Annotated in this window: 53 protein-coding genes and 4 pseudogenes (1 of these 57 running past the window's edge); 28 read left to right on the forward strand and 29 right to left on the reverse strand. The window is 61.1% G+C overall.

Annotated features, from left to right (window positions below):
- Positions 1 to 68: 68 nt before the first annotated feature.
- From ACERZ8_RS20815 to bchF, 11 genes and pseudogenes are all read right to left on the reverse strand, one after another.
- Positions 69 to 365: a hypothetical protein gene (locus ACERZ8_RS20815; RefSeq protein ID WP_407594343.1), complete on the reverse strand. Its 297-nt coding sequence runs from the start codon at positions 363 to 365 to the stop codon at positions 69 to 71.
- Between the two features lie 19 nt (positions 366 to 384).
- Entirely contained in the window at positions 385 to 861 is a 477-nt protein-coding gene (puhC, locus tag ACERZ8_RS20820) for a photosynthetic complex assembly protein PuhC (protein ID WP_407594345.1), read from the reverse strand.
- A 5-nt stretch (positions 862 to 866) separates the two neighbouring features.
- Positions 867 to 1,499 carry a photosynthetic complex putative assembly protein PuhB gene (puhB, locus tag ACERZ8_RS20825; RefSeq protein ID WP_407594346.1) on the reverse strand — a complete coding sequence of 211 codons (633 nt, stop codon included), beginning with the start codon at positions 1,497 to 1,499 and terminating at the stop codon, positions 867 to 869.
- A gap of 67 nt (positions 1,500 to 1,566) precedes the next feature.
- A complete protein-coding gene (gene puhA / locus ACERZ8_RS20830; protein ID WP_407594347.1) occupies positions 1,567 to 2,337 on the reverse strand; it encodes a photosynthetic reaction center subunit H in 771 nt (256 codons plus the stop codon).
- A gap of 25 nt (positions 2,338 to 2,362) precedes the next feature.
- On the reverse strand, positions 2,363 to 3,787 hold the full coding sequence (locus ACERZ8_RS20835; RefSeq protein WP_407594348.1) for a PucC family protein: 1,425 nt from the start codon (positions 3,785 to 3,787) through the stop codon (positions 2,363 to 2,365).
- Entirely contained in the window at positions 3,784 to 4,515 is a 732-nt protein-coding gene (gene bchM, locus ACERZ8_RS20840) for a magnesium protoporphyrin IX methyltransferase (RefSeq protein ID WP_407594349.1), read from the reverse strand. Before bchM ends, ACERZ8_RS20835 begins: the two co-directional genes overlap by 4 nt.
- A gap of 5 nt (positions 4,516 to 4,520) precedes the next feature.
- Complete coding sequence (bchL, locus tag ACERZ8_RS20845) at positions 4,521 to 5,420, reverse strand: ferredoxin:protochlorophyllide reductase (ATP-dependent) iron-sulfur ATP-binding protein (RefSeq protein ID WP_407594351.1); 900 nt, start codon at positions 5,418 to 5,420, stop codon at positions 4,521 to 4,523.
- A gap of 94 nt (positions 5,421 to 5,514) precedes the next feature.
- Positions 5,515 to 9,075, reverse strand: a complete 3,561-nt coding sequence (locus ACERZ8_RS20850) for a magnesium chelatase subunit H (RefSeq protein ID WP_407594352.1) — start codon at positions 9,073 to 9,075, stop codon at positions 5,515 to 5,517.
- A pseudogene (bchB, locus tag ACERZ8_RS20855) lies at positions 9,065 to 10,622 on the reverse strand (ferredoxin:protochlorophyllide reductase (ATP-dependent) subunit B). The gene ACERZ8_RS20850 and the pseudogene bchB overlap by 11 nt, the downstream one beginning before the upstream one ends.
- The gene (locus ACERZ8_RS20860) at positions 10,619 to 11,905 is read right to left on the reverse strand and encodes a ferredoxin:protochlorophyllide reductase (ATP-dependent) subunit N (RefSeq protein WP_407594354.1); all 1,287 of its coding nucleotides are present in this window, start codon (positions 11,903 to 11,905) and stop codon (positions 10,619 to 10,621) included. The pseudogene bchB and the gene ACERZ8_RS20860 overlap by 4 nt, the downstream one beginning before the upstream one ends.
- Positions 11,902 to 12,402 (reverse strand): 2-vinyl bacteriochlorophyllide hydratase, encoded by a 501-nt coding sequence (bchF, locus tag ACERZ8_RS20865; RefSeq protein ID WP_407594355.1) that lies wholly within the window; start codon positions 12,400 to 12,402, stop codon positions 11,902 to 11,904. Before bchF ends, ACERZ8_RS20860 begins: the two co-directional genes overlap by 4 nt.
- Positions 12,403 to 12,712: 310 nt before the next feature.
- On the opposite strand from bchF, the gene ACERZ8_RS20870 reads away from it, so the two are divergent.
- The 8 genes from ACERZ8_RS20870 (at position 12,713) to glpK (ending at position 21,027) form a co-directional block, all read left to right on the forward strand.
- Positions 12,713 to 13,495 carry a cobalamin B12-binding domain-containing protein gene (locus ACERZ8_RS20870; RefSeq protein WP_407594356.1) on the forward strand — a complete coding sequence of 261 codons (783 nt, stop codon included), beginning with the start codon at positions 12,713 to 12,715 and terminating at the stop codon, positions 13,493 to 13,495.
- Positions 13,492 to 14,910 carry a transcriptional regulator PpsR gene (ppsR, locus tag ACERZ8_RS20875; RefSeq protein WP_407594358.1) on the forward strand — a complete coding sequence of 473 codons (1,419 nt, stop codon included), beginning with the start codon at positions 13,492 to 13,494 and terminating at the stop codon, positions 14,908 to 14,910. The genes ACERZ8_RS20870 and ppsR overlap by 4 nt, the downstream gene beginning before the upstream one ends.
- A 62-nt stretch (positions 14,911 to 14,972) precedes the next feature.
- Complete coding sequence (chlG, locus tag ACERZ8_RS20880) at positions 14,973 to 15,872, forward strand: chlorophyll synthase ChlG (RefSeq protein WP_407594359.1); 900 nt, start codon at positions 14,973 to 14,975, stop codon at positions 15,870 to 15,872.
- A complete protein-coding gene (locus ACERZ8_RS20885) occupies positions 15,869 to 17,128 on the forward strand; it encodes an MFS transporter (RefSeq protein WP_407594361.1) in 1,260 nt (419 codons plus the stop codon). Before chlG ends, ACERZ8_RS20885 begins: the two co-directional genes overlap by 4 nt.
- Before the next feature lie 4 nt (positions 17,129 to 17,132).
- Positions 17,133 to 18,311 (forward strand): geranylgeranyl diphosphate reductase, encoded by a 1,179-nt coding sequence (locus tag ACERZ8_RS20890; protein WP_407594362.1) that lies wholly within the window; start codon positions 17,133 to 17,135, stop codon positions 18,309 to 18,311.
- A complete protein-coding gene (idi, locus tag ACERZ8_RS20895; protein WP_407594363.1) occupies positions 18,308 to 18,850 on the forward strand; it encodes an isopentenyl-diphosphate delta-isomerase in 543 nt (180 codons plus the stop codon). Before ACERZ8_RS20890 ends, idi begins: the two co-directional genes overlap by 4 nt.
- On the forward strand, positions 18,847 to 19,470 hold the full coding sequence (locus ACERZ8_RS20900; protein WP_407594365.1) for a LysE family translocator: 624 nt from the start codon (positions 18,847 to 18,849) through the stop codon (positions 19,468 to 19,470). The genes idi and ACERZ8_RS20900 overlap by 4 nt, the downstream gene beginning before the upstream one ends.
- 84 nt (positions 19,471 to 19,554) lie before the next feature.
- Positions 19,555 to 21,027, forward strand: coding sequence for a glycerol kinase GlpK (glpK, locus tag ACERZ8_RS20905; protein WP_407594366.1), 1,473 nt, complete (start codon positions 19,555 to 19,557; stop codon positions 21,025 to 21,027).
- Between the two features lie 7 nt (positions 21,028 to 21,034).
- Here the strand turns inward: glpK and ACERZ8_RS20910 are convergent.
- A pseudogene (locus ACERZ8_RS20910) lies at positions 21,035 to 21,729 on the reverse strand (fumarylacetoacetate hydrolase family protein).
- Between the two features lie 304 nt (positions 21,730 to 22,033).
- Between ACERZ8_RS20910 and pcaC the strand changes: the two are divergent.
- From pcaC to ACERZ8_RS20935, 5 genes are all read left to right on the forward strand, one after another.
- Positions 22,034 to 22,420, forward strand: coding sequence for a 4-carboxymuconolactone decarboxylase (gene pcaC, locus ACERZ8_RS20915; RefSeq protein WP_407594367.1), 387 nt, complete (start codon positions 22,034 to 22,036; stop codon positions 22,418 to 22,420).
- Positions 22,417 to 23,139: a protocatechuate 3,4-dioxygenase subunit beta gene (gene pcaH / locus ACERZ8_RS20920; protein WP_407594368.1), complete on the forward strand. Its 723-nt coding sequence runs from the start codon at positions 22,417 to 22,419 to the stop codon at positions 23,137 to 23,139. Before pcaC ends, pcaH begins: the two co-directional genes overlap by 4 nt.
- Before the next feature lie 2 nt (positions 23,140 to 23,141).
- On the forward strand, positions 23,142 to 23,738 hold the full coding sequence (gene pcaG / locus ACERZ8_RS20925; protein WP_407594369.1) for a protocatechuate 3,4-dioxygenase subunit alpha: 597 nt from the start codon (positions 23,142 to 23,144) through the stop codon (positions 23,736 to 23,738).
- A 148-nt stretch (positions 23,739 to 23,886) separates the two neighbouring features.
- Entirely contained in the window at positions 23,887 to 24,762 is an 876-nt protein-coding gene (locus ACERZ8_RS20930; RefSeq protein ID WP_407594371.1) for an MBL fold metallo-hydrolase, read from the forward strand.
- Between the two features lie 18 nt (positions 24,763 to 24,780).
- Positions 24,781 to 26,052, forward strand: coding sequence for an acetylornithine deacetylase/succinyl-diaminopimelate desuccinylase family protein (locus ACERZ8_RS20935; RefSeq protein ID WP_407594372.1), 1,272 nt, complete (start codon positions 24,781 to 24,783; stop codon positions 26,050 to 26,052).
- Here the strand turns inward: ACERZ8_RS20935 and ACERZ8_RS20940 are convergent.
- On the reverse strand, positions 26,049 to 27,293 hold the full coding sequence (locus ACERZ8_RS20940) for an Hsp70 family protein (protein ID WP_407594373.1): 1,245 nt from the start codon (positions 27,291 to 27,293) through the stop codon (positions 26,049 to 26,051). The genes ACERZ8_RS20935 and ACERZ8_RS20940 overlap by 4 nt on opposite strands.
- A 129-nt stretch (positions 27,294 to 27,422) precedes the next feature.
- On the opposite strand from ACERZ8_RS20940, the gene ACERZ8_RS20945 reads away from it, so the two are divergent.
- Complete coding sequence (locus ACERZ8_RS20945; protein WP_407594375.1) at positions 27,423 to 28,901, forward strand: ABC transporter substrate-binding protein; 1,479 nt, start codon at positions 27,423 to 27,425, stop codon at positions 28,899 to 28,901.
- A 59-nt stretch (positions 28,902 to 28,960) separates the two neighbouring features.
- Entirely contained in the window at positions 28,961 to 29,365 is a 405-nt protein-coding gene (locus ACERZ8_RS20950; protein WP_407594377.1) for a (R)-mandelonitrile lyase, read from the forward strand.
- Positions 29,366 to 29,425: 60 nt separating this feature from the next.
- On the opposite strand, the pseudogene ACERZ8_RS20955 reads toward ACERZ8_RS20950, so the two are convergent.
- Together ACERZ8_RS20955 and ACERZ8_RS20960 are read right to left on the reverse strand one after the other, a co-directional pair.
- Positions 29,426 to 30,516 (reverse strand): annotated as a pseudogene (locus ACERZ8_RS20955) (acetoin utilization protein AcuC).
- A gap of 39 nt (positions 30,517 to 30,555) precedes the next feature.
- Complete coding sequence (locus ACERZ8_RS20960) at positions 30,556 to 31,134, reverse strand: NAD(P)H-dependent oxidoreductase (protein WP_407594379.1); 579 nt, start codon at positions 31,132 to 31,134, stop codon at positions 30,556 to 30,558.
- A gap of 75 nt (positions 31,135 to 31,209) precedes the next feature.
- Between ACERZ8_RS20960 and ACERZ8_RS20965 the strand changes: the two genes are divergently transcribed.
- The 11 genes from ACERZ8_RS20965 to ACERZ8_RS21015 all read left to right on the forward strand — a co-directional run bounded on the left by ACERZ8_RS20965 (position 31,210) and on the right by ACERZ8_RS21015 (position 40,933).
- On the forward strand, positions 31,210 to 31,842 hold the full coding sequence (locus ACERZ8_RS20965; RefSeq protein ID WP_407594381.1) for a TetR/AcrR family transcriptional regulator: 633 nt from the start codon (positions 31,210 to 31,212) through the stop codon (positions 31,840 to 31,842).
- A 12-nt stretch (positions 31,843 to 31,854) separates the two neighbouring features.
- A complete protein-coding gene (locus ACERZ8_RS20970) occupies positions 31,855 to 32,802 on the forward strand; it encodes an ABC transporter permease (RefSeq protein WP_407594382.1) in 948 nt (315 codons plus the stop codon).
- Positions 32,799 to 33,614: an ABC transporter permease gene (locus ACERZ8_RS20975; RefSeq protein ID WP_407594384.1), complete on the forward strand. Its 816-nt coding sequence runs from the start codon at positions 32,799 to 32,801 to the stop codon at positions 33,612 to 33,614. The genes ACERZ8_RS20970 and ACERZ8_RS20975 overlap by 4 nt, the downstream gene beginning before the upstream one ends.
- Positions 33,611 to 35,185, forward strand: coding sequence for an ABC transporter ATP-binding protein (locus tag ACERZ8_RS20980; RefSeq protein ID WP_407594386.1), 1,575 nt, complete (start codon positions 33,611 to 33,613; stop codon positions 35,183 to 35,185). The genes ACERZ8_RS20975 and ACERZ8_RS20980 overlap by 4 nt, the downstream gene beginning before the upstream one ends.
- Positions 35,182 to 35,646 (forward strand): GNAT family N-acetyltransferase, encoded by a 465-nt coding sequence (locus ACERZ8_RS20985; RefSeq protein ID WP_407594387.1) that lies wholly within the window; start codon positions 35,182 to 35,184, stop codon positions 35,644 to 35,646. Before ACERZ8_RS20980 ends, ACERZ8_RS20985 begins: the two co-directional genes overlap by 4 nt.
- Complete coding sequence (locus ACERZ8_RS20990) at positions 35,643 to 37,085, forward strand: aldehyde dehydrogenase family protein (protein WP_407594389.1); 1,443 nt, start codon at positions 35,643 to 35,645, stop codon at positions 37,083 to 37,085. The genes ACERZ8_RS20985 and ACERZ8_RS20990 overlap by 4 nt, the downstream gene beginning before the upstream one ends.
- 128 nt (positions 37,086 to 37,213) lie before the next feature.
- Entirely contained in the window at positions 37,214 to 37,939 is a 726-nt protein-coding gene (locus ACERZ8_RS20995; protein WP_407594390.1) for an SDR family NAD(P)-dependent oxidoreductase, read from the forward strand.
- A gap of 73 nt (positions 37,940 to 38,012) precedes the next feature.
- A complete protein-coding gene (locus tag ACERZ8_RS21000; protein WP_407594391.1) occupies positions 38,013 to 38,753 on the forward strand; it encodes an SDR family oxidoreductase in 741 nt (246 codons plus the stop codon).
- Positions 38,750 to 39,100, forward strand: coding sequence for a cupin domain-containing protein (locus ACERZ8_RS21005; protein ID WP_407594392.1), 351 nt, complete (start codon positions 38,750 to 38,752; stop codon positions 39,098 to 39,100). The genes ACERZ8_RS21000 and ACERZ8_RS21005 overlap by 4 nt, the downstream gene beginning before the upstream one ends.
- Before the next feature lie 50 nt (positions 39,101 to 39,150).
- Complete coding sequence (locus ACERZ8_RS21010) at positions 39,151 to 40,155, forward strand: P1 family peptidase (RefSeq protein WP_407594394.1); 1,005 nt, start codon at positions 39,151 to 39,153, stop codon at positions 40,153 to 40,155.
- Positions 40,142 to 40,933 carry an alpha/beta fold hydrolase gene (locus tag ACERZ8_RS21015; RefSeq protein ID WP_407594396.1) on the forward strand — a complete coding sequence of 264 codons (792 nt, stop codon included), beginning with the start codon at positions 40,142 to 40,144 and terminating at the stop codon, positions 40,931 to 40,933. Before ACERZ8_RS21010 ends, ACERZ8_RS21015 begins: the two co-directional genes overlap by 14 nt.
- A gap of 9 nt (positions 40,934 to 40,942) precedes the next feature.
- Here ACERZ8_RS21015 and dxs read toward each other — a convergent pair whose 3' ends face one another.
- The 14 genes and pseudogenes from dxs to ACERZ8_RS21085 form a co-directional block, all read right to left on the reverse strand.
- Complete coding sequence (dxs, locus tag ACERZ8_RS21020) at positions 40,943 to 42,859, reverse strand: 1-deoxy-D-xylulose-5-phosphate synthase (protein WP_407594397.1); 1,917 nt, start codon at positions 42,857 to 42,859, stop codon at positions 40,943 to 40,945.
- A gap of 234 nt (positions 42,860 to 43,093) precedes the next feature.
- On the reverse strand, positions 43,094 to 44,215 hold the full coding sequence (gene pufC / locus ACERZ8_RS21025) for a photosynthetic reaction center cytochrome PufC (protein WP_407594399.1): 1,122 nt from the start codon (positions 44,213 to 44,215) through the stop codon (positions 43,094 to 43,096).
- Between the two features lies 1 nt (position 44,216).
- Complete coding sequence (pufM, locus tag ACERZ8_RS21030; protein ID WP_407594400.1) at positions 44,217 to 45,206, reverse strand: photosynthetic reaction center subunit M; 990 nt, start codon at positions 45,204 to 45,206, stop codon at positions 44,217 to 44,219.
- A 4-nt stretch (positions 45,207 to 45,210) separates the two neighbouring features.
- The gene (gene pufL, locus ACERZ8_RS21035) at positions 45,211 to 46,074 is read right to left on the reverse strand and encodes a photosynthetic reaction center subunit L (RefSeq protein ID WP_407594401.1); all 864 of its coding nucleotides are present in this window, start codon (positions 46,072 to 46,074) and stop codon (positions 45,211 to 45,213) included.
- A 136-nt stretch (positions 46,075 to 46,210) separates the two neighbouring features.
- Entirely contained in the window at positions 46,211 to 46,369 is a 159-nt protein-coding gene (pufA, locus tag ACERZ8_RS21040) for a light-harvesting antenna LH1, alpha subunit (RefSeq protein ID WP_299733698.1), read from the reverse strand.
- Positions 46,370 to 46,383: 14 nt separating this feature from the next.
- Positions 46,384 to 46,527 (reverse strand): light-harvesting antenna LH1, beta subunit, encoded by a 144-nt coding sequence (gene pufB / locus ACERZ8_RS21045; protein WP_299733696.1) that lies wholly within the window; start codon positions 46,525 to 46,527, stop codon positions 46,384 to 46,386.
- A 186-nt stretch (positions 46,528 to 46,713) separates the two neighbouring features.
- Positions 46,714 to 46,941 carry a cytochrome PufQ gene (pufQ, locus tag ACERZ8_RS21050; RefSeq protein ID WP_407594402.1) on the reverse strand — a complete coding sequence of 76 codons (228 nt, stop codon included), beginning with the start codon at positions 46,939 to 46,941 and terminating at the stop codon, positions 46,714 to 46,716.
- Complete coding sequence (gene bchZ, locus ACERZ8_RS21055) at positions 46,938 to 48,428, reverse strand: chlorophyllide a reductase subunit Z (RefSeq protein WP_407594403.1); 1,491 nt, start codon at positions 48,426 to 48,428, stop codon at positions 46,938 to 46,940. Before bchZ ends, pufQ begins: the two co-directional genes overlap by 4 nt.
- A complete protein-coding gene (gene bchY, locus ACERZ8_RS21060) occupies positions 48,428 to 49,996 on the reverse strand; it encodes a chlorophyllide a reductase subunit Y (protein ID WP_407594404.1) in 1,569 nt (522 codons plus the stop codon). Before bchY ends, bchZ begins: the two co-directional genes overlap by 1 nt.
- Positions 49,993 to 50,184, reverse strand: a complete 192-nt coding sequence (locus ACERZ8_RS21065; RefSeq protein ID WP_407594405.1) for a hypothetical protein — start codon at positions 50,182 to 50,184, stop codon at positions 49,993 to 49,995. The genes bchY and ACERZ8_RS21065 overlap by 4 nt, the downstream gene beginning before the upstream one ends.
- A complete protein-coding gene (locus ACERZ8_RS21070; RefSeq protein WP_407594406.1) occupies positions 50,171 to 51,172 on the reverse strand; it encodes a chlorophyllide a reductase iron protein subunit X in 1,002 nt (333 codons plus the stop codon). The genes ACERZ8_RS21065 and ACERZ8_RS21070 overlap by 14 nt, the downstream gene beginning before the upstream one ends.
- A gap of 3 nt (positions 51,173 to 51,175) precedes the next feature.
- The gene (bchC, locus tag ACERZ8_RS21075) at positions 51,176 to 52,111 is read right to left on the reverse strand and encodes a chlorophyll synthesis pathway protein BchC (protein WP_407594407.1); all 936 of its coding nucleotides are present in this window, start codon (positions 52,109 to 52,111) and stop codon (positions 51,176 to 51,178) included.
- Positions 52,112 to 52,244: 133 nt separating this feature from the next.
- On the reverse strand, positions 52,245 to 53,360 hold the full coding sequence (locus tag ACERZ8_RS21080; RefSeq protein WP_407594408.1) for a methyltransferase: 1,116 nt from the start codon (positions 53,358 to 53,360) through the stop codon (positions 52,245 to 52,247).
- Positions 53,357 to 54,237 (reverse strand): annotated as a pseudogene (locus tag ACERZ8_RS21085) (polyprenyl synthetase family protein). Before ACERZ8_RS21085 ends, ACERZ8_RS21080 begins: the two are co-directional and overlap by 4 nt.
- Before the next feature lie 129 nt (positions 54,238 to 54,366).
- Between ACERZ8_RS21085 and crtD the strand changes: the two are divergent.
- On the forward strand, positions 54,367 to 55,902 hold the full coding sequence (gene crtD, locus ACERZ8_RS21090) for a 1-hydroxycarotenoid 3,4-desaturase CrtD (protein WP_407594423.1): 1,536 nt from the start codon (positions 54,367 to 54,369) through the stop codon (positions 55,900 to 55,902).
- Positions 55,899 to 56,027 carry the 5' portion of a carotenoid 1,2-hydratase gene (crtC, locus tag ACERZ8_RS21095; protein WP_407594425.1) on the forward strand. Its footprint extends 744 nt past the window's final position, so 129 of the gene's 873 nt are visible here — the first part of the coding sequence; the start codon lies at positions 55,899 to 55,901; its stop codon lies beyond the right edge, outside the window. The genes crtD and crtC overlap by 4 nt, the downstream gene beginning before the upstream one ends.

A 56,027-nucleotide genomic window follows, 5' to 3' on the forward strand; every position in this document is an offset into this window, starting at 1 on the left:
CTGGGCGATCGCCAACCCTTCTTCGACGGATGTGGCGTCGGCGGTATGTTTTTCAGCGTTCTGAACATTCATAGCGTCACCTCTTCGGAAAAGGAGAATTCGCAGAGTTCCATGACCTCAAGATCGCCGGTCAGGCGGGTCCAAAGGCGTTCAAGCGCAGAGGCGCGGAAAATCACGGCCTCGCGGTCTTCGGTGACGACTTCACCGAACGGGGCCATGATTTCGGGCCCCTTCACCTGCACTTCGTCGCCGGGATAGATCACGGCGCCGTTGTTGAAGCGCACATGCGCGTGCAGGCTTTCGAATTTGTGACTGATTTCGACAGTGCAGGGGGCACGTTCGATGTCCTTTGTTAGTAGTCCCATGGTGGCTTCCTCCAGTGGGTTAGGGTTGGCTCAGCAACCTGGCGAAGGTGCGGAGATTGTCGGCGCCAAAGCCCATCAGCTCGGCAGACCAATTGGTTTCGGGGTCGTAAATGGACAGGCGGTTGCCTGCGCGCAGGCGCAGCAGGACGGGGGCGGCGGCATCTGCGCCGCTTTTTGCACGTTCACGGGCGATGACCCGTTCGATCCCCGCAACAAAACCGCCTTTGTCGGCAGGGAAATCGGCCAGAACCGATCCGTTGGCATCCAGCACCAGTGCAGCGCCCGAGGCGTCGCCGGACAGGAAAATGGCCCGCTCCGTCAGGATCTCGCCCTGTGGCGGTGTGCTTTCCAAGGGGCGGTCGGTCAGGACCGAGATGGTGACCAGCGACATGATCGCCAGCAACAGGGCCAGAACGGCGCGTACAAGAACGCGTGGCACCAGTTCATCGTTGCTGGACCGGATGCGGGGGCTGGGATGAGTTTGCGTGTCAGACATGGCCCTTACTCCGCCGCCATCGCGTCAAGCGGCGTGGCACGCACAACTTGCGGGACGTTGATGCGCGCCTCGGCCGCTTCGGCGAGGATGTCTGCCACCCGTTCGGCATCCGGGATGCAGCGCAGGGCAGGCTGGGTAGACCCGAAATGCCACGGGCGGGCATGTGGCCAGATCACCAGATAGCTCAGCTTGGTGTTGCCGTTGGTATCCAGCGCGATTGTGCCCGTGCCGTCCTTGCGCAGATCAAGGGCCGCCGTACCCAATTCGCGATACGGCAGGTTCAGCGTCAAGGTCAGGGCGGCGCCAATACGCATCGCAACACGCGACGTGGTGATCGTATAAACGGTCGAGCGGGCCTGAATGAGCGCAACCAGATACAGCAGCCCGCATACAACCGCGCCCAGCACGATCAAAGGCAGCGTGGCGGCCAGGGCCTGACCGATGGGCATCAGGTCAACAACCGTCACAAACCGCCACACGGCCAAAAGGCCAAAATAGCCGATCACCCAATAGAGGTTCAGCGACTCGCGGGCCAATGCAAAGGTCGAAGGTCTGCCTTGCCACAGGATCTCCTCGCCCTCGGGGGGACGTTCCGGGAGCCCTTTGACCGGCTCGATCTCAAAATCATCATGGGGCATGGCGCACATCCTTCTGATGGGGTGGTGGGGTAGGGCGGGCATATCTGCCCACCCCGGTGAGTGGGGCCTAAAGCAGCGTTTCCTGACGCTTTGCGTCTGCATAGAGGGTGCCGCCGCCGTAGTAGCCACAGATCTTGTCCTCTTCGAGAACGGTGACCTGCGTGGCGCTGGCATGTTGCGGCACAGTGCCGAAATGCTTGCCGTAAAGGCTGCGTACCGTGACTTTGTCTTTGCCGATCCGGGCCATGGTCAGGGGGACAAGGCGGTTGCCCGTGCCCCATTTGGGATCAAGCGTGTATTCCAGATACCGCACCAGCTGCTCCGGTTCGTCGATCCACATATCGGTAACCCGGCCCACGACTTCGCCATCGCCCGACATCACCGGCAGACCACGCGGATCACGACCCGCCTTGACCGAAAACGCGTCCTTGGCGGCCATTGGAATGATCTTGGGATGGCCATGACCATCCAGTTCCGGCCAATCCTTGCGCGGCGCCCAAGAGGCCGGGCCGACACCGTCCAGCATCGGATCGCCCGTGGGTTCCAGCGGATAGCCGTTTCCGGGGCCGCTGCGTTTCATTGCGATTCCATCGCGTTCGGGGGCCTGACCCGATGGAACGCTGACTTCGCCACGCCCGTGGGGCAGTTTGAACGTCTTGTCGCTGGGGATCGGCCACATCGCTGGGTTTGAAGACTTTTTGCCCTCGTCATCCTCAAGCGGGTACCCTTCGCGCATGTTTTCGCGCTGGATGTAGATGATCAGCCCGGCAAAGAAGATCCAGAAAAGCCAGATCGACAGGCTCGCCAGATCGAATTCGCCAAAAAATGTCTCGGTCATGGTCGTGTTCCTTTCCTACGAGAGGTCATGTTGGGAAATCTGCAAGGCCCATGGGCCGTGCAGTGTCCGTGTGCGTGAGAGGAGCCGAAGTGCGCACAAGCGGTCCCAGGATGACGAGAGTGACGAAAAGAAGGCCAATCTCAGCGTGGTAAACAAATGAATATCCGGTGGCGGGGGTGTTCAGTGCCTCACCCCATGCCCCGGATGTGGCGATCGCCCCCACCCAGTCGCGCAACGTACCGCCCAGAGCGATTGCGATCCCGGCAGCCGTGGCCTGCGCCGCGCCCCATGCGCCAAGGGCAAGCCCCCGACCTGCAGTGCCCCGCGCGGGCATGGTCATGGCCGCCGTCAATGTGGAAACGGCGAAAAGCCCGCTGCCAAAGCCGATCATGACTGCCCCTGCATAAAACAGGATGTTGGCCTGCATCGGGGCGGCAAAAATGACGAGGCTGAAGGCCCATATCCCGGCCAGTATGCCCGCACCTGCGAGGCGATAGGGGTTCGACCCCGCCGCCAGCCGCTTGCCAGCCAGTGCAAAGCCCGCGAGTGCGCCAGTGGCCCACAGGGCAGTCAACAGCGTCGTGGCCGACACGGACAAGCCCAAGATTTCGCCGCCATAGGGTTCAAGCAGCACGTCCTGCATGTTGAACGCGATCGTTCCCATGAACACGCAGGCCAGCAAGCGCCCGGCCTGACCACCAGCGGCATAGTCGGACCACGCCTCCCGGAACAAAGGCCGGGGTTTTTCGCGTTGCGCCTTGGTCATCGGGCGGACGCTTTCCTGTTTCCACAGGGCGACAAGGTTCAGTGCAACGCCGACAACTGCCGCGCCCTGCACCACGCGGATAAGGCGTAAATCACTGTAATTGCTTAGCAAACCACCAATGATCAGCGCGGATATCCCCATGCCCACAAGGAACATGACGTAAAGCAGTGCGACAACACGGGGCCGCGTTTCGTCCGTTGCACGATCAGAGGCCAGCGCCAGACCGGCGGTTTGCGTCATGTGCAAGCCAAGCCCGGTCATGAGGAACGCAAGCGCTGCCAGCACCTCGCCCGCGAATGGAATCTCGTGATAGACATCGCCGCCAAGGACAAGCAGCGCAAAAGGCATGACCGCCAGACCGCCGAACTGCCAAAGCGAGCCGAACCAGATATAGGGCACCCGTTTCCAGCCGATGGCGGACTTGTGCGTGTCCGAGCGGAAGCCAAGCAGCGCCCGGAACGGCGCAATCAACACCGGCAGCGCGATCATGATCGCCACGATCATCGCAGGCACCGACAATTCGACAATCATCACCCGGTTCAGCGTGCCCAGCAGCATGACGGACGCCATGCCCACCGACACCTGAAACAGCGACAGGCGCAGCAGTTGCCCCATTGGCAACCCATCCGATGCCGCATCGGCAAAGGGCAGGTATCGTGCCGAAAGGGACTTGAGCGTGCTCATGGGCGCAGCTCCATCGCTTCGGAGATGTAAAAACCGGATGTGATCCGATCCACCGGGCGCAGCAGACGGCGCACACCCTGATCCCGGGCCGCACGCGCAAGGGCCGGATGGGCATGGGGGATCATCACGGGCGAGCGGTCGGACCGGGGAAAGGCCTTGCCCGCATACCACATGGCCATGAGGGCCGGGGTGCGCGGGGCGACCGTGAAGACAATCGGGCCGCTGACGCGCTTTTCAAGGTTTGCCAGCGACCTGCCGATATCATCGGCGGTGTAGTAAATCAGGCTGTCCATCGCGATGACGGCATCGAACTGACCCAAACTGTGATCCAGCATGTCACCTGCACGGTACGTGACCTGCCGTTTCAATTCGGGTGGCAGGCGCAATTCGGCGATGTCGATCAGTTGTGGAGAGATGTCGGCGGCCACGACTGTTGCACCGCGTTTTGCCAGTTCGATCGTCGCCATGCCGGGGCCGCATCCTGCATCCAGGATCCGCGCGCCGCGCAGATCGGTGGGCAAACGCGACAGCATCAGCGCCCGCATGCGGTCACGCCCCTTGCGGACTGTTTCGCGAATGCGGCTGACTGGCGCGTCGGACGTCAGACGCTCCCACGTCTTGGTGGCGGAACGGTCAAAGTAATCCTCGACCCGTGCACGGGTCTGGTCATAGCCCTTGGCCTCGCCCCGCGCAGCGCGGGACGACAAGCCTTGGGTATGCCGGGCCATTCCCATCAATCGAACCCCAGCAACTCAAAGATATCGCGATCTTCCATCGGGGCAGGGGCCATGCCTTCGGTGCCATCGTAAAGCAGCGCGGCAAGGCGCATGTATTCGGCGCGGCAGCGGACGATATCCTCATCGTCGTCCATTTCGAAAAGGGTTTTTTTCTTCAGGCGCGAGCGGCGAATGGCGTCCACATCGGGCATGTGTGCGATGCGGTTGAACCCAACCGTGTCGCAATAGCGATCCACCTCGTTGGTCTCTTTGGAACGGTTGGCGATGCACCCGGCAAGCCGCACTTTGTAGTTCTTGGACTTGGCCTGTACCGCGGCGATGATGCGGTTCATCGCATAGATGCTGTCAAAGTCGTTGGCTGTGACGATCAGTGCACGATCCGCGTGTTGCAGGGGTGCTGCAAAGCCACCACAGACCACATCGCCGAGCACGTCAAAGATAACAACATCGGTTTCTTCCAGAAGATGGTGTTGTTTCAATAGCTTGACAGTCTGACCGACCACATAGCCACCACAACCCGTACCCGCTGGGGGGCCACCAGCCTCGACGCATTTCACGCCGTTGAAGCCTTCGGAGACGAAATCTTCGGGGCGCAGCTCCTCCGGGTGAAAATCAACCTCTTTAAGGATGTCGATCACCGTGGGCTGCAACATACCCGTCAGGGTAAAGGTGCTGTCGTGTTTCGGGTCGCACCCGATCTGCAACACGCGCTTGCCCAGCATGGAAAAGGCCGCTGACAGGTTCGACGACGTGGTCGATTTGCCAATCCCGCCCTTGCCATAGACGGAAAAGACCTTGGCCCCTTCGATCTTGGCATCGGCATCCTGGTGCACCTGCACCGATCCTTCGCCATCCTGACCCCGAAGGTTGGGTGGTGTTCTGTCGAGTGGGCTCATGCGCCCCTCCTTTCAATAGGGGAGAGATCCCCTGCTTCATCTTGCAAGGAAAACTCCCGCCGGAGGCTCCCGTGATATGTTTCAACGCAACGGGTCATTCGGCAGCGATCCCTTCCAGCTTGTCTTCCAGCGCGTCCGCCGCATCCTGCAACGCCGCCAACGTGTCGGCATCCGGCGCCCAATAGTTCCGGTCCGAGGCTTCGAGCAGGCGGTTTGCCATCCGGCTTGAGGCCGTGGGGTTCAGATCGGCGAGCCGCTTGCGCATGTCTTCATCCAGCACAAAAGTCTCGGAAATGCGCTGATACACCCAGTCATCCACCTGACCGGTCGTGGCCGACCACCCCATCGTGTTGGTCACGTGACTTTCGATCGCGCGCACCCCTTCGGACCCGTGTTTCAGCAACCCTTCGAAGAATTTCGGGTTAAGCGCGCGGCTTCGGGTTTCCAGTGCGACCTGATCCTTCAGCGTGCGCACCTTGGCGGACCCGCACGTCTGATCCCCGATATAGACAGCCGCATCCGACCCACGGGCGCGTTTCACAGCGCGGGCGATCCCGCCCAGCGTGTCGAAATAGTGATCAACCGACGTCACACCCAATTCAACCGATTCAAGGTTCTGATAGGCCAGTTCCACATCCGCGAGTGCTTGTTGCAGCAACTTGGGATTGGCCGCGGATTTGCCATCGACGCCGTAGGCAAAGCTTTTGCGCGCCTCATAGGCGTCGGCCAGCTCGTCCTCATCGCCAAAGGCCGAACTGTCGACCAGCTGATTGACGTTGGACCCATAGGCCCCTTCGGCATTCGAAAAGACCCGCAAGGCGGCAGTGGCAAGATCGACATCCTGCGCCTCTGCGTAGGCAAGCGCGTGGGCGCGAATGAAGTTCTGATCCAGTGGCTCATCCGCTTCGGCGCATTTCAGCGCGGCCTCGGCCAGCATCCTGCTTTGCAAGGGCAGCAGATCGCGGAAAATGCCCGACAGGGTCATGACCACGTCGATGCGCGGGCGGCCCAATTCTTCAATTGGGATCAGATCAGCGCCGGCCAGACGACCAAAACTGTCAAAACGAGGCGTGCAGCCCATCAGTGCCAACGCCTGCGCGATTGGTCCGCCATCGGATTTGATATTGTCCGACCCCCACAGCACCAGTGCGATGGAACGCGGCAGGGTGGGGTGAGTTTCGAGCAGCAATTCCGCCTGTTTCGCGCCGTCACGGCAGGCGTAGGCCGTTGGCATTCGGAACGGATCGAATGCGTGGATGTTTCGGCCCGTTGGCAACATTTCGGGCGAACGGATCAGATCACCACCTGCCACGGGCCGGGTAAAGCGGGCATCAAGGGCATGCATGATCCCGGCCAGTTCAGTTTCTTCGCGCAACAGCGCCTCGACCCGCGCGCGTGCGTCGTCATCCGCATGCGGCATCAGATCGAGATATTCGGCACGCGCCGCATCGCTCAGCGGTTGACCAACAACGTGCAGACCGTCTGGGATCAGCGCGTCCTCGGTTTCCAGCAGCTTGAGCCACAGCGCATCCGGCGCAATCCCGCCCATGTCCACTGCCTCTGCCTGCTCGGCGATCAGCGTTTCGATGTCTGCGCGTGCACTGTCAGTACCGGGCATCGCGCGCCAGCGGGTCAGGCTGTCTTTCAGCTCTGCCATGCCTTTGTACAGGCCTGCCGTCGCCAGCGGGGGCGTCAGGTGCGTGATCGTAACCGCGTTCGACCGCCGTTTGGCCAACGACGCCTCGGACGGGTTGTTGGCGGCATAAAGATAGATGTTGGGCATCTCGCCGATCAGGCGATCTGGCCAGTCACGCGCGCCCATGCCCACCTGTTTGCCCGGCATGAATTCCAGCGCGCCATGCATCCCGAAATGCAGCACCGCATCCGCAAGATATGTGTCACGCAGCCATTGGTAGAACGTGGCAAAGGCATGCGTGGGGGCAAATCCGTGCTCGAACAGCAGACGCATCGGGTCGCCCTCGTAACCAAAGGCGGGTTGCACCCCGACAAAGATATTGCCCATCTCGGCCCCAAGCACATAGACACCGCGCCCATCAGATTGCACACGACCCGGCGCCGGGCCCCAAATCGCCTCGATCTCGGCCAGATGTAGCGAGGTGCGCACGATGGTATCGGCGTCAACATGGGCGGCGACATTGGCCTCTTGCCCGTATTGCGCGGCATTGCCTTGCAACACTTGCGCGCGCAGGGCATCGACCGTTTCGGGCACGTCGACGGTGTATCCGCGCGCCTTCATTTCATTCAACGTATTGAAAAGGCTTTCAAATACGGATAGATACGCCGCCGTTCCAACCGCGCCGGCATTGGGCGGAAAGCCAAAGAGGACGATGGCGACCTTCTTGTCGGCATTGTTCTTGCGGCGCAGATCACCCAGTCGGCGGGTTTTTTCCGCGAGGGCCTCAATGCGTTCCGGGCAGGGCACCATGGCCTTGGCCTCAACCCGGGGTCGGCAGGCGTGGTTGCAGCCCATGCACCCCTCGGGCCCCAGACGACCCCCGAACACGGTTGGGCAGGCAGCGCCATCAAGTTCGGGCAAGGCCACCAGCATCGTCGTTTCGATCGGGCCGAGGCCACCCTTGCTGTCGGCCCACTGCCCAAGAGTCTGGAATTCCAGCGCATGTGCCGCGAGGTAGGGCACATCGAGTGCGGTGAGCATTTCGACCGCCGCGTCATTGTCGTTATAGGCCGGACCACCCACAAGGCTGAAGCCGGTCAGGGACACAAGCGCGTCGATCTTGCCGTGGAAATAGGCATCAACCGCAGGGCGCGCATCAAGACCACCGGCAAAGGCAGGCAGGACACGCATGCCCTTGGCCTCAAACGCCCGAATGACCCCATCGTAATGTGCAGTGTCCGCGGACAGAACGTATGACCGCAGCATCACAAGGCCAATTGTAAGTGTGGCATCCTTCGGTCCGGGGATATCAGCCGGATCGGTTGTGATCCGCTGCGCCAGATCGGGGTGATACAGGCCGGTGTCGGGATACTCGATTGGCGCGGCCGCCTCGGGTGCTTTGGCCCAGCCGGTGTCCGTGGCGTACCGGTTCAGCAGAAACTGCACCATTGCGCGGACGTTGTCGTCAGACCCACCCAGCCAGTATTGCATGACGAGGAACCAGGCGCGCAAATCCTGCGCCTTGCCCGGCAGGAATTTGAGGATCTTGGGCAGACGGCGCAGCATCGCCATCTTCTTGGCGCCACTTTCGGTCGATGGCTTGGACGAACCGCGCAGACGCTTCATCAACTTGCCCATCGTAGAAGGGGGTGCTGTCATGTCCAGCGTGCCCATGCGTGTCAGTCGGACAACTTCGGCGTCCGCAATCACGCCGATCATGGCATCGCATTGATCACGGCGGGCTTGCAGGGCGGGCAGAATGCGCGCCACGTGTTCTTCCAGGAACAACAGATTGGCAATGATGATGTCGCCGTGGCGCACGGCCTCTTCTGCGGCGGCAAAGGCATCGGGGCTTTCGCCCCATTCAGCGGCGGCGTGCACTTGCAAATCAAGACCGGGATAGTCCGTGGTCAACTGCTCCATCGCGCGCATCGCGGGGCCAGCCGCATGGCTGTCCAGCGTGATGATCACCACGCGGTAACCGGGCAGACGCCCTGTTATGCCGGTTTCATCGCGCATAATGGGCCTTTGCCTCGTAAAGCGTATCGACAGAGATCTGAGCGACCCCGCGCTCGCTTGCAAATGTCTCGGTGTTGCGACGCGCCTTGCCACGCACAAAGAACGGAATCTTTTTCAATTCCCGTTCGGCATCTTCCAGCCAGATGACATCCACGCCCTGCACGTTCTCTTGACCGGAAAAACCGCGTGGTGAGTCCGCAGGACGGGGGCTGGCCCCCTAACCCGCTCGCCGCTGGCGCATGGCCACCATGATGTGATGCACCGGCGGCATCATGAAACTCGAAATCATCGCGGAACATGTGCAGCAGATGCTCTTCCAGCCCCATAACCAGCGGATGCACCCAGGTATCGAACAGCACATTGGCCCCTTCGATCCCCATCTGCGGGGAATAGCGGGCGGGGAAATCCTGCACGTGGACCGGGGCCGAAATCACGGCACATGGAATGCCGAGGCGCTTGCCGATATGACGTTCCATTTGGGTGCCAAGGATCATCTCGGGCTGCAACGCCTCGATGGTGCGCTCAACCTCAAGATAGTCGTCGGTGATCGTCGCATCGATCCCCATCTCGCGCGCCTTTGCGCGGACGGGCCGGGCCATTTCGCGGTTGTAGCAGCCCATGCCGACAACCTCGAAACCCATTTCGTCCTGTGCGACACGCGCCGCGGCGAGCACGTGGGTGCCGTCGCCGAACAGAAAGACGCGCTTGCCCGTCAGGTACGTGCTGTCGACGGATTTCGAATACCACGGCAGACGCAAACGGCTGTCATCCAGATAAGCGTCCTTGCCGGTCAGGGCTGCAACCTCGGCCACGAAATCGCGGGTGGCCCCGACGCCGATGGGCACAACCTTGGTAAAGGGCTGGTCCAATTCCTTTTCCATCCAGCGCGCAGCGCTTTCGCCGGTTTCGGGGTACATCAGCACATTGAAATGTGCCGCACCCATGCGCGCGATGTCACTAGGCGACGACGTCATGGGGGCCACGACATTCACACTGATGCCCATGTCAGACAGCAGCGCGGTCACCTCCTGAATGTCGTCGCGATGCCGAAAGCCAAGCGCCGTTGGACCGATCAGGTTGGCAGTAATCTGCTTGGTCCGCTCCATCGGTTTGGCCAAAGCTTTGACGATCTGATAGAACGTTTCATCCGCTCCAAAATTTTCCTTGCGCTGATAGCTGGGCAGTTCAAGCGCAATGACCGGTACAGGCAAGCCCATGGTTTCCGCCATGCCGCCGGGATCGTCCTGGATCAGCTCGGCCGTGCACGATGCGCCGACAATTATGGCTTCGGGTTTGAACCGGTCATAGGCATCTTGTGCGGCGGTCTTGAACAGGTTTGCCGTGTCGGCCCCCAGATCGCGCGCCTGAAAGGTCGTGTAGGTGACAGGCGGGCGGTGATCGCGGCGTTCGATCATGGTGAACAGCAGATCGGCATAGGTGTCGCCCTGTGGGGCATGCAGCACATAGTGCAGCCCTTTCATGCCAGTCGCGACGCGCATCGCGCCAACATGGGGCGGGCCCTCATATGTCCACACCGTCAGCTTCATGTCGCCGCCTCAAGCTTGAGCAGATCGTGGCGGCGGATCGGGCGCGAGAAGAGGCCGGCAAGATCGCCTGCCTGTTCGTAGAAATGCACAGGCGTAAAGACCAGTTCGATGGCCCATTTGGTTGCCAGACCTTCGGCCTCAAGCGGGTTGGCAAGCCCAAGACCGCAGACAGTCAGATCGGGGCGCGCCGTGCGGGCACGGTCCAGTTGCAGATCGACATCCTGACCTTCGGAAATGACCGGCCCTTCGGCCAGCATGTCGAGGTCGGGGCCAACGATGCCCTTATGGATGAAGGGCGCGCTGACCTCGATTGCGTCCATGCCGCATTCGCGGGTCAGAAAGCGGGCGAGGGGGATTTCCAACTGGCTGTCCGGGAAAAAGAACACTGACTTGCCGCGCAGACCTTCGGCGGCCTGGGCAATTGCCTTGCGGGCCCGGGCGCGCGGGGCTGCCGTCACATTTTCGAACAACTCGGGCGCGACACCGAACTCCGTCGCGATGGCGGCCAGCCACTGTGTCGTGCCTTCGTCGCCAAATGGGAAGGGCGCAGGCAAGTGGCGCGCGCCACGGCGCGTCAGGGCATCATGGGTGTCGCCCAGAAACGGCTGGGTCAGCGCGTAAACGGTGCCACTGCCGACACCAAGGTCGTCCGTGGCGCGTGGCGCTGGCAGCACCTTGATCGGCCCGATGCCCATCGCCTCAAGCAAACCGATCGCCTGTTCCTCGACAACGTCCGGCAGGGCACCAACCAGCAGCAGTTGGCGCTGATCGTCGCGCGGCAAGACGGGCACCATCGACGCAAGGCAGGCATCTTCGCCCTGGGTAAAGGTCGTTTCGATCCCCGACCCGGAAAAGTTCAACACCCGCACCCGGGGCGCATGGGCTTGTGTCATCCGCTCTGCCGCCTTGGCGAGATCGAGCTTGATGACCTCGGACGGGCAGGAGCCGACTAGGAACAGTTGCTTGATATCGGGACGGCGGGCCAGCAGTTCGCTGACGACCTTGTCCAACTCATCCTGTGCATCGGCAAGACCGGCTAGGTCGGTCTCTTCGAGAATCGCCGTGCCAAAGCGCGGCTCTGCAAAAATCATCACACCGGCGGCTGACTGCAACAAATGCGCACAAGTGCGTGACCCGACCACGAGGAAAAACGCGTCCTGCATCTTGCGATGCAGCCAAATGATTCCCGTCAAACCACAGAACACTTCGCGCTGTCCGCGCTGTTTTAGAATCGGCGTGTCACGGCATCCGCCTTGTGCGGGAAGTCGGGGAAGTTCGGTCATGCGGTCGCCTCCTGAACGGTGGCGGCTTGCAGGCGCGCGGCGCGTAATTTCAGCACAAACTGGACGGCGTTGATAACGTAGGCAGCGTAGGCCGCGAGCGCCAGAAGCATCAGGGATTGGGGGGCCAAAGCGCCCGAAAAAAGCGCCCAGAGATAGGCAGTGTGCAGGCCAATCACAAGGAAGGAAAACACGTCTTCCCAGAAAAACGCAGGGGCCAGAAGGTACTGACCAAAAACGACTTTTTCCCAGATCGCGCCGGTGACCATGATGACGTAAAGCACCCCGGTTTTGACCACGATGGACCATGTTGCGATGACGTATCCATCGCCCGTCGCGAGATAGCGCAGAACCAACCCGAGCGAGACCAGAAACACCGCGAATTGCAGGGGCGCCAGCACACCCTGAACAGGTGTCCAGATCGTTGCGTCACGGCGGGCGCGTTCTTCGGTTGTGTAGAGACCGATGGGCGCGCGCTGTGGTTGGGTATGCATCGACATGCTGCCGTGCCTTTGGCTTGAATCCATGCAGTGAAACTATCGGCTAGAGAGGAAAAGTGTCAATTAAAAGTTACAGTCTGGTTGTGAGGCAAATTGCACGGTCCGAGGATGCTCAGGCCCCTAAAAAACATAGGATAGCACTATTTTTATGGGCAAATTCATGATACGGGCTGCTGACACGAACTCTTCGGCGCTCTGAACTGTCAAACTTGGTTGACAACAGGGCTGTCGAGGCAGAGTGTTTTTCTGCGTATCCGCGACTCTGACGCGCCAGAGTTGTTCATTGCGTTTGAACGGATCGAGGTTATCCATGGCGCAAGACGACACATTTGGCACGAGCGCCTCTTTTACAGAGGGCGGCAATGGTATCGAGCCGTTGGCCGGCCAGGTGATTTCGATGTTGTGTGAGCGGCAGACCGTCACCGCCGCAGGTGCCCGTCAGATCGCGCTGGATTATCTGGGTCGTGCCATCCTGAACAACACCGGGTTCGATGCCGCACGCATTCTGGATGAATTGCGCGGCTTCCGATTGACCCCTGATGCCATTGTTGACCTCTATATCCCGCAGGCTGCCATCCAGCTGGGCGATCAGTGGATGTGTTCGGACATCACCTTTGCCGACGTCACAATTGGCGCGTTGCGGTTGCAGGCGCTGCTTGGCGAGGCATCGAACGGGCTGATCTGGGTCGGACAGTCCCCCAATGACGCCCTGCACGCGCTGATCGTTGTACCCGAAGGTGAACAGCATTTTCTTGGTGCCAGTGTGCTTGCCGCACAGTTGCGCCGCGCAGGTTGTGACGTTAGCCTTGCGATATCGGAAACGAATGAACAGATCACTGCGCGCGCGTTGGTGGATAAACCCGACATGGTGTTAATGTCCTGCGCCCGCATAGATGCATTGGCATCGGTCACAAAAACTGTAAAAAAGATCAAAGCGGCGACAGATCAGGCACCCGTGTTCGCCATCGGCGGGCCGTTGCATGGTGATGTTGACGGAATAAAGAAGAAGACAGGCGTTGATATTGTGACGAGCGTGGCGACTGAAGTAGTTGGTTTTTGTGCCAAGCGCCAAAAAGCATTAGGTCAGCGATGACGACCGGCGGCAGCAACTTCTGGTCCAGTGGCGCCGTGCCATTGATCGAACCCCAATTCCTCAGCAGCATCATTGCAGCCGCGTCAGATATCGCGCTCGTGGTCTCTGCCGAAGGGACCATTCTGTCAGTGCTCATCAACAATCAGGACGACAGCTTTGGCAATCTCAAGCATTGGGAAGGCCGCGCAGTTGTCGATTTTCTGACTGAAGAGAGCATTGAAAAGTTTCAGGCCGCGCATTCGGCCTATCTGGCCGGGTCACCGCCCAAGAAGTCGCTCGAACTCAACCACCTCGACAATGCGACGTGGCAATACCCCGTCCGTTATACGTTCCACAGGTTTGGTCAGGAAAATGCTGTCCTTCTGCTGGGTCGTGATCTGCGACCCATCGCGGAGACGCAGCAACAACTCGTGCAGGCGCAAATCGCACTTGAACAAGGCTATGAAGCGCGCCGCGAATTCGACACCCGGTATCGGGTGGTCATGGGCAACGTCGATGATGCGGTTGTCTTTGTGTCAGTCCAGACTGGTCGCATCGAGGATGCAAACGATCAGGCCGCTGCTTTATTGGGCCTCAAGACTGAATCCCTGATGGGTGCGACCTTTGCCAGTCTGTTCTCTGAACGCTCGGGCGCCGAGTTGACCGAAAGTCTGATGAACGCGACCTTGTCCGAAGATTCTGAGCCGATCTCAGTACGCGCGACGCGGACACGCCAAACCCTGAGTGTCCAGCCCACGGTGTTCCGTGCGGCCGGTCAGCGCGTATTAATGTGCCGGTTGCGGGGCGAGGATTTCGTATCTGTGCAGCCCGATACATCAGCGCGCCATGCTGTGGCCCTGTTCCGCTCGACCACAGACTCAATCGTTTTCCTCGATATGCGCGGCACGGTGCTGTCGGTGAACGATGCCTTCCTTGACCTGGTTGGGGCCGCCCATCTGAGCGATGTTGTAGGCGCGTCGCTTGCGGATTTCATGGTGCGCGGTCAGATCGACATGGGCGTGTTGCTTGAAAACGCGACCAAGACCGGACAGATGCGGGTGTATTCCACGCGGTTGGTCAATGACCTTGGCGCACGCGTTCCGGTCGAAGTGTCTGCCGCACGCCTCGAAGATCCCGAAAACCCCGCCGTTGCGCTGATCTTGCGCGATGTCAGCCGTCTTGAGGCTGTGCGCAAATCCGAGAACACATCGGGCAGTCTGCCGGACCCGGGCCGCAATGTGATGGACCTTGTAGGGTCTGCGTCGCTTAAGGAAATCGTGGCCGAAACCACGGATGTCGTTGAAAAGATGTGCATCGAAACGGCTGTGAACCTGACCCGGAACAACCGCGTGGCCGCTGCCGAGATGTTGGGTCTGTCGCGCCAGTCGCTATACGTCAAGCTGCGCAAGTTTGGCCTGCTGAACAAAGACGGCTGATCGCAGGCGTCAAGCCTGCCTGACACTTGCGCCGACTCAATGTGTCAGTCATAGTTGACACTATGGATGTTAGCCAATCCCTGTCCGTGCGCCGTTATCCCGAGCCTGCCGCCGCCCTGCGTCTGATCAAACCGATCACGTGGTTTCCACCGATGTGGGCCTATGTCTGCGGTGTGATCGCGTCGGGTGCATCGCCAATCGGTCAATGGCATCTGGTTCTGCTGGGTGTCCTGCTGGCCGGCCCGATTGTGTGCGGGATGAGTCAGGCCGCGAATGACTGGTGTGATCGCCATGTCGACGCCATCAACGAACCGGACCGCCCGATCCCGTCGGGTCGCATCCCCGGTCGGTGGGGATTGTGGATCGCGCTGGCCATGTCGGCCCTGTCCTTATTTGTCGGCTGGCAATTGGGCCCGTGGGGGTTTGCCGCCACCGTCGTTGGTGTCGCAGCCGCCTGGGCCTATTCCGCCGAACCCGTGCGATTAAAAAGGTCGGGCTGGTGGGGGCCGGGCCTTGTCGGGCTCAGCTATGAAACCCTGCCATGGATCACAGGTGCGGCTGTGCTGAGCGCGGGCGCGCCCCGGGCCGAAGTGCTGATCATAGCACTGCTTTATGGCATCGGTGCCCATGGCATCATGACACTCAATGACTTCAAGGCGCTGGAAGGCGACCGACAGACGGGCGTGAATTCACTGCCTGTCACACTTGGCCCGCGCCGCGCCGCGCAAGTCGCATGCTGGGTGATGTCCGTCCCACAAGTGGCCGTGATCGCATTGCTGTTCCTTTGGGATCGCCCGCTGCACGCCGCTGGTGTCGGTGCCGTGCTGGCTGTGCAGTTCTGGGCCATGACCGTGATGTTCAAGGACCCGCGTGGAAAGGCACCTTGGTATAATGGCACGGGCGTGCTGCTTTATGTGTCCGGCATGATGATTGCCGCTTTTGCGTTGCGGGGCCTGACATGAGCATCGCGTGGCACACTCTGGTCCGGTTGTGTCTGGTGAACGCAGCGATTGGCGGGTTGTCGGCCCTGCCGCTCAACCTCTTCAACCGCTTGATGACCGTCGAACTGGCACTGCCTGCATTGCTGCCCGGTCTGCTGGTGGCGATGCACTATGGCGTGCAGCTGACCCGGCCTGTTTGGGGCCACCGGTCGGACGTCAAGGGCGGGCGGACACCATTCATTCTGGGTGGCATGGCCGTTGTCGGCGCGGGTGTTCTGGGCGCTGCCTGGGGGATCAAGGTTGCCGAGACTTCGACCACCATGGCGCTGATCATCTGGTTTTTGTCCTATGTGGCGATTGGTCTGGGCATCGGCGCTGCGGGCACATCTTTCCTTGCGCTGCTGGCAAGCGCGTCGGGGCCGCGCAAGGGTGGTGTGGCGACACTTGCATGGCTGTTCCTGATCGCCGGGGCGATTGCCGCCTCGGTCGGCACCGGTGTCGCGCTTGAACCCTACAGCCCTGACCGGCTGCTGACGGTGATCGGCGTGGTTGTGGGTATCGCGTTCATGATTTGCGTGCTGGCCACATTGGGTGTCGAGCGCCATGCGCCACAGGCCGTCGCGCGCGAGGATGTTCCAATGCGTGCGGCTTTGCGCTCGACCTGGGCGGACCCCGTCGCGCGCCGGTTCACTGGTTTTGTCTTTCTTTCCATTCTGGCGTTCTTTTTGTCTGAACTGATCCTCGAACCATTCGCGGGCCACATCCACGGGCTTGGCCCTGAGGACAGCACAAAACTGTCGGGTGGCAAGGATGGTGCTGCGCTGATGGGCATGATCGGTGCCGGTGTCCTGTCGCATTTCGAACGCGGGACCTTGCGGTTCTGGGCCATTGCCGGCTGTGTTCTGTCGGCCCTTGGCCTGCTGGCCCTCGCCTCCGGCTTGCCGCTGGTTCCCGCCACCGTTCTGCTCGGGTTCGGCAACGGACTGTTTGTGGTCGGTGCCGTTGGGTCCATGATGCAACTGGCGGCTGCTCATGCGCGCGAAACAGGGATGCGTATGGGCGTCTTTGGAGCCGCGCAAGCCATTGCCGCCGGCCTTGCCGGGCTGATCGCGACGGGTCTGTTGGATCTGACTCGCCTGATCATGTCGGATGCTGCGGCCTATGGCACCGTCTTTACACTCGAAGCCGCCTTGTTCCTTGCTGCTGCCGTCATGGCCGCACGGGTGATGCGCGCGGCCGACACTTATGATGCAACAACCTTGGTTCCGGGGGAATGATGATATGTATGATGTAGTCGTCGTAGGCGGGGGACCGTCCGGTGCCACCGCAGCCGAAGATCTGGTGCGCTCGGGCCATTCCGTCGCCCTGCTGGATCGCGAGGGGCGGATCAAGCCCTGCGGCGGGGCGATCCCGCCACGTCTGATGCAGGATTTCCACATCACCGAAGATCAGTTGCTGACCAAGGTCACAACCGCCCGCATGATCTCGCCCACAGGGCGTCACGTCGATATCCCTATCGAGAACGGCTATGTCGGCATGGTGGATCGCAAGGACTTTGACCCGTTCCTGCGCACCCGCGCGGCAGAGGCGGGGGCAGAGTATTTTACAGGCACATTCGTGCGCATTGATCGCCCCGATGGCACGCCTGTCGTGATCTATCGCGACAAGGCCACGCAAGAGACACGCGAACTGCCCTGCAAGCTGGTCATTGGGGCCGATGGCGCGAAGTCCCGCGTCGGTCTGGCCGAGGTCAAGGATGCCGACAAGGTGCCGCTGGTCTTTGCCTATCACGAGATCATCAAGGCGCCGCCCAAGACCGAGACATATGACCCGGTGCGTTGCGACGTGATCTATGACGGCGCGATTTCCCCGGATTTCTACGGCTGGGTGTTTCCGCATGGGGATAGCGCCAGTGTCGGCATGGGGTCTGAGCAGTCTTCGGTCGATCTGAAAAAGGCGACGGCGGCCCTGCGCACGGCGTCTGGCCTCGATCACTGCGAGACATTGCGCAAAGAGGGCGCGCCGATCCCTTTGAAACCGTTGGATTGCTGGGACAACGGCAAGGATGTCGTTCTGGCCGGGGATGCGGCAGGTGTCGTTGCACCCTCGTCGGGTGAGGGCATTTACTATGCTATGGTCGGGGGCCGCGTGGCGGCGACGGCCTGTGCTGCGACGCTCGCCTCCGGGCGGGTGAAGGATTTGAAACTTGCGCGTAAGCTGTTCATGCGCGAGCACAAGATGGTGTTTCGCGTGCTCGCCTCGATGCAGAACGCCTATTACCGCAATGACAATCGCCGCGAACGCTTTGTGTCGCTGTGTCACGACGTCGATGTGCAGCGCTTGACGTTCGAGGCCTATATGAACAAGAAACTGGTCCGCGCGCGCCCCATGGCGCACTTGAAAATCGGGATCAAGAACATGGCCCACCTGACCGGTCTGGTGAAGGCAAACCACGTATGAGCATCATGATCCCCGCATGGATCGACGGCACGCTGACCCCGGTTGAAAAGCTGGAGGCGCATCAACGCGGCCTCAAGCACAAGGCGGTGTCTGTGTTTGTGATCCGCGGGACAGAAGTGCTGATGCAGCAACGCGCGATGGGCAAGTACCACACGCCCGGACTCTGGGCGAACACATGCTGCACGCATCCTGACTGGGATGAACCCGCATCGGTCTGTGCCCTGCGCCGCCTTGAGGAAGAGGTGGGGATCACCGGCCTGCCGCTCGAACACCGCCACCACCTTGAATATCGCGCGGACGTGGGCAACGGGTTGATCGAACATGAGGTTGTCGATGTCTACCTTGGCCGCGCCCCGCACGGTCTGAAAGTGGTGCCCAACCCGGACGAAGTGATGGCCGTCGAGTGGATGGATTATCACGACCTGATGGCGCTGGTCGATCGCCACCCCGAACGGTTCACGCCGTGGCTGCGCATCTACCTGACTGATCACGCTGACACGATCTTTGGTGCTGATCTGGCGCAGGCCGCGCGGGTGTGAGCGTCGAAACCTATCTGCTTTACCTCGCAGCGGTCGCGGTGTTTTTCGCAACGCCCCCCGATACCAGCCAGTTATTGATTGTCTCGAATGCGATGAAGCACGGGTTGCGCCGCAGCCTATGGGTGATTTGCGGCGATCTGAGCGCGAATGTGTTGCAGATGACGGCTGCCGCATTTGGACTGGCGGCGATCATTGCGACATCGGCGCAGGCCTTTGGGTGGATCAAATGGCTGGGCGTGGCTTACCTTGTCTGGATCGGGTTGCGCCTGATGCTGTCACGCGGCGGGCAGGGGCCTTCTGCACCTGCGGCCCGCGCGACCGGGTTGTTCCGGATGGGGTTTTTGACGTCAATGACCAACCCGTTTGCGGTTGTTTTCTTTGCGGCGCTGTTTCCTCAGTTCATTGATCCGCACATGGCGATATTGCCGCAACTGGTGATTCTTGGTGTGACGTATCTTGCGGTGGACGGCGTGACGCTGCTGCTGTGGGGATGGGCAGGGGAACGTGTGGCGCAGCGCCTGGCAAAGCTGTCGATGACAGGCATCAACCGGATCAGTGGTGGTTTGATGATCGGGGCGGCCGCGCTGTTGGGCTTTAAGGATATCGCGCCGGAACGATAGGCGCGGGCGATTGATGCGTCCCGCACCTTGCCTTAAACCAATGCAAACTGGCGCAGGCCCCAACAGCATCAAGGACTCTTTCCAATGACACATATTCTGGCGATTGACCAAGGCACCACATCATCGCGTGCCATCGTTTTCGGCCCGGATATGAAGCCGATGCAAAGCGCGCAGCAAGAGTTCGAACAGCATTTCCCGGCCAGCGGTTGGGTGGAACATGACCCGGCGGACCTTTGGGCCACCGTGCAATCCACCTGCAAGGAGGTGATGGCCAAAGCAGGGCTGGAGGCGGCAGACATTGCGGCCATCGGCATCACAAACCAGCGCGAAACAACCGTGATCTGGGACGCTGAAACCGGCGCGCCATTGCACAACGCCATCGTATGGCAAGACCGCCGCACCGCCCGGATGTGTGAAGAATTGCGCGCCGAAGGTCATGGTGATCAGGTTACGGCGATCACGGGTCTGCTGCTTGATCCGTATTTTTCGGCAACCAAGGTCAAATGGATTCTTGATCAGAACGAAGGGTCCCGCGCACGGGCGGCAGATGGTAAGCTGCTGTTTGGAACGGTCGACAGTTTTTTGATTTGGCACATGACGGGCGGCAAGGCCCATGTGACAGACGCAACCAATGCCGCCCGCACGATGCTCTATGACATCCACAAGGGTGAATGGAGTGCTGAGATGTGCGCCATGCTCGATATCCCCATGCAGATGCTGCCCGAAGTGCGCGACTGCGCTTCTGATTTCGGGGTTACTGATCTGTTGGGCGGCGAAACACCGATCTATGGCGTGGCGGGTGATCAGCAGGCTGCAACCATCGGGCAGGCCTGTTTCAAGCCCGGTATGCTGAAATCGACCTACGGGACAGGGTGTTTTGCGTTGCTCAACACCGGGGACACGCCTGTCACCTCCAACAACCGGTTGCTGACCACCGTCGCCTATCAGTTGGACGGGAAGCCGACCTACGCGCTGGAAGGGTCGATCTTTATTGCCGGTGCGGTTGTGCAGTGGCTGCGCGATGGGCTTGGCATCATTTCCTCTGCCTCTGAAACGCAGGGTCTGGCCGAGGACGGGCGGGGCACGGTCACCCTTGTTCCTGCTTTCACCGGATTGGGTGCGCCTTACTGGAACCCTGATTGCCGGGGCGCTGTCTATGGTTTGACCCGTGATACAAGCCCCGCTGACATGGCCCGCGCCGCGCTCGAAAGCATCGGGTTTCAAACCCGTGATTTGTGGGAAGCGATGCGCGCGGATTGGCCGGACGGAGACGAAGCTGTCCTGCGGGTTGACGGCGGTCTGAGCGCAAATGACTGGGCGATGCAGTTTCTGTCCGACATGTTGGGTGCGCCGGTGGACCGTCCTGCGGGGCTTGACACCACCGCGCTGGGGGCCGCGTGGCTGGCGGGGATGCGGGCAGGAATTTATCCCGATCTGGATGGGTTCGCGGCCACCTGGGCGCGTGAGGCGCGGTTCGATCCGGTGATGTCTGATGAAGAACGGGCAGAGGGTTATGCCCGCTGGCAACGCGCCGTTGCCGCGACGCAGTCCGTCTGAGCCGAGGTCATTGCCGCGCGGTGATCGTCACCTCGATCTCGCTCAGTCCTGCGACACCGCCGGTCATCACATCGCCCGGACCCACTGCGGCAACACCGGCGGGTGTGCCCGTCATCACAAGGTCACCGGGTGCGAGCGCAATCGACTGTGACAATGTCGCGATGTGTTCCGGCACATCCCAGATCAGGTCGGCAATGTCCGCGTCCTGACGGACCGTGCCATTCACCGCCAGCCAGATGCGTCCGTGTGACAGGCTGGGAACGTGGGCCATCGGGGTGAGGGGGACATCGGGGCCGAGTTGTCAAAGGCTTTGCCCCAGTCCCATGGGCGGCCCATCTTTTTCGCCTCTGCCTGCAGGTCGCGACGGGTCAAATCAATGCCGACACCCGCGCCCCAGATATGATCCATCACAGCGTCCTGCGCGATATTGGACCCTCCCTTGCCAATCGCGATCACCAGTTCGATCTCGTGATGCAGATCATTTGTGAGCGGGGGATAAGGGATGGCACAGGGGCAATCGACAACCGCATCGGCGGGCTTGGTAAAGAAGAACGGCGGCTCGCGATCCGGGTCCTTGCCCATCTCGCGGGCATGGGCCGCATAATTCCGCCCGACGCAAAAGATGCGGCGCACTGGAAACCGCTGATCGCTGTCCATGATCGCAACAGAGGCCTGTGGGGGTGGATCAAAGGCAAAGGTCATGGGGCTGGTCCTGTTTGCATTGTGTCGCGCGCACAAGACTGCAATTCCCCGGGCACGTCCAGCGATGGGTTTAATGCGATGGCGCAAGCGCTCATAACCAGAATTATGGTAAAAGATAACTTACAATCAAAAAGCATTCTCGCTGGTGCTCACCGTAGAAGAGCGGATGCCACGCTTCGACTCCGCGCACGTGCAGACTCCCTAAACCTGTTGAAACGTGACCCGCCGCGCCGCATTAATGGCACGATCCCTTTGAATGCTCTGCTTTTCATTGGGCAATCACATCTGGTGCGAGGCAATTGTAATGGCGACCCCAAAGTTCGAAACCGGCATGAAAACGCGGCGGGCCGTGCTGGGCGATGCGCATGTCGACCGCGCCGAAGCGGCAAAGACGGACTTTGACACGCCCTTTCAGACTTTGATCACGGAAAGCGCATGGGGCACTGTCTGGGCATCGGACGCGATTTCGCGGCGCGAACGCTCGATGATCACGCTGGCCCTTTTGGCGGCGACAAAGAATTTTGACGAAATCCCGATGCATATCCGCGCCACAGCGCAAACCGGCGCGTCCAAGCAGGACGTTATTGAGGCATTCCAGCATGTCGCAATCTATGCCGGGGTGCCGGCGGCAAATCACGCCATCAAGCTGGCCAAGCAGACCTATCTTGAGATGGAAGAGGATCAGTCATGAGCAACGGCGACCTTTTTCAGCGCGACCGTGAATGGCATCCAAAGGCCTACGCGCACGACTATAAATCCAGCGTCACACGTTCGCCAAAAAACGCCCTGCTTTCGCTCGACAACACTGCGAGTGAGCTGACCGGGCCGACCTTTGGGCACGGCGATATCGACCCGCTCGACAATGATCTGCTGCAAAACTACGCCAAGACTGGCGACCCCATCGGCGAACGGATCATCCTGCATGGGCGCGTTCTGGATGAGCGTGGGCGGCCGGTGCCCAACATGCTGGTCGAAATCTGGCAGGCCAATGCCGGGGGACGGTATCGGCACAAGAACGACACGTACCTCGCCCCGATTGATCCGAATTTTGGTGGCTGCGGACGCACCCTGACGGACGATCAGGGGCGTTACGTCTTCCGCACTGTCAAACCCGGCGCCTACCCTTGGCGCAACTGGGTGAACAGTTGGCGCCCGGCGCATGTGCACTTTTCGGTCTTTGGCACGGCCTTTGCTCAGCGCCTGATCACACAGATGTATTTCGAAGGCGACCCGCTGATCGCGAAATGTCCGATCATCAATACGATCCCGGACCCGCGGGCCATTGATCAGCTGATCGCGGCTATCGATATGAACGAAACGGTCCCTCTCGATAGCATTGCCTACAAGTTTGACATCGTATTGCGCGGGCACCGGTCGACCTTCTTCGAAAACCGGCCCGAGGGGAATTGAGCATGGTGCAGTCGCTGAACTATCTCAAGGAATATCCGTCTCAGACCGCGGGTCCTTATGTGCATATCGGTCTTGCCCCCGGTGCGGCCGGGTTCGACATTTACCGTCAGGAACTTGGGCACGACATTGCGGGACCAAACGCCCGTGGGGAACGGATCAAGGTCACCGGTTCCGTCACCGACGGTACAGGCGCGCCGGTCAGGGACATCCTGATCGAGATCTGGCAGGCGAATGCAGCAGGTGTCTATCCCGGTCAGGGTGACGTCGAAGACGGATTCCGCGGCTGGGGTCGCGTCATTCCGGACTTTGAGACTGGCGTATTTTCGTTCGAAACGGTGAAACCGGGCAATGTCCCGGGGTGCAATGGACAACCCATGGCGCCGCATCTGAACCTTTGGCTGGTGGCGCGCGGCATCAACGTCGGCCTTAACACGCGCATGTATTTCGCGGACGAAAAGGCGGCAAATGAGGTCGACCCTGTACTGACGTTGGTCGAACCGGGACGGCGCGACACACTGATGGCACGTGGCGATGCCGGCACGTACCGCTTCGACATCTCCCTTCAGGGGAAAGACGAAACAGTCTTTTTCGACGTCTGATCCCGGGCTGTCCACCTGCGGCAGAATGAAGTGGGCGTTTATCGTCCTTGTTCCGTGCGCGCTGCCCTGCAACACTGTGCCAACGGTTTCGAATTCACCCCGTCTGCGTGCGAAAATCACGTAAGGGATCAAGAACAGGGAGGCCCTCATGACCCCGGATATGACCAAGACACCTGCCGTCACACCCTTTTTCGACCAACGATCCAACACCATTTCCTACGTCGTGCAGGAACCGGATGGACCGGGATGTGCGGTGATCGATGCGGTGATGGACATCGATTATGCGGCTGGCAAGCTGAACTTTGACGGTGCCGATGCGATAATCGCCCATATCAAGGGTCACGATCTGCGGCTTGACTGGATCATCGAAACCCATGTGCACGCGGACCACCTGTCGGGCGCCCCTTACATTCAGCAGGCACTTGGCGGCAAGATCGGGATCGGGGCCAAGATCACCGAAGTGCAGGACACATTTGGCAAAGTCTTTAACGAAGGCACTGAATTTCAACGTGACGGGTCGCAATTCGACGCACTGTTCGAAGATGGCGATACCTACAGCGTAGGCAACATGGAGTGCTTTGCGATGCACACGCCGGGGCACACACCTGCGTGCATGGTGCACGTGATGGGTGATGCCGCCTTTGTCGGTGACACGCTGTTCATGCCCGATGGCGGATCCGCGCGCGCGGATTTCCCCGGCGGCGATGCGGGCCAGCTTTACGACAGCATCATGCGGGTTCTGGCCCTGCCCGACGACATGCGTCTGTTCATCTGCCATGACTATGGCCCCGGCGGGCGTGCGATTGCATGGGAAACAACGGTCGCGGAAGAGCGTGAAAAGAACATCCACGTGGGTGGCGGCAAGACCCGCGAGGATTTCATCAAATTCCGCACCGAGCGCGATGCGCAACTGGCCATGCCGTCCCTGATTATCCCGGCCCTGCAGGTCAACATGCGGGCGGGCGAGATTCCGCGCGATGACGAAGGGGATATGGCGTTGAAAGTGCCGCTTGGCAAACTCTAGAGACGAGACATCAAGCCCATGACCCTGTCCGCCCGCATCGACGCAAAACGCGACGACCTGATCGCGCTGACTCAGGCCCTGATCCGCATTCCTACGCTCAATCCGCCGGGGCGGCATTACCACGATGTCTGTGCACTGGTTGAGACGCGGCTGAAAGCGCACGGCTTTGAAACGCAGATGATCCGCGCAGTTGGCACGCCGGGCGACAGTGACACCTATCCGCGCTGGAATCTCGTGGCACGGCGTGAGGGACAGGTCAGCGGCGAATGCGTGCATTTCAACAGCCATCACGACGTGGTCGAAGTCGGGCACGGTTGGACCCGCGATCCTTTCGGAGCGGCCGTTGAGGGCGACAAGATCTATGGGCGCGGGGCGTGTGACATGAAGGGTGGGCTTGCCGCCTCGATCATCGCGGCCGAGGCGTTCATCGAGGAACATCCCGGTTTCGCAGGTGCCGTAGAAATCAGTGCGACGGCGGACGAAGAATCCGGTGGTTATGGCGGAGTGGCCTACCTCGCTGAACAGGGCTTTTACGCGCCTGCGCGGGTGCAGCACGTGATCATCCCCGAACCGCTCAACAAGGATCGTATCTGCCTTGGCCATCGCGGGGGCTGGTGGGCCGAAATTGAAACAAAGGGCGAGATCGCGCATGGATCCATGCCGTTCCTTGGTGACTGTGCAGTGCGGCACATGGGTGCGGTCCTCGACAAGTTCGAGACGGACCTGTTTCCGGCAATGGCCGCACGGCACACTGAAATGCCGGTGGTGCCGGACGGTGCGCGCCAATCCACGATGAACATCAATTCGATCCATGGCGGTCAGGCCGAGCAAGGTGACGACTACAATGGATTGCCTGCGCATTGCGTTCCGGACAGTTGCCGTATCGTGATCGACCGCCGTTTTCTTGTGGAGGAAAATGTCGAAGATGTGCGCGCCGAAGTTGTAGCGCTACTTGAAGGGCTGAAATCATCGCGCGACAGGTTCGACTATGACATGCGCGAATTGAACGTCGTTTTGCCATCCATGACGGACAAATCCGCGCCGGTCGTCGAAACTGTGCATGCCGCGATCCATGATGTGCTGGGGATCGAGCCGACCTATGTCGCCTCGCCCGGTTCTTACGATCAAAAACACATCGACCGCATCGGCCAGTTGCGCAACTGCATCGCCTATGGGCCGGGTGAATTGGAGATGGCGCACAAACCGGATGAATGGATCGGGATCACCGATATGCTCGACAGTGCCAAGGTGATGGGTGCGGCGCTGCAAAAACTGCTGTTGGCGCCCTAGAGGGTCTGCGACGCCAGCGCCAACCCCTCGACGATGGCGGTCAGCGCGGCACCCCGATGCACCTGCGCGCGCGGCAGCCGTTTGGTCAGCGCGGTTTCGACCACCTGCATCGGACTCGATCCGCCTACAAATATCAGTGGATCCACGTCGCCCGCCTGCACTCCGGCCTGCGTCAGTGTTTCGCCCGCCGCATCCGCAATTCTTTCGGCCATGTCGTTCAGGGTCGCCGTCATCGCAATCGGGTAAAGCGGTAGGCGCAAATCGGGGGCAACCATGCGCAGGTCAATCTCTGGCATTGCCGCTGTCCCGGCATTCGCAGCAATCTTGGCAGCCTCGACGGCAAAGGCCATGTCATGCCCGACTTCTTCCTCCAGCACCCGCACAAGTCGTCCCAGACGCTCAGGCTCGACCGCGTATTGCGCCAATTCACGTGCCGCGCGTCGTGTATCTGGCGCGTAAAGAAACGGAATTTTCTGCCATGTGGCCAGATCGTGAAAGATCGCATTCGGAGCGATGTGGGTCTGATCCCCAAATGCGTGGCGGATGGCAGTTCCCATACCCAGTTTGGGCATCACGAAGGCAAGGCTGAGCGCGCGATCAAAATCGGTGCCTCCAAGCCGCAGACCATGGCTGGCCAAGATGTCGATGGACGTGCCGCTCCCTTGCCGAAACAGGGTGAAGTCCGAGGTTCCGCCGCCGATATCAACCACAAGCCCCAGATCGCCGGGTCGCAGGGTCGCACGGTTGGCAAGCGCTGCGGCTTCCGGCTCGGGCATGAAAGACACGTCCTGAAACCCCGCCGCGTGGTAACAGTCCGTCAAATCGACAAGCGCCTGAGCATTGCGCTTGGGATCGCCGGAGTGAAACAGGACGGGCCGCCCGGACAACGCCCGCTCAAAGCGCTGGCCTGTGGCAGCTTCGGCACGCGATTTTAACTCAGCCAGAAACCGGCCCACGATGGTGATGAAATCCGTGGACTCGTTCAGCAATGTTCGCCGCTCGCGCATCAGGGACGTGCCAAGCAGGGATTTGAGGGCGCGCATATAGCGCCCCTCGTCCCCTGCGATCAGTGCGGCATTTGCCGCATGTCCGTAGACGGCCCGACGCGCATCAAAATCAAAGAAGACGGCAGTGGGCAACGTCGTCTCGCCAGCCTCAAGCGGGATCAACTGGGCGACGCCGTCCACGCAAATGCCGACAGCGGAATTTGAAGTCCCGAAATCCACCCCCAGAACTGCCATCGCACCTGCCCCTTTCACCGAAAGCCGCCGGGGTAGCGCACCCAACCGCGCATGCCAAGTGCTGTGCGCTGGTCAAGCCGCACAGATTTGGCTAGCCTTTTGCCAAACTGCCATCTGAGGGAGAAACCCATGGTCAACATCCGCCCCCTGTTCCTTGGCGTCGCTGGCGCTGCACTGCTGGCTGGCATGGCCGCCGCCAAGACAGACATCACCGTCGCGCTGCAACTTGAACCGCCGCACCTCGATCCGACGTCCGCCGCAGCGGGGGCCATCGATTCGGTGCTGTATTCCAATGTGTTCGAGGGTTTGACGCGGTTTATGGGGGATGGATCTGTCGTGCCCGGCCTGGCGGAAAGCTGGGAGATTTCGGATGACGGTCTGACCTACACCTTCACTCTGCGCGAGGGTGTGACCTTTCATGATGGCACGACCATGGACGCTGAGGACGTGAAATTCACACTTGACCGCATTCTGGCCGAAGACAGTGCGAACGCGCAAAAAGCGCTTTATGCCGCGATCAGCGCGGTCGAAGTTGTGGACGCGGCCACCGTGCGCATCACCCTGTCGGAACCCAACGGCAACATGCTGTTCAACCTCGCCTGGGGCGATGCGGTCATTGTGGCCCCTGAGTCCATCGAAAACATCAAACAGCAACCGATCGGTACAGGCCCGTTCAAGTTTGACTCTTGGACACAAGGCGACAGCATCCAGATCAGTCAATATGCAGAGTATTGGGGCGAGCAGCCCGCGCTGACTGAGGCGACGTTCAAGTTCATATCTGACCCGACCGCTGCGTTCGCCGCGATGATGGCCGAAGACGTGGATGTGTTCTCGGGGTTTCCGGCCCCTGAAAACCTGCCGCAGTTCGAGGCCGATCCCCGTTTTCAGGTTCTGATCGGGTCGACCGAGGGCGAAACAATCCTGTCCACCAACAACAAACAGGCCCCTTTTGATGACGTGCGTGTGCGGCAAGCCGTGGCGCATGCCATTGATCGTCAGGCGATCATCGACGGGGCCATGTTCGGCTATGGCACGCCCATCGGCACGCATTTCGCGCCTCACAACCCCGCCTATGTCGATCTGAAGGGTGGCTCGGCCTTTGATCCTGACAAGGCGCGCGCATTGCTGGCAGAGGCGGGCATGCCCGATGGTTTTGAAACAACGCTGCACCTGCCGCCCCCGTCCTACGCGCGCCGGGGCGGTGAAATCATTGCAGCCCAGCTTGCCGAGGTCGGCATCAAGGCAGAGATCATCAATGTCGAATGGGCCCAGTGGCTCGAAACGGTGTTCCGGGGCAAGAGCTTTGGTCTGACCATCGTCAGCCACACCGAACCGATGGACATCGGCATCTATGCCAATCCGGACTACTATTTCCAATACGACAACCCGGACTTTCAGGAGTTGATGAGCACCCTCAACGCCACGACCGACCCCGACACGCGCACCAACCTGATGGCTAAGGCGCAAGAGATCATCGCGGGCGATGCTGTGAACGGGTATCTGTTCCAACTGGCGCAGCTGTCGGTGGCCAAGGCGGGTGTGCAAGGCCTTTGGGCAAATGCGCCGACGCAGGCCACGGACCTGACTGGTGTAAGCTGGGCTGAGTGATGCCCCGGTGCCCGTCACGGGGCGCCGGACCCTTTTGTGACGTGTGAACGGAGCAACTGATGCAGATTTTCGGTGCCGGTACGCGCCCTTCTGTACGGGCCAACCCTGACTACTTTACCGGTGTTGTCTGGCAGGACCCGATCATTTCGGCTGAGGCCCCTGCCCGGCTGCATGCTCTGTCCGTCCATTTTGAACCCGGTGCACGCACTGCGTGGCACACGCATCCTCTGGGCCAGACTCTGCACGTCACGCAAGGGGCAGGGCTTGTGTGCCTGCGCGGCGAGTCTCCGCAATCGATTCGCGCCGGTGATACAGTGTGGATTCCGGCAGGTGTTGAACACTGGCACGGGGCGGGCCCGGAAACGGCAATGACGCATATCGCGATGCAAGAGGCTGTAGACGGGTCGGCGGCGACATGGCTTGAGCTTGTCAGTGACGCCGATTACCTGGCTGGACCGTCCTAGGGGGCCAGCCCCCGTCGCTGCGCGACTCCCCGGAGTTTATTTGGCAAGGTGAAGCCGGGATCAGAGCATTTTGATCCTTTGCCGCACAGTGTCGCTTATGGGGCCGTGACGCGGTTTGTCCGCTAAGGTCGTGAACCAGTGTGCAGGAGGGTTCTTGCCCCTGCGGTTTCCATCAAAACGCAGTGCCCTTAGCGCCTTTTCGGCTGCCGGTGTGACGCGTTCGGGTATGTCAAAGCCGTTCAGCGTGGCCCACACCCCTGTCCACAAGCGCCCGACGGACCATGGATTGTAACCGCCGCCACCCAGAACCAAAAGGCGGGGGGTAAGACCCATCAGACTGCGTACGATGGCCCAGTGCGCCTGATTGGACAGTGAAAGGTGGGCTTGTGGGTCTTCCTCGACCCCGTCGGCTCCGCATTGCAGGACGATGGCATCGGGGCGAAAATTGGTGACGCGCGGCAGGATAACCTGATCCCGGATCAGCGCCATTTCGTCGTCGTTGAGGCCACGTGGCACCGGCAGGTTGACCAGCGTATCCGTTGCGCCCAACGCGCCCGTGCGTGGCCACAGCCCTTCCTCGTGAACCGAGATCATCAGCACATCCGGGTTGCGGCCAAAGGCATGATCGACACCGTCGGGATGATGTGCGTCGATGTCAATGTAAGCGACCCGCTCCGCCCCGTTTCGCCGCAGCGACAGGATCGCGAGGACAGGGTCATTGAGATAGCAAAACCCCCTGCCCGATCCGGCATTCCGTGATGGGTGCCACCTGCCGGGTGGTAGACGATCCCGCCCGTGGCCAGCAATTCGCCCGCCAGCAATGACCCGCCCGCAGCCGTTGCGGGGCGGCGATACATTTCGGGAAATACGGGGTTGTTGGGCGTGCCAAGGGCGTGGCGGGCGCGCACGGCCTCGTTTACGGATTGCGCGGCTTCGGCGGCCTTCAGGGCGGCGACATAGTTCGGCGTGTGCCATATGGTTAAAGCGGCAGGCTTCACCCGAGGGCTTGGCACGTAGACCTCGGACGGCAGCCAGCCCATCGCACGTGACAGGTCCATCACCGTCGAGACGCGGGGCACCCGCAAAGGGTGCCAGCGGCCATAGCTTGATCCGCGATAAATCTCGGAGCCGATGAAAAGGGGGCGTGTCATGGCCCCCTACATAGATGTTTAACGCGCAAGGGCGACACTTTAGGCGGCCGCTGCTCCCATAGTCTCGGCCCGCGCAAGCCATGTGTCGATCTTGGCGGGTTTGGCCAGTTTCACAGACCCCATCTGCACCACATTGCGTGGCTTGATCCCGGTGAACTTCATGACCTGATTGCGCATCACGCGCCGCCCCGGGCTGCGATAGATCAGCGTGTCGATCCACACGGGCGTATCGGACGTGATGATCGCATCGCCCGTGCGCCCCTCAAGCAGCTTGTCCCAGCCCATGCCCGGCCCGTGATACTTGTAGGCAAAGCCCGACAAAAGGGCCGCATCCAGCACCGCCTTGGCCTTGCTGGGCATTGCGCCCCACCAATAGGGGTGCACGATCATCACGTGATCCGCCCAGCGGATATTGTCCTGCCAGGTGGCCAGATCAGGAGTGAGATCGCGCGGGCTGTCATAACCGTCAAAGCCGGAATCGACCTGCATATCAGCCAGCGCCATAACGCGGACGTCGGCCCCATTTGCCTTTGCCCCCTTGGCATAGCGCGCGGCCAGCGCGGCATTCAGCGAATTCGGTTTCGGGTGCGCCACCCAGATGAAAATACGTTTGGTCATGGTGTTCTTCCTTTCTTCAGACTTGCTTGACACTGTGTCAATTGACAGCCTGTCAACTAAGCGCTACTTTACTGCATGTCAAGCACTTCTATCGATACCCCGACCAAAATTCTGCAAGCGACATTGTCCTTGCTGGAAAAACCGAATGCCAAGCTGCCGACGATGTCCGACATCGCCAAAGCCTCCGGCGTCAGCCGGCAGGCAGTCTATCTGCACTTTCCCAGCCGAACGGATGTTCTGGTGGCGGCCACGCGCTATCAGGATCAGACCAATGACGTGAACGCCGCCCTTGCCCCCAGTCGCACAGCGCGATCCGGGACCGAGCGGCTGGATGCGTTTGTCACCGCGTGGGGCAACTACATTCCCCAGATCTACGGCGTGGCGCGCGCAATTTTGGCGGTCGTGGATACGGATGTCGAAGCGGCGCAGGCGTGGAACACCCGCATGGCTGACATGCGCGAAGGCTGCGCCGCCGCTGTGAAGGCCCTGGCCGATGAAGGCACCCTGCCCCCGAAAACCGATCCCGAACAGGCCACCGACCTGCTTTGGACGCTCCTGTCCGTGCGCACTTGGGAAAATCTGACCCAGACCTGTGGCTGGGATCAGGAGTGCTACCTCGCCACCATTCGCGGACTGGCCCTTGCAGCATTGGCGCAAGACGCGGGCGCCCTTTCGGACGTGCTTGCGCATACAAAGGACCCCGCCTAACGTCGCGGGCAAATGCTGCGCTATGCCCTCAAACGCCTTGTATCCCTGTTGATCAGCCTCGCCATCGCGTCGCTGGTGATTTTCACCGTGATCGAGGTGGCGCCGGGCGATCCGGCCTCGTTCATGCTGGGGATCAACGCGCAGGAAGACACGCTGGCAGCCCTGCGCGCGGAACTCGGCCTCGACCAGTCCAAGGTGCAGCGGTATCTGGCTTGGGTTGGGGGCATGGTGCAGGGCGATTTTGGCATGTCTTATCAATACCGCACACCCGTGGCGCAGATGATCGGTGATCGTCTGTGGGTGTCGCTGCCGCTGGCGCTTTATGCGCTGGCCCTTTCCACGTTGATCGCCTTTCCCGCAGGCATCTATGCAGCCTCGCGACGCGGCAAGGCGGGCGATGTTGGCGTGATGGGCGCCACCCAGATCGGCGTTGCCATCCCCAATTTCTGGTTCGCGATGATGCTGGTGCTGGTCTTTGCGATCAACTTGCGCTGGTTCAGCGCTGGTGGTTTTGCAGGCTGGGACAAAGGGTTCTTTGCAGCGATGAAGTCACTGACCCTGCCCGCGATTGCACTGGCCTTGCCCCAAGCTGCGATCCTTGCGCGCGTCATGCGATCCGCTCTTCTGGACGTGCTCGGAGAGGACTTCATGCGCACTGCGCGCGCCAAGGGCCTCACCCGCGGGCAGGCACTGCGGCGTCATGGCTTGCGCAATGCGATGATCCCGGTGCTGACGATCTTGGGCTTGCAGTTTTCCTTCCTGCTGGCGGGCGGGATCATCATTGAACAGGTGTTCTACCTGCCCGGGCTGGGGCGGCTCATCTTTCAATCTATCTCGGCCCGCGACCTGATCGTGGTTGAATCCGTGACCATGCTTCTGGTGTTTGCCGTGATCGTGGTGAATTTTGCCGTCGATCTTGCTTACGCTGCTGTTGATCCGCGGCTGAGGGCGCGGACATGAGCCGTACGCTCATCCTTGGCGGCGTATTGTCGGCACTCATGGTTCTGGCGGCACTGGTGTCCTTCATCTGGACGCCATTCGATCATACTGCGATGGACATCCCGGCCAAATTGCAGACGCCCAATGGCACCCATTGGTTCGGGACAGACCATTTCGGGCGCGACATGTTTTCGATGATCATGGTCGGCGCGCGCACCTCAATCGCAGTGGCTATCGTGGCGGTCGGTATCGGCATCGGTCTCGGCGTGCCACTTGGCCTTTGGGCGGCTGCGCGGCAGGGTGGCTGGGTGGATGAGATCATCATGCGCGGCAACGATCTGATCTTTGCCTTTCCCAGCCTTGTCATCGCGATCCTGATCACCGCTATCTTTGGTGCCGGTGCCATCAACGCCATTATCGCCATCGGCATTTTCAACATCCCCGTCTTCGCGCGTGTCACACGCGGCGGCGCCCTACCCCTCTGGGCGCGCGAATTCATCATGGCCGCACGGGTGGCAGGCAAGGGGTCGGCCCGCATCAGCGTCGAACATATCCTGCCCAACATCACGAATCTGTTGATCGTGCAGGCCACAATCCAGTTCAGCCTTGGCATCCTGGCCGAGGCCGCGCTGTCCTATGTCGGCCTTGGCGCGCAGCCCCCGACGCCAAGCTGGGGGCGGATGCTGGCGGACGCACAGACGCTGGTTTCCATCGCGCCGCACATGGCGCTGGTGCCCGGCTTTGCCATCATCCTGACCGTGTTGGGGCTCAACCTGCTGGGCGACGGCCTGCGCGACGCCCTTGACCCGCGCCTTCGGGTGGCGCGGGTATGAGCCTGCTTGAGATCAACAAACTGTCGCTGTCCATTCACGGCACACCAATCCTGCAGGACGTATCCCTGCGCGTCGAACCGGGTGAAGTCGTCGCCGTCACAGGCGAAAGCGGGTCGGGGAAATCAATGACGGCGCTAGCCATCATGCAACTGTTGCCGGATGGGAGCGAGACACGGGGCGAGGTGATCCTCGACGGGGACGACGTCACGCGGCTGAGCGAGGCGCGGATGTGTGCCCTGCGCGGCGACCGCGTTGGCATGGTGTTTCAGGAACCGATGACGGCGCTGAACCCTGTGCAAACCATCGGCGCGCAGGTGGCCGAGACGGTGCATCTGCATCGCCCGGATATGGATGCGACCGCGCGCACCGCCGACGTGCTGGCGCGGGTGGGGCTGGAAGGCATCTCGCCTCGACGCTATCCCCACGAACTATCGGGCGGGCAGCGCCAGCGGGTCGTGATCGCCATCGCCATCGCCTGCGGCCCTAAGCTGCTGATCGCAGACGAACCGACCACCGCACTTGATGTGACCACGCAGGCACAGATCCTCGACCTGCTTGTGGATCTTGCGCGCGAGGACGGCATGGGCTTGTTGATGATCACCCATGATCTGGCTGTGGTCGCGCAAATGGCGCAGCGCATCACCGTCATGCAACACGGGCGCGTGGTCGAGGCGGGCGAGACTGTGGCGCTGCTGAACGCACCGCAGCATCCTTACACCAAAGCGCTTTTTGCGGCCTCGGCCCATCAGGCAACGCTGCCGGACCCGGTGGAAAACGCGCCCCTGCTTCGGGTGCGCAACGTCATTCGCGACTACACCCTGCCCCGCACCGGGCTCTTCACCGATCCGGGCTCGTTTCGTGCAGTCGATCTGGTCAGCTTTGACATCCCGCGTGGTGGGCGGGTCGGTCTGGTCGGGGAATCCGGTTGCGGCAAATCCACCCTGACCCGCGCCATTCTGGGGTTGGAGCCTGTGCAATCCGGTGACATTCTGCTGGACGGCATGCCGGTCTATTCCCACGGCACGCCCAACCTGGATGTGCGGCGCAAAATGCAGGTGGTGTTTCAGGACCCTTATGGCAGCTTTAATCCACGCCACCGGGTTGCGCGGTTGATCACCGAACCTTTCCATCTGCTGCAAAGACCGCCTGCAGATCGGGATGCGCGCATTGCCGAAGCGTTGCAGGCGGTCGGCCTGTCACCCGATGATGCCCAAAAGTACCCGCACCAGTTTTCCGGCGGACAGCGCCAGCGCCTTGCCATCGCGCGCGCCTTGATCATCCGACCAGAACTCATCGTTTTCGACGAAGCGGTCAGTGCGCTCGATGTGTCCGTTCGTGCGCAGATCCTCGATCTGATCGCAGAGCTGTGCCGTGAATACGACCTGACCTACCTTTTCATCAGTCACGATCTGAGTGTCGTGCGCAGCATCACCGACCGCGTGCTGGTCATGCAAAATGGCAAGATCGTTGAACAGGGCGCGACAGAAGACGTGTTCAACAACCCGCAACACCCCTACACGCAAACGCTGATTGACGCCGCCCCGGTGCTACCCCGGACCGGCACCGCATGACCCTGTCCCTGATGCCCTTGTCACAAGATCAAACCGCGTGGCTGCATGACGCGGCGAGCGCATATTTCCGCGAGCTCGTCCCCGACAGGGCTGGGCCGCCACTGCAAGAAGTGACCGACTGGTTCGAGGACCCCGACATTTATCCGCTGCTTGTTTCGCAATCTGACCAACGTGTCGGTTTCGCGCTGATCGAGCGCACAGGGACACATCACGAATTGTCCGAATTCTGTATATTGCCGGACTGGCGCGATGCGGGCATCGGTACGCACGCGGCCACACTCTGTTTCGCCCGCCATCCGGGGCGATGGGCGCTTGGTGTTGCCAAGGCCTTGCCCGGCACAATCCGGTTCTGGGATCGGCTTTTGCCTTCGCTGCCCGCGATCACAAGGCTTGCGCGCGGTCCCGCGCTGACGCCATATCAGTGCCACAGCTATACGTTTGACTATAAAGGTGCGCCATGACGCAGGCCCTCTGGTTCGATCCGTCCCTCATGCTGATTGGCGGCTCATGGCGTCCTGCTACCGGAACGCTGACGCTGATCAACCCTTCGGACGGAACGGAGCTTGCTCAGATCGCCGCAGGGCAAGCGGCTGACATCGACGCCGCGGTTGCTGCGGCCAATGCCGCGCGCGCAGGTGCCTGGGGGCGGATGAGCGCGACAGAGCGGGGCCGTATCCTGAGTGACATCGGGCGCGCAGTTCTCGCCCGCGTCGATCAACTGGCCGAGATCGAGGCGCATGACGTCGGCAAACCCTTGTCACAGGCCCGCGCGGATGCCGTCGCCCTTGCCCGCTACATGGAATTCTACGGTGGCGCAGCGGACAAGGTGATGGGCGAAACCATTCCCTACTTGGACGGCTATACCGTCTACACATTGCGCGAACCGCATGGCGTGACCGGACATATCGTGCCGTGGAACTACCCGATGCAAATCATCGGACGGTCGGTCGGGGCGGCCCTGGCCATGGGCAATGCATCCGTGCTGAAGCCAGCGGAAGAAGCGTGCCTGACTGCCCTCGCCTTCGCCCATATCTGCGCCGAGGCGGGCTTGCCCGACGGCGCGTTGAACGTCGCTCCCGGACGTGGGCCAGAGGCCGGAGCCGCCCTCGCAGCCCATCCCGGCGTGCAGCACATCAGCTTTACCGGATCAGTGCGCACGGGTGCCTTGGTGCAACAGGCAGCTGGCGCGAATGTCGTCCCCGTCACGCTGGAACTGGGCGGGAAGTCGCCGCAACTGGTCTTTGACGACGCCGATATCGACGCGGCCCTGCCCTTTCTCGTTAACGCGGGCATCCAGAATGCGGGGCAGACCTGTTCCGCCTCGTCTCGCATCCTTGTGCAGCGCGGTGTCTACGAGAACGTGAGGGATCGCATGGCAGTAGCCTATGGCGAGCTGACTGTTGGCCCCGCAATGGACGACTTGCGCGTTGGTCCACTGATCTCCACCCGCCAAAAGCAGATTGTCGAGGGGTTCTTGAACGAAGGCGCAAACCTAACCATCGCCGCGCAGGGGCAGATGGTCGTCGCCCCTGACACCGGCGCTTATGTTCTGCCCACCCTGTTCGACAATGTGCCCCCCGATCATACCCTTGCGCGCGAAGAAATCTTTGGCCCCGTTCAGGTCCTCATCCCCTTCGATACCGAGGATGAGGCCGTCACGATTGCAAACAGCACCGACTACGGCCTTGTCGCCAGCATCTGGACTGCAAACGGCGCGCGCCAGATGCGGTTGGCAAAACGGCTGCACGCGGGCCAGGTGTTCATCAACAATTACGGTGCAGGGGGCGGAGTCGAACTGCCCTTTGGTGGAGTTGGAAAATCCGGCCATGGTCGTGAAAAGGGGTTCGAGGCACTTTATGGCTTTTCCACGCTGAAAACCGTGGCTGCGCATCATGGCTGACATAATGCAATTGCACTGGCCCGCACCATTTGGCCACGCCTCGGCTTTATCTATGAAAAATCAATGTCAGACGGGGATGGTCAGTTGCGCCACATCCATCGTCTCGACTTCGTTACAGGAGACCACCCATGATCTTTGAAAACCGTTTTCAGGGCCGCCACGCAGTTGTGACCGGAGGGGCGGCGGGTCTGGGCTATGGGATCACGCGGCGCATCCTGGCCGAGGGCGGAAGTGTCGAGGTCTGGGACATCAATGCCGACGCGCTCAACGCTATTGATCTGCCCGGCTGCACCACGCTCCAGATCGACGTCACCGACGCCGATGCCGTAGCAAGTGCGATGGGCGAGGCCAATCCCGACATCCTCGTCTGTTCGGCAGGCATAACAGGGCCCAATACGACCACATGGGAGTACCCGGTGGCCGACTGGCTGGCCGTACACGCCCTAAATCTGAACGCCTTATTTTACTGCTGTCGCGCAGCTGCCGCATTGATGCAGGCCAAGGGCTGGGGGCGGATCGTCAACATCGCATCCATCGCCGGAAAGGAAGGGAACCCCAACGCCCCCGCCTATTCATCCTCAAAGGCGGCGGTCATCGGCCTCACCAAATCACTGGGGAAGGAACTCGCCACCTCAGGCGTGACCTGCAACGCCATTGCACCCGCAGCAGTGCGCACCGCAATCTTTGATCAGATGACGCAAGAGCATATCGACTTCATACAATCCAAGATCCCCATGGGCCGCTTTGGCACCGTCGAGGAAATCGCCGCAATGGCCTGCTGGTTGGCCAGCGACGAGGCAAGCTTCTCCACCGGCTTCTGCTTTGATCAATCCGGTGGACGGGCCACGGCGTGATCTTACGCACGCCACCCTTGAAACCATGGCGCAACTGCGAAACCATGCAAAACGGTACTGACGGAGATCGCGTATGCAACTGAACGGCAAAACCGCCCTTGTCACCGGGGCCGCAAGCGGTTTCGGCGCAGGGATCGCACGGGCCTTTGCCGCACAGGGGGCAACCGTTATGGCGGCTGACATCAATGGCGACGGGGCCAGCGATATCGCCTCTGAAATAGGCGGGCACAGCGTGCAGGTTGACGTCGCAAACGGTGCCTCCGTTCAGGCGATGGCCGACCACGCATTGGCCACCATGGGCCATCTCGACATTCTGGTGAACAATGCAGGCATCACCCACCTACCCAAACCCATGGAAGAGGTGAGCGAAGAAGATTTCGATCGCGTGCTCGCCGTGAACGCCAAATCAGTTTACCTGAGCGCGCGCAGCCTCGTGCCGCATTTCAAGTCACGCAAAACAGGCGCGATCCTCAACATCGCCTCCACCGCAGGGGTTTCGCCGCGCCCGAACCTCAACTGGTACAACGCCTCCAAAGGCTGGATGATTACGGCAACCAAAGCGATGGCCGTCGAACTCGCGCCGCATGGTATTCGCGTCAACGCCCTGAACCCAGTTGCCGGGGAAACGCCACTGCTCAAATCCTTCATGGGCGAAGACACCCCCGAAATCCGTGCCAAGTTCCTGTCAACCATCCCGCTGGGGCGGTTCTCCACGCCCGAAGACATGGGGGCCGCAGCGACATTCCTGTGCTCGGACGCGGCATCGATGATCACGGGCGTCGCGATGGAAGTGGACGGAGGACGCTGCATATGAAACCCATCAACCTTGCCGAAAAGCTGGCGCAGTTCAGCACCCACTGGGATCCCCACGTCATCGCCGATTACAACGACAATGACGTGATGGTGGTGAAGTTTCAGGGCGCATTTCCGTTCCATCTGCATGAAGACACAGACGACTTCTTTCTCGTGCTCGAGGGCGAAATGGTCATGGACCTCGACGAACAATCCCACACTGTCAGGCAGGGGGAATTGTTCGTCGTGCCACGCGGCGTCACGCATCGCCCCCGTGCGGAAACGGAATGCAAAGTGCTGCTGATCGAACCCAAAGGTGTCCCCAACACAGGCGATCCATCAACAGCCGCGCCCAAACCGCGCATCTGATCCACCTTCATCTCGCCAAGAAAACTCCCGCCGGAGGCACTGAATCAAAAATGACCCCAGGCCCGCAAAACGCGATCACGGATATTGCCGGGCTCAAGGTCGGCAACGCGCAGGACGATGCGTTGAAATCAGGGGTCACAGTGCTGACGGCAGACGCGCCTTTCACCGCTGCGGTGTCCGTACTGGGCGGTGCGCCGGGGACCCGCGAAACCGACCTTTTGGCACCGGACAAATCGGTGGCGCAGGTGGACGCGCTGGTGTTGTCGGGCGGGTCTGCCTACGGGCTTGATGCCTGTTCCGGGGTGGTTGCGGGCCTTCGGGATGCAGGGCGCGGATACCGAGTTGGCAATGCCATCATCCCGCTGGTGCCGGGCGCCATCATCTTCGATCTGCTCTCTGGCGGGGACAAGGACTGGGCGACATCGCCCTACCCTGCATTGGGGCGTCAGGCCTTCGAGGCGGCAACCACATCCACGGCCATTGGCACCATTGGTGCGGGTACAGGCGCGATGACGGCCATGATGAAAGGTGGGCTTGGCACGGCCTCGCTGGTACTCGACAGCGGCATCACCGTCGCGGCCCTTGTGGCGGCAAACCCGATGGGCAGTGTCACCACTCCGGGTGAGCGGCATTTCTGGGCTGCACCTTACGAGATCGATGGCGAATTTGGCGGGCTAGGACCGGATCCGACCAGCGGGCTTGGGCGCACCCTCGACAGCCGCAAGCTGACGGCAATGCTGGAACGGGCAAACACGACAATCGCCATTGTCGCGACGGACGCAGCACTCGACAAGGCGCAGTGCCAGCGCGTCGCCATCGCCGCCCATGACGGGATCGCGCGGGCCTGCGTGCCTGCGCACAGCCCCGGTGATGGTGATCTGGTGTTCAGCGTTTCAAAAGGGGGGCAACCTATGAACAGTCAAAGTGACCTTGGCATGATTGGCCATGCCGCCGCGCTCTGCCTCAGCCGCGCGATTGCGCGCGGGGTCTATGCCGCCACCGCTGCGCCAGATGACCTGCTGCCAACATGGAGCGACCTTAATGCCCCGACTTGAGCGCAGCGACGTGCAACTGCACTTCGAGGTCACCGGCGACGGCCCGCCCTTGTTGATGCTGCCCGGCTTCATGTCTGATCATGCAAGCTGGACACCGCTCGTGCCGCTGCTGTCCGATCAGTTCACGTGCATCCGCATCGACAATCGTACCACCGGACAAACCACCCCCTGGGACGCGCCTGTCAGCATTGATCTGATGTGCAAGGATGGCCTTGCCCTGATGGACCATCTGGGGTTCGAACGGTTCCACGTCCTCGGCCACTCCATGGGCGGGATCATCGCGCTGCACATGGCGCAGGTGGCACCCGAACGGCTCGCCTCGACCCATGTTGCCGCATCTGCGCCGATCCGATTGCCGCGCAACACCGCCCTGTTTGAAACCCTGATCGCCATTCGCCGCTCGGGCGCGCCGCAAGACACGTGGCTGAGGGCCTTGTTTCCGTGGCTCTTCAACCCGCGCGTCTATCACGATCCGGCAGCGGTGGACGCGGCGGTGGCAGACAGCCTTGCCTATCCTCACGTACAATCCGCAGATGCAATGGAACATCAACTGAACGCTCTGCGCGACTTTGATGGCACTGATCTGGCCACACCAGCATGCCCAACGCAGGTGCTGGTGGGCGCGCTTGATCTGGTTGTGCCGCCTGATCACGCACTGGCCGTACTCGGCCACCTGCCACATCACATCGTTGAAGAGGCCGGGCACTCGATCCATTGGGACGCGCCGGAAAACGTGGCTGGCCTTGTCTGTGCATTTGCGGCCAAGCACACCATCTGAGGGCAGGCGTCAGCTGCGCTTGAGGTCCACAACATTGGTTGGCATTGCACCCACAGCGGCGCGCACCGTTTCGACAATCCCGTCTGCATTCAGGCCCGCGTCCGCATACATCTCGTCCGGTCCGGCCTGATCGATAAACCGGTCGGGCAAGCACATCGTGCGAACCTTCAGCCCCTGATCAAGCAAACCTTCACGCGCCATCGCCTGCAGCACCATCGCGCCAAAGCCACCCATGGCCCCCTGCTCGACTGTGACAAGCACCGAATGGCGTGACGCCAGATCGCGGATCAGGTCCATATCCAGCGGCTTGGCAAAACGGGCATCCGCGATGCTGACAGACAGGCCTTCGGCTTCCAACAAGGCCGCGGCACGTTCGCATTCATCCAGATGCGTGCCCAACGAGAGAAGCGCGATGTCAGATCCCTCTTGGATCATCCTGCCCTTGCCAATTTCCAGGACTTCACCGCGCTCGGGCATGTCGACACCGCGCCCGTTGCCGCGGGGATAGCGGAAGGCAATCGGTCCACTGTCATGCCCAGCCGCCGTAGTGACCATATGCATCAGCTCTGCCTCATCCGCTGCGGCCATGACAACCATGCCCGGCAGTGCCGCAAGGTATCCGATGTCAAAAGACCCGGCATGGGTCGCCCCATCCGCGCCCACCAGACCAGCGCGATCAATGGCAAAGCGCACCGGCAAACCCTGCAAGGCCACGTCATGCACCACCTGATCGTACCCGCGTTGCAGGAACGTGGAATAGATTGCGCAGAACGGTTTGAGGCCCGACGCGGCCATTCCAGCCGCAAATGTCACCCCATGCTGTTCCGCAATGCCCACGTCAAAGACGCGGGCCGGGAAAAGTTCAGCCATCTTGTCGACACCTGTGCCCGACGGCATCGCAGCCGTCACGGCAACGATGGACGGGTCGCGCGCGGCCAGATCGGCCAGCGTTGTCCCGAATACGGATGTATAGGACGGCGCGTTGCTTTTGCCCTTGGTCTGCGTGCCGGTTTTCACATCAAAGCGCGAGACGCCGTGATACTTGTCCGCCGAACCTTCGGCGGGGGCGTATCCCTTACCCTTGACCGTACAGGCATGAATGAGGACCGGACCCGTTGCACGCGCCCGCGCGCCGCGCAGCACGGACAAAACCTGCCCCATGTCATGTCCGTCGATGGGACCGATATAGTCAAAGCCCAGCTCTTCAAAAAACGTGCCCTTGCTCTCTACACCCGTCACCATCTCTCGGGCGCGGCGCGCACCGTCGCGCATGGGTTTGGGCAGGGCTTGCTCCATACCTTCGGCGATGGCCTGAAGCGGGGCGAGGGGCGAGTTGCGCGTGAGGTTGGACAAATACGTGCTCATCGCACCCGTGGGCGGGGCAATCGACATCTCATTGTCGTTGAGGATCACGAACAAACGGCGGCCCTCGTGGCCTGCGTTGTTGAGCGCCTCGTAAGCCATACCTGCACTTATGGACCCATCGCCAATCACGGCCACGGCGTCGCCAGTTGGCATGCCCATGTCACGCCCGACCGTAAAGCCAAGAGCAGCAGAGATCGACGTCGAGGAATGCGCGGCACCAAAGGGGTCATAATCACTCTCGGCGCGTTTGGTGAACCCGCTCAGGCCATCCTTCTGGCGGAGTGTGCCCATCCGGTCGCGGCGCCCTGTCAGGATCTTGTGCGGATAGCACTGGTGACCAACATCCCAGATCACCTTGTCGCGCGGCGTGTCGAACACCGCGTGAATGCCGACGGTCAACTCGACCACGCCAAGGGATGATCCCAGATGGCCTCCGGTTTTGCTGACGGCGTCGATGACATCTACGCGCAACTCATCCGCGAGGCGCGCCAGATCGCCGTCCGACAGGGTTTTGAGGTCAGCGGGGCCCGCGACACGGTCCAGGATCGGGGTCTTAGTCATTGCGCACATCCTTTCAACTCTTCACCCGGACCCGCCTTGCCTGCGGGTCTTGGGGCGAAAAGGCGCCGTGCCGGACTGAACAGGCACGGCGCCAGGTTCCTGTAGCCAACAGGAAGGGAACCGGAGTCTAGGACCCCGTGCCCGGATCAAGGAAGCCATTGATCCGAACCTGGCCGCTGCGGACAGGCCGCTGCATATCAGCCGTAAGGCGGGGTTTAACCCCGCCCTACCGCATCATTCGTAAACCGGCGCCTCGGACGAGACCAATTCGGGCCAGTCATCCGTGACATTCAAACCCTGCATCGGGCGTTGATAACCCTTGTGGCAGGTCCGGCAGGCCGCTTTGGGCGCGTCTGCATAGATTGGTCCAAGACGTTCCGGCGGATACTGGTCCTCAAGCGGGATCAGGTATTCCTGGTTCATCTCGATCACCATCTGGCGACCCATCTGGGCGATGCCCCATTGCGGCGTGTATTGCGCAGCATCATAGAACGCGCGGCTGTTGTGGCAGAACACACAGTTCACACCCAGCGAGTTCGAGAAATAGTTCATCAGGGAGAACGTCATCTCGGTCTTCTGGATGGTCGCGATGCCATCATCGATGCCCGGCACACCGGCGACGCGGCTGTCCAGATCGTGCACATTCACAAGGCTGTCGTAATCGGTGAGGTAAACCTCAAGCGCGTTGGATGGCAGCGAAGTAGAGGTGCTCATCGGCGTGGCGCGGTTCTGCACTGCAGCCCAGCCACTGGCGTTTTCGTTCACGGGCGTGACGTTGAACCAGATGTCGGATGGCACGTTCTGGCCCCGGTGACAGGTGTAGCAGTTCACACCAACCTCTGCGACAGCGTTGACATGCGCATCCCAGTTCTCGTTGATGTTCTGCGTCATCTGGATCATGCGGCGGCTGACGACCTTGGTGTAAAGGTCATCCGCGCCGTAAGTCTCCAGATCACCGTCGCCGTGGCAATAGGCGCATCCCTCTTCCGGTGACACCCATTGCGTGATCGCCAGCATTACCCGGTTAAAGTTGTCGTCTGTCAACTCGCCCAGCACCTGTACGTTTTCGTAGATGTCCTTGGCCAGTTCTTCGCCACCCTCGGGAATGTAGGGTTCTTCGGTGTAATAGGCCTCGATCGTGGGATCAGGGGCGGTGCGCGAGACGTTGTATTCCGGCACCGACATGCCCGTGCCGCGTGGACCCGTCTGCATGCTTTCCGTCTGGTATGGGTTGCCCCATGTCACGATCAGCGCGGCGGCAAAGACCGCCGAGCCAACGACGCCAATGGCAATTGCGGGTCCGAAGATGTTCGTGGGATTGTCCGCGTTCCATTTGTCAAACCACTTGGGAAACATATCAGTTCTCCTTCCCAATGAAGGCTTCGTACGAGCCGTAATCTTCGTAGCCATAGGCCCCGTCATACATCGGCGCGAAATTGTGTTCCTGCGCCCATATGAACCAGTTGTCCACGACCGTCCCGGTCAGCAGGATACCGATGCCGCCCGTGATCGGGGTCAGCACCGCAAACCACCAGGCCCATCGGTGAATCCCTTCCATCGTGGCGTTGAACCCCATGGTCCAGCGCCAGAACAGGGCGGCGCGCTCGGTCGCCGTGCCGCGGTCATAGATCTGTTCCAACTCACGGTCCCCACCATAGCGGGTCACCGCCAGAATGGTGCCGCCATGCATGCAGAACAGCAGGACAGAGCCATAGAGGAACACGATGCTCAGACAGTGGAACGGGTTGTAATAGAGGTTGCCGTAGCGGATTGAAAACGCGGTCGTCCAATCAAGGTGCGGGAAGATGCCGTAAGGCACGGCCTCGCTCCACGATCCCATCAGGACGGGGCGGAACAGACCCAGCACAAGGAACAACCACACCGCACTGGCAAAGGCCCAGAACACGTGCTTGCCCATCTTGTGATTGGCCGCCAGCAGGTAGCTGCGCAGCAGCCACGTCATCACCGACACCAACAGAAAGAAGCTGGCGATGATGTACCAGCCGCCCTCATCAAGCGGCGGCATGCTCAACCCGTATTCCGGGCTTGGTGGCTCAAGCGCCAGCCAGAACAGTTGGCGGATGAATTCAGGGATGGAATAGCCCACCTGGCTCAGCATGCTGATGCCAACCATGACGAACCAGATCAGGCCCGTAGCCAGCGACACCATACCGGTCCAGCCCAGATAAAGCGGGCCAATCTGCGCGTTCCCGATCAGGCCCGCAAGTTTGGAGAACCACGGCGTGCCGATCCGTTCGACCAGCATCTCGCCGCTGTCGTCCATGCCCCATTCGGGTTTGCCCTGAACCTGCACCTGCGTGAAGATGTTCTGATACTCGATTTTCATGTGATCAGCCCCCCAGTCCGGATTGATAGACAGGCAACGGGTCCGCGCCCCAGATCGGCAGGTTCAGCCACCAATTCCACCATTCGGGCCAGCCTGCCGTCCAGACGGGACCAGAGATGATAATGCAGACGGCCGAAAAGAACACCGCGTTGATCGCCAGCAGCCAGCCCAGACGGTGAATGCCGAGCGTGCCGATCGAATAGCCGATGAAGTCGCGGAAGAACGTGTCTTCGTGATCGGGTGTCTTGGCCTCTTCCCCTTCTTCGGGGTTGGCCGCGGACAGGATCAGCGCGCCGTGCAGGGCAAGAGCGAGCGTTGTGGTAAAGAACAACGTCACGGCCAGCATGTGCGCAGGGTTATAATGGAAGTGCAGGTAGGCGTATCCTGTGTTGCTCACCCAGTCGAGGTGGCTGAAAATCCCATATGGAAACCCGTGACCCCACGCGCCCATCAGAAGCGGGCGGAAGATGACCAGTGTGACATAGGCCAGAATGGCAAAGCTGAAGCCGATGGGCACGTGATAGCCCATCCCCAGCTTGCGACAGATTTCAACTTCGCGCAGCGCCCAACTGATGAAAGCCCCCGTGGCACAGAAGGTGATGATCTGCCACAGCCCGCCTTCCAGCAGCGGCGCCATGCCCAGACCATAGCTGAGGTCGGGCGGCGCGATATTGATCAGCCAGGGATTGAACGTTCCTTGCTGTGAGGCACCCCAGAAGATCAGAACCGTACCCAGAAGGGTGAAAAAGGCCGTCGTGACACCGAAAAAGCCCACGTAGAATGGGCCGACCCAAAAGTCGAACAGATCGCCGCCGATCAGCGTCCCGCCTCGGACGCGATACTTTCTCTCGAAGGATAGCAGTGCCATCTCTCAAACTCCGCAGTTGGCGGCGCGACCCGTTGCGGGGCCAAGGCCGTCTTTTGAATGTTGGTTTGTTGCGGGCAGGCCAGGGCGCACTGTTCGCCCCGCCCGCAACTTTGCTTTGTCCAGCTTCAGCCGGGTCTTACTGGGCGTTTTGCGCGGCCAGTTCGAACCAGTTGAAGTGGTCCGTGCTCAGCAGGACGAGGTGAATCATCGCTGCAAGCAGGAACAGGAAAACGCCTTGTGCGACAAACACACGACGGGGATCAAAGATGAGCCAGATCTTGTAGAACTTTGCCATTTGCTAATCCCTCCTCAGAACCACGGACGCCAGATGAACACTGCCAAATGAGCAACGACGGCAACGGCTGAAAACAGCCAGAGCCCGCTCATGTAGACAGCGTGCAATTCTTGCGCCTGCTCGTCTGTGAGACCTGTGAAAGACAGGTTTTCAGCCATAAGTATTCCTCCGGAATAATTTGCTGATGCCGCGCACCCCGCGGCCGGGTCCATCGGGGTTGCCCCCTCCGGGTTCTGTCCACCTGTTGCCAGGCGTCCAGTTCGATATCCCAGCAGGCGCACACAAGCTGAGAAATGCGGTGTTGCGCGCCGTCGGGCGCGCAAGTTTATGTCGGGCCGTCAGGCTCACGCGTTGAAGATCATCGGCGTGATGATCCGCGCCTGCGTCCACGCCCGGGCCATCGGGCCCTTGTCCGTGAAACTGCGCGACTTGATCGCGGCCAGTGCCCATGTGAGGCAGGCCAGCGGCAGCGTCGCCACAAAGATGATTGCGAAATAGACCATGAATTCGGTCTTCTCTCCGCCGCGCTTCTTCGGCGCTTCAGTGACGATATTGGATGTTGCGTCAGTCATGGTGTTCCTCCCTCGGAAACAGTCTCTGACGACCCGGCTAGGGTCGGGTCTAATGCACGCACAGTCTCGATCACGACCCGGTCTGCACCACTGGCGAGGGCTGCTTGCTCAGCCGCATCGCGCAGGGTTTTTGCCGCGGATATCCGGGTCAGGATGGGGTGTTGCTCAACAATCCGGTCAAGCATGGCCTGCGCGTCGGCATCCCAAGGGAAGTCACGGCGCAGGGTCGTTGGGGTGGCTTCGGCCGCATCCATTTCGGAGGCCAAAGGCAGGATGTGGAACAGGGCATCGAAAAGGCCATTGCACACTTCCTGAATAAGGTAGGTTGCGCCGGCATAACCCATCATGGGCGTGCCGGTATGACGGCGGATCGCAGCACCCGGGAAAGAGGCCGGGATAAAGGCCGGGGACGGTCCGTGCCCGCCTTTCAGCTCCGCCAGATACATCTTTTCGTTGATCGAGCCAAAGACAACGAGGGGGCGCTTCTGGCTCATCCAGGCGCGGACCTCTTCGTTGTTGGTCTTCTTGCCTGCCACCCGCGCAACCGCAAAGGCGCAAGGCAGGCCCATGTCGTCCTCAAGGAACTGACGAATGCCGCGCGTGTAGGTCTCGTTTGCGACAACCGCAAAGGACGCCGTGGCAAAGAAATCCTGCGTGACAGACCGCCAAAGGTCCCACACAGGTTTGAGCGTCGAATGCTTTTCGCGCTCGATAAAAGGTTCGGGGTCGAGATCCACCAAGGTCCCCAGTGCGCGCAGGAACTTGGTGGTACTCTCGACCCCTATCGGGGCTTGCAAGTATGGCTTGGCAAGAAGCTCACACAATCCACGCCCGAACTCGCGGTACATGCAGATGTTCACATCGGCATTTACCAGATTACGCATTTCGGCCACGTGGGCACCCAGCGGGTGCACCATGTTGACCTCGCAGCCGATCCCTTCGACCAGTCTGCGGATCTCGGCCAGATCGGATGGCATGTTGAACGTGCCATACATCGGACCGAGGATATTGACGCGAGGACGCGCACCTTCCTCGCGTTTCTTCTCGGGCGGCATGCGCCCTTTCGTCATGCCAAACTCGGTGAAGATCCAAGTCATTGCACGGTCCGCCGCTTCCCACTGATCCTCATCAATGGTGCGTGGCAGAAATCTTTGAATGTTGGTGCCCATGGGCGTGACACCGCCGCCGATCATCTCGGCAATCGATCCGGTCACAACAACCGCAGGCAGTGCCGGGTCCAGCGTGCCCCAAGCCCGCTTCATCGCGCCTTCGGTGCCGTCCCGGCCCAGCTCTTCTTCGCCCAGACCCGTGGTGACGATGGGCAGTTCGTGGGGTGGCAGCGCATCGGTGTAATGCAGCACAGAGGTCACCGGCAGGTTCTCGCAACCCACAGGTCCGTCGATCACACATTGCAGGCCCTTCACGGCACAGAACGCATAGACCGCGCCCCAATAGCCCCCTGCCCTGTCGTGATCCATAATCAGCATCAGATCATCTCCGCGGCCTTGGCGGCCTTCTGCTGACGTTCAATCTTCTTCTGGTTCTGCGCCCGGAAATCCTCCCGCACATTTGGTGTGCTTTCCCAGACACCGGCTGTATCGCCTGTGCCGACGCCTTCAAAGAACGCCTTCATATGCTCCATGCGAGTCTTGTTGCCGATGGCGGCGTTGATCACCGTCGCAAGTGACCCGGCACCCGCCACACCCATCAGCGGGCGCGCGGAAATCAGGTTGGTGAAATAGAGACCGGGAATGCCCAGCTCTTTGGCCTTCTGGACGACGGGCGTCGTACCGATGGCCAGATCGGGCTGCACCGCTTCCATCGCGGCACAGTCATCTTCGAGGGACGCGCGGAACTGCACCTTGACGCCACGCGCCTCCAGCCATTCCTGATCCTCCGCGTTCCACGGCGTGCGTGGGCAGGCGGTGCCAACGTAAGGCACATCCGCGCCGCTTTCGATCAGCAGCCGGGCAACCAGCAATTCGGAGCCTTCGTAGCCCGATAGGGTGATCGTGCCCAGAATGGGGGTTGCGGCCAACGCGCCGGTGATCGCGGGCAGAACGGCGTTTTGCGCCTCCCCGATCTGGGCGGCACTGACACCGTGCGCAGCACCAATATTGGCCAGCCACGCCGCTGTCCCGTCACGGCCCACGGGGGCGGAGCCCACAATCGGGCGGCCTGCAGCCTCGAATTCGCGCACAGAGGCCGTGTAGAACGGATGGATCGCGGCCACGACCGAACAATCAAGGGCGGCATAAAGCTCGCGCCACTCACGGCAGGGCACAACCGGGCCAGCGGCCAGACCAAGCGGGGCCAGCATCTGTCCGATTATCATTGGATCGGCCGGAAACATTTCGCCCAACATAGAAACTGTCGGGCGATCCGACTTGCCACCGACGGGGGCGGCGACCGGTCCGGCTTCAACCTCCTGACGGGCGTAGTTCAGCATTGCACCAGCCAGCACATCCTTGGCCTCGGCATGGGTCGGGATACCAAATCCGGGCACGTCAATGCCGACGATCCGCACGCCATTGATCTCGTCCGGCAGCAGACGCAATGGCACACCAGACGCCGTTGGTACGCACAGGTTCGTCACGACGATCGCGTCGTATTTTTCCGGATCAGCAAGGTCGTGCACGCTTTCGCGGATGTCCTCGAACAGCTTGCCGGTGACCAGCGTTTCGGAATTGAAGGGCACATAGCCGACAGACCGGCGCGCGCCGTAGAAGTGGGACACAAAAGTCAGGCCATAGACACAGCAGGCCGACCCGCTCAGCACTGTGGCCGTGCGCCGCATCCGCAAACCAACGCGCAAGGATCCAAAGGCCGGGCACATCGACTGCGGTTTGTCATGGGGGCCTTGCGGATAGTCAGCGGCAAATTTGTCGAGCATCTCGGAATTGCCGGCCATACGCGCGGCCTTCTCCATCTCGGAACCGGAGTGACAGCCAAGCCCGTCGACCGGTTCGGACACCGCTGGCATCTCTGCCTCGCGCGGGTGCCCGGCAGTCACCTCGACTGCGTCTGCCGCATCGTATGTGACCTTGGGGCTCAAGCCTGATCCTCACAGCAACGGCGCGTGATCTGTTTGGTCTGGATGCAGACGGCATGCGTTTGCTTGACCAGCTGTTGCGCCTGGGCAATCGAAACCTTGCCAGACCGGGCGACGAGCCTGCTGTCTGCAATCACCCGCTGCGACCGTTCAACACGCTCAAGGATTTCAGAGGTGTCATGCGTCATCATAAATTACCTCCAGTGATGCCTTGGGCTCTGCGTTCTTGCCGCGCATGTCCATGTCGGTTGCAGGTTCCAGAACGACGTCACCACCGGTTTCCGAGGCATCGAACAGACCCAGCAAAGCATCCTGATCCAGGGGGGCCGGGCGCACGGGCGGGGCCACGGCCACGTTGTCACCCAAGGCAGCAAACAAAGTGCCCCATTCGGATTCGGCCGTGCCGACAATCTGGTAGTTGGCGGATTTCTTGCGCAGGTCGTCATTCTGCGGAATGGACGCGAGCACCGGGATGTCCACGGCGTCGGCAAAGGCCTGCGCCTCGCCCGATCCGTCATCCTTGTTGATGACCAGACCGGCCACACCCACATTGCCACCCAGCTTGCGGAAATATTCAACGGCGGAACAGACGTTGTTGGCGACGTACAGGGATTGCAAATCGTTGGAGGCCACCAGGATCACCTTTTGCGCCATGTCCCGCGCGATGGGCAGGCCAAAGCCGCCACAGACCACGTCGCCAAGGAAATCGAGCAGGACGTAATCAAAGTCCCAATCGTGAAAGCCTAGCTTTTCCAGCAGCTCGAAACCGTGAATGATGCCACGGCCGCCACAGCCGCGCCCCACCTCGGGACCACCAAGCTCCATCGCGAACACACCGCCGCGTTTGAAACAGACGTCGCCAATCTTCACCTCTTCGCCCGCCAGCTTTTTCTTGGTCGAGGTTTCGATGATGGTTGGACAGGCCTTGCCGCCAAACAGCAGGCTGGTGGTGTCGGATTTCGGATCGCACCCGATCAGCAGCACACGCTTGCCCTGCTCGGCCATCATGTGGCTCAGGTTGGCAAGGGTAAAGGATTTGCCGATCCCGCCTTTGCCATAGATCGCGATAATCTGGGTCTTGCTGGTGGGCTCTTCGGATACGATGTCCGCAAGGTCTTCGTTGGCCTCGTCACGCAGGCGCTGATCGAAGTCTTTCAAATTTGGTACTTCATCTTTCACGGCCTAGTGCTCCCAGTCCAAAATCATTTTCAGGCAGTCACCATCGGTGAACGCCTGTTCGTATGCGGCGCGCGCATCAGTGGCGGGCCGCGTATGTGTGATCAGATCGCCAAGGCTCAGCGCGCCGCATTCGACCAGCGCGCGCGTGGCGGCGAGGTCTTCGCGCGTCCATTCCGCAGCCACGCGGAACCGCGCCTCTTTCATGAAGGCGGGCGGGAAGGCAAAAGACAGCGGCGCGGAATAGAACCCGGCCAGTACGATCTCGCCCCCCTTGGCAATGCGACCAACAAGGTCATTGAGCAGGGCACCCTGCCCCGAGGCATCATAGATGGATGTGTAGTCGCGGCGCGGGTCCTCGTCGGGGTCCATGACTTCGTAGCCTGTCGATCCGGTCCGGCGGGCGGGATCGATTTCCCAGACGGTCGGCGCAGGCGCACCCGCGGCAATGGTCAGACGGGCCAGCAAGCGGCCCAGCACTCCGTGGCCAACGATCAGGTCCGGCACGGCCTTGTTCATGCCCGCCATCGCATGACGCGCCGTGGCAGCCAGCGCCAGCAACGCACCGCTCGAGCCAAAGCCCGCATCGATGCGTGTCACCCGCTCACTGTCTGTGACAAGCGTGCGTGCGGCACCGCCGAACAGGCCAAAGGCCCCTTCGTAGCAATTTGCACCGGGCACGAATACGCGGTCACCGGGTTTGAAACCTGTCAGCAATCCAGCTTCCACAACTTCGCCCGCAGCCTCGTAGCCGGGGACCAGTGGATAGCCCATGCCGGGAAAGGGCGGCATCTCGCCCGACCAGAACAGCTTCTCCGTTCCTGTCGAGATGCCCGAATGGCTCACCTGCACAACAAGGTCCGCCGGCCCGGGCTTTGTCAGGGCCAGAGTGTCAACTGCGAGGTCTTTGGGACCGTTCAGCAGGACAGCGGATGTTTGCACGTGGTTCTCCCTTTTTTCGCAGTATTTGCTCGGTCATCCGGGGTGCAGAGACTCAGGGCGTACTTGCGTCCAATAGTGTCATTCTAGTTAGACACATCAATGTGTCAATCCAAATGGACACTTTCCCTGCAAATCAGTTTGGCCGGACAGCGGTGAGAACGCGCGTGACGTAAGCCCGCGCCGGTGCCGGGCTATGCACTTGGGAAAACCCCGCCTCAGTGACCAGCGCCTCGATCTCGGCAGCAGACCGGGCGCGCCCCGTCTGCATCGCCATCGTGTAGAATGCGAAATACACATCCCCCGCCCGGTCGGGCCGCGCACCGCCGCCCATGGGTTCAGAGATGATCAAGCGTCCGCCAGCAGGCAACGCGTCATAGACCCGGGCCAGCAACGCGCGCACTGTGTCATCGGAGTGATCATAGAGAACACGGATCAACGAAACCGCGTCCGCCCCATGCGGAAGCGCCTGATCCCTGAAGGACCCGGGAACAATCTCAACACGGTCTGCCATGCCCGCTGCGTCAAAGCGCCCCTGCGCCGCTGGTACGACAGCGGGCAGATCAAAGAGGGTCATCTGCATACCGGGCGTCGCGCGCCCCGCCGCCTCTAGGAATGCACCTGTGCCGCCACCCACATCCAGAAGGTGCGACACGCCTTTCAGCGACACCGCGCGCAACGTGTCTTCAGCCACAAGGCGCTGGGATTGTGCCATCAGATCGGAATAAGTCGCCGCATCTGCGGGTGGCACATCCGCGCCAAAGACATAGGGCCAGAACTGGCTCAACTTCGTTTCATCCGGGCCGCGCAGCAAGGCAACCGGGTCACGCAGATCATCATAGAACGCCTTGTGATGACGAATCATCGCCTCAAGACCCGGCACGCCCATCAGGGCCGCCCCCTTGCGGGCCAGGGCATAGCGGTCGCGTTTACGCTTGAGCAGGCCAAGGGCTGCGCCCGCCTGCAACAACACCTGCATCCGGTCCGTCGGAATGTCACAGGCACGCCCAAGCGCTTCGGCACTTTGCGCACCCGCGCGCAGGCGGCGGAACGCGTCCAGCTCGACCAGCGCCATCAGCACCTGACTTTGAACAAAGCCCTGCACCACATCGAACAGCGCCGCACCATCGGCGCGCGCGCGACCGCGTGTCAGGGGAAATCGGCTGGCCCAGCTTTGAAACCCCGGGCGCGCGATCAGGCGGTTCATCCAACCGCCGCGCCATGCAGGCAGGTTGGCCGCCTCGCTTGTCATTCGCCGGGCACGGTGGTGTTGGCGACCACAGGCGTCAAACGCTCGGCATACATGCGCACCATTTCGGCCAGTTGCGCCTCGCCCCGGCAACTGGGGATCGAGGCGATGGCCCCGCCGAGAATATCCTTGAGGCGGCTTATCGCCCCCTGCACACCCAGTTGGGTCACGGCATTGGGACGGCCATGCAGATCGTCCTGCCCTGCCGGTTTGCCCAACGTGTCGGCATCATACAGCGCATCACGCAGATCATCGGCCACCTGAAAGGCTTCGCCAATCCTGTCACCCAATTCGAACCACGGCTCGGCCTCTTGGCCCGCAGCGATGGCGCCCATCTGCGTGGCGGCGATAAACAATGCGCCGGTCTTGGCCTGGTGATAGGCCTTGAGGTCAACTTCGCTTTCGCTTTCCCAGCCCTGCCCTGCACAAATGCCACCGGGCATGCCAGTGCGCTGTGCCAGTGTCACAATCAATTGCGCCACCCGTTCCGGTGCAATCGCCGACTGGCGGGCCAGAATTTCGAAGGCAAGGACAATCAGGCTGTCACCGGTCAACACGGCCAACGGTTCGGAATAGGCGCGGTGCACGCTGGCTTTGCCGCGCCGCATATCCGCGTCGTCAAAGCAGGGCAGATCATCATGGACGAGGCTTGCGCAATGGATAAGTTCAAGCGCTGCCGCAGCAGCATCAGCCACCCCGGGGCGATCATCACCGCACGCCATGGCAACTGACATCAGGATGGTGGGCCGAATGCGGGCACCGCCGGGGGCTGTTGCATAATGCAGGGCACTTGCCAGCTTGGGGGGGTGGCGCGCCCTGCCCCCTGACCTGACGCGACCGCATTTGCAATTGCCGCTTCAATCCGTGTGTTCAGGCCCATGCCGGTCGCTCCTAAATCGAACAAGTGTCAGAATTGTGAGACATCAAAGTGTAAATCATACTGGACACATTGCCTTTCCGAGTCAACAATCACCCTGACCCAACCCCCGTTATGAAAAGGCCCTGACCAATCGCGTCCCAGAACAGTTCACAACGCGCTGTTATCATCGGCGCCGGTATCGCCGGACTTGCCTGCGCGGTGCGGCTGCGCGCGGCGGGCTATGCGGTGACACTGCTGGAACGGCACGCCGAGGTGGGGGGCAAGATCCGCACCCTGCCGTCAAAGGCCGGGCCAATCGATGCAGGGCCGACCGTACTGACCATGCGCCACGTCTTTGACGACCTCTTTGCACAGATGGGCGAACAGCTTGAGGATCACGTCACCCTGATCAAACAGGACACCTTGGCGCGCCATTTCTGGAGCGACGGGAGCACGCTGGACCTGCACGCAGACCCGGCGCGCAGTGCAGAGGCGATCCGCGCCTTTGCCGGCGAAAAGGCTGCACGACAGTTTACTCAGTTCTGCGCACGCACGTCCCGCCTGTTCGATGCGTTCGATGCGCCGATGATGCGCGCCGCTGAACCGCGCATCGGCGCACTTACAGCCCATGTGCTCAGGAACCCCGGCTTGATCCCGGCGATGGCACCGCTGTCCACGCTCCAGCGCCTGTTGAAATCCAGCTTTGACGATCCGCGTCTGCGCCAGCTGTTCGGGCGGTATGCCACTTACGTTGGCGGCAGCCCCACACATGCCCCCGCCATCCTGTCGCTGATCTGGCAGGCCGAGGCATCAGGCGTCTGGGTGGTCAAGGGTGGCATGCACAAGCTGACCCAGGCGCTGCTTGCCTTGCTGCGCACCAGCGGGGTTGACGTGCGTACATCTGCTCATGTTGCGCGGATAGAGGTGCAGCAAAAAAGGGCCAAAGCCATTCATCTGGCCGATGGCACCCACCTGCCCTGCGATGTTGTCATACATGCCGGTGATCCCCGCGCGCTGCCCACGGGCGCGCTTGGGGCGGACACTGCCCACATCGCCAAAGGAACCCTAAAAGCGCAGCGCAGCTTTTCCGCGCGCGTCCTCAGCTTTGCCGCCACGCCGCATGGCCCGGGCCTTGCCCATCACAACATTTTTTTCGCCGCCGATCCGATCAGTGAATTTGATGACCTGATGGCGGGGCGCACGCCGACACACCCATCCTTTTACGTTTGTGCCCTTGATCGCGGCCAGAACACCGCGCCGCCCAAAACGGAACGGTTCGAGATCATCACAAATGCCCCGGCAACACACGACACCACCGACGACGAGGACCTGACCCCATGGCTTCATCAGATCACGCAGCAGATGGCGGAACTCGGGCTGACTTTCAGCCCGACGCCGACTACGCAGGCAGTGACGACGCCCCAAGCATTCGCCCGGATGTTCCCGGCAAGCCTCGGCGCGCTGTACGGCCAGACGCCCCACGGCCTAACCGCGGCACTCAGCCGCCCGACTGCGCGGACATCGATCCCCAACTTGTATCTCGCGGGCGGCGGGACGCATCCGGGGGCGGGCGTGCCGATGGCGACCCTCTCCGCAGCGCACGCGGTCGCGGCGATCTTGAGCGACCAAACTTCAACGTCCCTGTCGGCCCCAACGGCTATGCGTGGTGGTATGTCGACGGCCTGAGCGATTGCGGCACAAAGGCCGTTTCGGTCATCGGCTTTATCGGGTCGGTTTTTTCCCCGTGGTATCGCTGGTCGGGGCGCAAAAACCCGCAGAACCATGTCTGTATCAACGTCGCGACCTATGGG

The sequence above is a fragment of the Tateyamaria armeniaca genome, assembly GCF_045797845.1.
GTDB classification, from domain to species: domain Bacteria; phylum Pseudomonadota; class Alphaproteobacteria; order Rhodobacterales; family Rhodobacteraceae; genus Tateyamaria; species Tateyamaria armeniaca.

Excerpts from the sequence above, each read along its gene's own strand:
- ACERZ8_RS20815 (WP_407594343.1), bottom strand. The coding sequence starts at position 365 with ATGGGACTACTAACAAAGGACATCGAACGTGCCCCCTGCACTGTCGAA.
- puhC (WP_407594345.1), bottom strand. The coding sequence starts at position 861 with ATGTCTGACACGCAAACTCATCCCAGCCCCCGCATCCGGTCCAGCAAC.
- puhB (WP_407594346.1), bottom strand. The coding sequence starts at position 1,499 with ATGCCCCATGATGATTTTGAGATCGAGCCGGTCAAAGGGCTCCCGGAA.
- puhA (WP_407594347.1), bottom strand. The coding sequence starts at position 2,337 with ATGACCGAGACATTTTTTGGCGAATTCGATCTGGCGAGCCTGTCGATC.
- ACERZ8_RS20835 (WP_407594348.1), bottom strand. The coding sequence starts at position 3,787 with ATGAGCACGCTCAAGTCCCTTTCGGCACGATACCTGCCCTTTGCCGAT.
- bchM (WP_407594349.1), bottom strand. The coding sequence starts at position 4,515 with ATGGCCCGGCATACCCAAGGCTTGTCGTCCCGCGCTGCGCGGGGCGAG.
- bchL (WP_407594351.1), bottom strand. The coding sequence starts at position 5,420 with ATGAGCCCACTCGACAGAACACCACCCAACCTTCGGGGTCAGGATGGC.
- ACERZ8_RS20850 (WP_407594352.1), bottom strand. The coding sequence starts at position 9,075 with ATGCGCGATGAAACCGGCATAACAGGGCGTCTGCCCGGTTACCGCGTG.
- ACERZ8_RS20860 (WP_407594354.1), bottom strand. The coding sequence starts at position 11,905 with ATGACCGAACTTCCCCGACTTCCCGCACAAGGCGGATGCCGTGACACG.
- bchF (WP_407594355.1), bottom strand. The coding sequence starts at position 12,402 with ATGTCGATGCATACCCAACCACAGCGCGCGCCCATCGGTCTCTACACA.
- ACERZ8_RS20870 (WP_407594356.1), top strand. The coding sequence starts at position 12,713 with ATGGCGCAAGACGACACATTTGGCACGAGCGCCTCTTTTACAGAGGGC.
- ppsR (WP_407594358.1), top strand. The coding sequence starts at position 13,492 with ATGACGACCGGCGGCAGCAACTTCTGGTCCAGTGGCGCCGTGCCATTG.
- chlG (WP_407594359.1), top strand. The coding sequence starts at position 14,973 with ATGGATGTTAGCCAATCCCTGTCCGTGCGCCGTTATCCCGAGCCTGCC.
- ACERZ8_RS20885 (WP_407594361.1), top strand. The coding sequence starts at position 15,869 with ATGAGCATCGCGTGGCACACTCTGGTCCGGTTGTGTCTGGTGAACGCA.
- ACERZ8_RS20890 (WP_407594362.1), top strand. The coding sequence starts at position 17,133 with ATGTATGATGTAGTCGTCGTAGGCGGGGGACCGTCCGGTGCCACCGCA.
- idi (WP_407594363.1), top strand. The coding sequence starts at position 18,308 with ATGAGCATCATGATCCCCGCATGGATCGACGGCACGCTGACCCCGGTT.
- glpK (WP_407594366.1), top strand. The coding sequence starts at position 19,555 with ATGACACATATTCTGGCGATTGACCAAGGCACCACATCATCGCGTGCC.
- pcaC (WP_407594367.1), top strand. The coding sequence starts at position 22,034 with ATGGCGACCCCAAAGTTCGAAACCGGCATGAAAACGCGGCGGGCCGTG.
- pcaH (WP_407594368.1), top strand. The coding sequence starts at position 22,417 with ATGAGCAACGGCGACCTTTTTCAGCGCGACCGTGAATGGCATCCAAAG.
- pcaG (WP_407594369.1), top strand. The coding sequence starts at position 23,142 with ATGGTGCAGTCGCTGAACTATCTCAAGGAATATCCGTCTCAGACCGCG.
- ACERZ8_RS20930 (WP_407594371.1), top strand. The coding sequence starts at position 23,887 with ATGACCCCGGATATGACCAAGACACCTGCCGTCACACCCTTTTTCGAC.
- ACERZ8_RS20935 (WP_407594372.1), top strand. The coding sequence starts at position 24,781 with ATGACCCTGTCCGCCCGCATCGACGCAAAACGCGACGACCTGATCGCG.
- ACERZ8_RS20940 (WP_407594373.1), bottom strand. The coding sequence starts at position 27,293 with ATGGCAGTTCTGGGGGTGGATTTCGGGACTTCAAATTCCGCTGTCGGC.
- ACERZ8_RS20945 (WP_407594375.1), top strand. The coding sequence starts at position 27,423 with ATGGTCAACATCCGCCCCCTGTTCCTTGGCGTCGCTGGCGCTGCACTG.
- ACERZ8_RS20950 (WP_407594377.1), top strand. The coding sequence starts at position 28,961 with ATGCAGATTTTCGGTGCCGGTACGCGCCCTTCTGTACGGGCCAACCCT.
- ACERZ8_RS20960 (WP_407594379.1), bottom strand. The coding sequence starts at position 31,134 with ATGACCAAACGTATTTTCATCTGGGTGGCGCACCCGAAACCGAATTCG.
- ACERZ8_RS20965 (WP_407594381.1), top strand. The coding sequence starts at position 31,210 with ATGTCAAGCACTTCTATCGATACCCCGACCAAAATTCTGCAAGCGACA.
- ACERZ8_RS20970 (WP_407594382.1), top strand. The coding sequence starts at position 31,855 with ATGCTGCGCTATGCCCTCAAACGCCTTGTATCCCTGTTGATCAGCCTC.
- ACERZ8_RS20975 (WP_407594384.1), top strand. The coding sequence starts at position 32,799 with ATGAGCCGTACGCTCATCCTTGGCGGCGTATTGTCGGCACTCATGGTT.
- ACERZ8_RS20980 (WP_407594386.1), top strand. The coding sequence starts at position 33,611 with ATGAGCCTGCTTGAGATCAACAAACTGTCGCTGTCCATTCACGGCACA.
- ACERZ8_RS20985 (WP_407594387.1), top strand. The coding sequence starts at position 35,182 with ATGACCCTGTCCCTGATGCCCTTGTCACAAGATCAAACCGCGTGGCTG.
- ACERZ8_RS20990 (WP_407594389.1), top strand. The coding sequence starts at position 35,643 with ATGACGCAGGCCCTCTGGTTCGATCCGTCCCTCATGCTGATTGGCGGC.
- ACERZ8_RS20995 (WP_407594390.1), top strand. The coding sequence starts at position 37,214 with ATGATCTTTGAAAACCGTTTTCAGGGCCGCCACGCAGTTGTGACCGGA.
- ACERZ8_RS21000 (WP_407594391.1), top strand. The coding sequence starts at position 38,013 with ATGCAACTGAACGGCAAAACCGCCCTTGTCACCGGGGCCGCAAGCGGT.
- ACERZ8_RS21005 (WP_407594392.1), top strand. The coding sequence starts at position 38,750 with ATGAAACCCATCAACCTTGCCGAAAAGCTGGCGCAGTTCAGCACCCAC.
- ACERZ8_RS21010 (WP_407594394.1), top strand. The coding sequence starts at position 39,151 with ATGACCCCAGGCCCGCAAAACGCGATCACGGATATTGCCGGGCTCAAG.
- ACERZ8_RS21015 (WP_407594396.1), top strand. The coding sequence starts at position 40,142 with ATGCCCCGACTTGAGCGCAGCGACGTGCAACTGCACTTCGAGGTCACC.
- dxs (WP_407594397.1), bottom strand. The coding sequence starts at position 42,859 with ATGACTAAGACCCCGATCCTGGACCGTGTCGCGGGCCCCGCTGACCTC.
- pufC (WP_407594399.1), bottom strand. The coding sequence starts at position 44,215 with ATGTTTCCCAAGTGGTTTGACAAATGGAACGCGGACAATCCCACGAAC.
- pufM (WP_407594400.1), bottom strand. The coding sequence starts at position 45,206 with ATGAAAATCGAGTATCAGAACATCTTCACGCAGGTGCAGGTTCAGGGC.
- pufL (WP_407594401.1), bottom strand. The coding sequence starts at position 46,074 with ATGGCACTGCTATCCTTCGAGAGAAAGTATCGCGTCCGAGGCGGGACG.
- pufA (WP_299733698.1), bottom strand. The coding sequence starts at position 46,369 with ATGGCAAAGTTCTACAAGATCTGGCTCATCTTTGATCCCCGTCGTGTG.
- pufB (WP_299733696.1), bottom strand. The coding sequence starts at position 46,527 with ATGGCTGAAAACCTGTCTTTCACAGGTCTCACAGACGAGCAGGCGCAA.
- pufQ (WP_407594402.1), bottom strand. The coding sequence starts at position 46,941 with ATGACTGACGCAACATCCAATATCGTCACTGAAGCGCCGAAGAAGCGC.
- bchZ (WP_407594403.1), bottom strand. The coding sequence starts at position 48,428 with ATGCTGATTATGGATCACGACAGGGCAGGGGGCTATTGGGGCGCGGTC.
- ACERZ8_RS21065 (WP_407594405.1), bottom strand. The coding sequence starts at position 50,184 with ATGATGACGCATGACACCTCTGAAATCCTTGAGCGTGTTGAACGGTCG.
- ACERZ8_RS21080 (WP_407594408.1), bottom strand. The coding sequence starts at position 53,360 with ATGACAAGCGAGGCGGCCAACCTGCCTGCATGGCGCGGCGGTTGGATG.